The sequence below is a fragment of the Candidatus Thiodiazotropha sp. AKAK2 genome (assembly GCF_058244685.1).
Window position 1 is genome coordinate 1 of the sequence record NZ_JBSYOP010000008.1, and the last position, 57,671, is coordinate 57,671.

General features: G+C 54.5%; 53 protein-coding genes and 4 tRNA genes (1 of these 57 running past the window's edge). 34 read left to right on the forward strand and 23 right to left on the reverse strand.

Going from position 1 to position 57,671, the window contains the following annotated elements; translation table 11 throughout:
- The 4 genes from AC4IE8_RS02140 to AC4IE8_RS02155 all read right to left on the reverse strand — a co-directional run.
- A partial coding sequence (locus AC4IE8_RS02140) for a GTP-binding protein (RefSeq protein WP_490790263.1) occupies positions 1–128 on the reverse strand: 128 nt, incomplete at its 3' end.
- 66 nt (positions 129–194) lie between these two features.
- Positions 195–270: transfer RNA gene (locus tag AC4IE8_RS02145), tRNA-Thr, on the reverse strand.
- A gap of 118 nt (positions 271–388) precedes the next feature.
- Positions 389–462 (reverse strand) — tRNA-Gly (locus AC4IE8_RS02150).
- Positions 463–617: 155 nt separating this feature from the next.
- Positions 618–702, reverse strand: a tRNA-Tyr gene (locus tag AC4IE8_RS02155).
- A 333-nt stretch (positions 703–1,035) separates the two neighbouring features.
- Here AC4IE8_RS02155 and AC4IE8_RS02160 point away from each other — a divergent pair.
- The 10 genes from AC4IE8_RS02160 (at position 1,036) to AC4IE8_RS02205 (ending at position 10,626) form a co-directional block, all read left to right on the forward strand.
- Positions 1,036–2,757 (forward strand): tetratricopeptide repeat protein, encoded by a 1,722-nt coding sequence (locus AC4IE8_RS02160; RefSeq protein WP_490790202.1) that lies wholly within the window; start codon positions 1,036–1,038, stop codon positions 2,755–2,757.
- A gap of 22 nt (positions 2,758–2,779) precedes the next feature.
- Positions 2,780–3,652 (forward strand): 4-(cytidine 5'-diphospho)-2-C-methyl-D-erythritol kinase, encoded by an 873-nt coding sequence (ispE, locus tag AC4IE8_RS02165; protein WP_490790203.1) that lies wholly within the window; start codon positions 2,780–2,782, stop codon positions 3,650–3,652.
- Between the two features lies 1 nt (position 3,653).
- Positions 3,654–3,728, forward strand: a tRNA-Gln gene (locus AC4IE8_RS02170).
- A gap of 54 nt (positions 3,729–3,782) precedes the next feature.
- Positions 3,783–4,721: a ribose-phosphate diphosphokinase gene (locus AC4IE8_RS02175; protein ID WP_490790264.1), complete on the forward strand. Its 939-nt coding sequence runs from the start codon at positions 3,783–3,785 to the stop codon at positions 4,719–4,721.
- Positions 4,722–4,982: 261 nt separating this feature from the next.
- Complete coding sequence (locus AC4IE8_RS02180; RefSeq protein WP_068989736.1) at positions 4,983–5,615, forward strand: 50S ribosomal protein L25/general stress protein Ctc; 633 nt, start codon at positions 4,983–4,985, stop codon at positions 5,613–5,615.
- Between the two features lie 59 nt (positions 5,616–5,674).
- A complete protein-coding gene (gene pth, locus AC4IE8_RS02185; RefSeq protein ID WP_490790204.1) occupies positions 5,675–6,259 on the forward strand; it encodes an aminoacyl-tRNA hydrolase in 585 nt (194 codons plus the stop codon).
- A 245-nt stretch (positions 6,260–6,504) separates the two neighbouring features.
- Complete coding sequence (locus tag AC4IE8_RS02190; protein WP_068989733.1) at positions 6,505–7,251, forward strand: outer membrane lipoprotein-sorting protein; 747 nt, start codon at positions 6,505–6,507, stop codon at positions 7,249–7,251.
- Between the two features lie 49 nt (positions 7,252–7,300).
- Entirely contained in the window at positions 7,301–8,545 is a 1,245-nt protein-coding gene (locus AC4IE8_RS02195; protein ID WP_490790205.1) for an ABC transporter permease, read from the forward strand.
- A complete protein-coding gene (locus tag AC4IE8_RS02200) occupies positions 8,538–9,782 on the forward strand; it encodes an ABC transporter permease (protein ID WP_490790206.1) in 1,245 nt (414 codons plus the stop codon). Before AC4IE8_RS02195 ends, AC4IE8_RS02200 begins: the two co-directional genes overlap by 8 nt.
- 7 nt (positions 9,783–9,789) lie before the next feature.
- Positions 9,790–10,626, forward strand: coding sequence for an ABC transporter ATP-binding protein (locus tag AC4IE8_RS02205; RefSeq protein WP_490790207.1), 837 nt, complete (start codon positions 9,790–9,792; stop codon positions 10,624–10,626).
- 205 nt (positions 10,627–10,831) lie between these two features.
- On the opposite strand, the gene AC4IE8_RS02210 is transcribed toward AC4IE8_RS02205, so the two are convergent.
- The 3 genes from AC4IE8_RS02210 to AC4IE8_RS02220 form a co-directional block, all read right to left on the reverse strand.
- A complete protein-coding gene (locus AC4IE8_RS02210; protein WP_490790208.1) occupies positions 10,832–13,594 on the reverse strand; it encodes an efflux RND transporter permease subunit in 2,763 nt (920 codons plus the stop codon).
- A gap of 88 nt (positions 13,595–13,682) precedes the next feature.
- Positions 13,683–15,899: a DUF1302 domain-containing protein gene (locus AC4IE8_RS02215; RefSeq protein WP_068989721.1), complete on the reverse strand. Its 2,217-nt coding sequence runs from the start codon at positions 15,897–15,899 to the stop codon at positions 13,683–13,685.
- 139 nt (positions 15,900–16,038) lie between these two features.
- Positions 16,039–17,016, reverse strand: coding sequence for an outer membrane lipoprotein-sorting protein (locus AC4IE8_RS02220; protein ID WP_068989720.1), 978 nt, complete (start codon positions 17,014–17,016; stop codon positions 16,039–16,041).
- Positions 17,017–17,498: 482 nt separating this feature from the next.
- On the opposite strand from AC4IE8_RS02220, the gene hemA reads away from it, so the two are divergent.
- From hemA to AC4IE8_RS02255, 7 genes are all read left to right on the forward strand, one after another.
- Positions 17,499–18,767 (forward strand): glutamyl-tRNA reductase, encoded by a 1,269-nt coding sequence (hemA, locus tag AC4IE8_RS02225; protein WP_068989717.1) that lies wholly within the window; start codon positions 17,499–17,501, stop codon positions 18,765–18,767.
- A complete protein-coding gene (gene prfA / locus AC4IE8_RS02230) occupies positions 18,764–19,843 on the forward strand; it encodes a peptide chain release factor 1 (protein WP_490790209.1) in 1,080 nt (359 codons plus the stop codon). The genes hemA and prfA overlap by 4 nt, the downstream gene beginning before the upstream one ends.
- Complete coding sequence (prmC, locus tag AC4IE8_RS02235; protein ID WP_490790210.1) at positions 19,812–20,711, forward strand: peptide chain release factor N(5)-glutamine methyltransferase; 900 nt, start codon at positions 19,812–19,814, stop codon at positions 20,709–20,711. Before prfA ends, prmC begins: the two co-directional genes overlap by 32 nt.
- A 121-nt stretch (positions 20,712–20,832) precedes the next feature.
- Complete coding sequence (locus AC4IE8_RS02240) at positions 20,833–21,243, forward strand: hypothetical protein (protein WP_490790211.1); 411 nt, start codon at positions 20,833–20,835, stop codon at positions 21,241–21,243.
- Between the two features lie 52 nt (positions 21,244–21,295).
- On the forward strand, positions 21,296–22,042 hold the full coding sequence (locus tag AC4IE8_RS02245) for a HesA/MoeB/ThiF family protein (protein WP_490790212.1): 747 nt from the start codon (positions 21,296–21,298) through the stop codon (positions 22,040–22,042).
- Positions 22,043–22,057: 15 nt separating this feature from the next.
- Positions 22,058–22,666: a rhombosortase gene (gene rrtA, locus AC4IE8_RS02250; RefSeq protein ID WP_490790213.1), complete on the forward strand. Its 609-nt coding sequence runs from the start codon at positions 22,058–22,060 to the stop codon at positions 22,664–22,666.
- Positions 22,659–23,048, forward strand: a complete 390-nt coding sequence (locus tag AC4IE8_RS02255) for a glutamyl-tRNA amidotransferase (RefSeq protein WP_490790214.1) — start codon at positions 22,659–22,661, stop codon at positions 23,046–23,048. The genes rrtA and AC4IE8_RS02255 overlap by 8 nt, the downstream gene beginning before the upstream one ends.
- A 25-nt stretch (positions 23,049–23,073) precedes the next feature.
- Here the strand turns inward: AC4IE8_RS02255 and AC4IE8_RS02260 are convergent, their stop codons facing one another.
- On the reverse strand, positions 23,074–23,670 hold the full coding sequence (locus AC4IE8_RS02260) for a CAP domain-containing protein (RefSeq protein ID WP_068989693.1): 597 nt from the start codon (positions 23,668–23,670) through the stop codon (positions 23,074–23,076).
- Between the two features lie 284 nt (positions 23,671–23,954).
- Here AC4IE8_RS02260 and AC4IE8_RS02265 point away from each other — a divergent pair, with 284 nt between their 5' ends.
- On the forward strand, positions 23,955–24,809 hold the full coding sequence (locus tag AC4IE8_RS02265) for a hypothetical protein (protein WP_490790215.1): 855 nt from the start codon (positions 23,955–23,957) through the stop codon (positions 24,807–24,809).
- A 103-nt stretch (positions 24,810–24,912) separates the two neighbouring features.
- On the opposite strand, the gene AC4IE8_RS02270 is transcribed toward AC4IE8_RS02265, so the two are convergent.
- The 4 genes from AC4IE8_RS02270 to gatC all read right to left on the reverse strand — a co-directional run bounded on the left by AC4IE8_RS02270 (position 24,913) and on the right by gatC (position 30,718).
- Positions 24,913–27,126 (reverse strand): reprolysin-like metallopeptidase, encoded by a 2,214-nt coding sequence (locus AC4IE8_RS02270; RefSeq protein ID WP_490790216.1) that lies wholly within the window; start codon positions 27,124–27,126, stop codon positions 24,913–24,915.
- 291 nt (positions 27,127–27,417) lie between these two features.
- Positions 27,418–28,851, reverse strand: a complete 1,434-nt coding sequence (gene gatB / locus AC4IE8_RS02275; RefSeq protein ID WP_490790217.1) for an Asp-tRNA(Asn)/Glu-tRNA(Gln) amidotransferase subunit GatB — start codon at positions 28,849–28,851, stop codon at positions 27,418–27,420.
- A 71-nt stretch (positions 28,852–28,922) separates the two neighbouring features.
- A complete protein-coding gene (gene gatA, locus AC4IE8_RS02280) occupies positions 28,923–30,377 on the reverse strand; it encodes an Asp-tRNA(Asn)/Glu-tRNA(Gln) amidotransferase subunit GatA (protein ID WP_068989679.1) in 1,455 nt (484 codons plus the stop codon).
- Positions 30,378–30,430: 53 nt separating this feature from the next.
- The gene (gatC, locus tag AC4IE8_RS02285; RefSeq protein WP_068989674.1) at positions 30,431–30,718 is read right to left on the reverse strand and encodes an Asp-tRNA(Asn)/Glu-tRNA(Gln) amidotransferase subunit GatC; all 288 of its coding nucleotides are present in this window, start codon (positions 30,716–30,718) and stop codon (positions 30,431–30,433) included.
- Positions 30,719–31,105: 387 nt separating this feature from the next.
- Between gatC and AC4IE8_RS02290 the strand changes: the two genes are divergently transcribed.
- The 14 genes from AC4IE8_RS02290 to AC4IE8_RS02355 all read left to right on the forward strand — a co-directional run bounded on the left by AC4IE8_RS02290 (position 31,106) and on the right by AC4IE8_RS02355 (position 45,135).
- Positions 31,106–31,927, forward strand: coding sequence for a DUF6502 family protein (locus AC4IE8_RS02290; protein WP_068989673.1), 822 nt, complete (start codon positions 31,106–31,108; stop codon positions 31,925–31,927).
- A complete protein-coding gene (locus AC4IE8_RS02295) occupies positions 31,920–33,299 on the forward strand; it encodes a DUF5666 domain-containing protein (protein WP_490790218.1) in 1,380 nt (459 codons plus the stop codon). Before AC4IE8_RS02290 ends, AC4IE8_RS02295 begins: the two co-directional genes overlap by 8 nt.
- A 272-nt stretch (positions 33,300–33,571) precedes the next feature.
- A complete protein-coding gene (locus tag AC4IE8_RS02300; protein WP_083218177.1) occupies positions 33,572–34,621 on the forward strand; it encodes a rod shape-determining protein in 1,050 nt (349 codons plus the stop codon).
- Positions 34,622–34,709: 88 nt separating this feature from the next.
- Entirely contained in the window at positions 34,710–35,603 is an 894-nt protein-coding gene (gene mreC / locus AC4IE8_RS02305) for a rod shape-determining protein MreC (protein WP_490790265.1), read from the forward strand.
- Positions 35,600–36,088, forward strand: a complete 489-nt coding sequence (gene mreD, locus AC4IE8_RS02310; RefSeq protein ID WP_068989665.1) for a rod shape-determining protein MreD — start codon at positions 35,600–35,602, stop codon at positions 36,086–36,088. The genes mreC and mreD overlap by 4 nt, the downstream gene beginning before the upstream one ends.
- Positions 36,089–36,106: 18 nt before the next feature.
- Positions 36,107–37,951: a penicillin-binding protein 2 gene (gene mrdA, locus AC4IE8_RS02315; RefSeq protein ID WP_068989663.1), complete on the forward strand. Its 1,845-nt coding sequence runs from the start codon at positions 36,107–36,109 to the stop codon at positions 37,949–37,951.
- A 296-nt stretch (positions 37,952–38,247) separates the two neighbouring features.
- On the forward strand, positions 38,248–39,291 hold the full coding sequence (rodA, locus tag AC4IE8_RS02320) for a rod shape-determining protein RodA (protein WP_083226065.1): 1,044 nt from the start codon (positions 38,248–38,250) through the stop codon (positions 39,289–39,291).
- 5 nt (positions 39,292–39,296) lie between these two features.
- A complete protein-coding gene (gene mltB / locus AC4IE8_RS02325; RefSeq protein WP_490790219.1) occupies positions 39,297–40,292 on the forward strand; it encodes a lytic murein transglycosylase B in 996 nt (331 codons plus the stop codon).
- A 6-nt stretch (positions 40,293–40,298) separates the two neighbouring features.
- Positions 40,299–41,150, forward strand: coding sequence for a septal ring lytic transglycosylase RlpA family protein (locus AC4IE8_RS02330; RefSeq protein ID WP_068989657.1), 852 nt, complete (start codon positions 40,299–40,301; stop codon positions 41,148–41,150).
- Between the two features lie 158 nt (positions 41,151–41,308).
- Positions 41,309–42,457, forward strand: a complete 1,149-nt coding sequence (locus AC4IE8_RS02335) for a D-alanyl-D-alanine carboxypeptidase family protein (RefSeq protein ID WP_068989654.1) — start codon at positions 41,309–41,311, stop codon at positions 42,455–42,457.
- Positions 42,458–42,461: 4 nt separating this feature from the next.
- Positions 42,462–42,728 carry an HP0495 family protein gene (locus AC4IE8_RS02340; protein ID WP_490790220.1) on the forward strand — a complete coding sequence of 89 codons (267 nt, stop codon included), beginning with the start codon at positions 42,462–42,464 and terminating at the stop codon, positions 42,726–42,728.
- 3 nt (positions 42,729–42,731) lie between these two features.
- Entirely contained in the window at positions 42,732–43,385 is a 654-nt protein-coding gene (gene lipB / locus AC4IE8_RS02345; RefSeq protein WP_068989652.1) for a lipoyl(octanoyl) transferase LipB, read from the forward strand.
- On the forward strand, positions 43,378–44,364 hold the full coding sequence (gene lipA, locus AC4IE8_RS02350; RefSeq protein WP_490790221.1) for a lipoyl synthase: 987 nt from the start codon (positions 43,378–43,380) through the stop codon (positions 44,362–44,364). The genes lipB and lipA overlap by 8 nt, the downstream gene beginning before the upstream one ends.
- A 15-nt stretch (positions 44,365–44,379) precedes the next feature.
- Positions 44,380–45,135, forward strand: coding sequence for a YdcF family protein (locus AC4IE8_RS02355; protein WP_490790222.1), 756 nt, complete (start codon positions 44,380–44,382; stop codon positions 45,133–45,135).
- Positions 45,136–45,153: 18 nt separating this feature from the next.
- On the opposite strand, the gene AC4IE8_RS02360 is transcribed toward AC4IE8_RS02355, so the two are convergent.
- From AC4IE8_RS02360 to AC4IE8_RS02410, 11 genes are all read right to left on the reverse strand, one after another.
- Positions 45,154–46,176, reverse strand: a complete 1,023-nt coding sequence (locus AC4IE8_RS02360; RefSeq protein ID WP_068991599.1) for a M14 family metallopeptidase — start codon at positions 46,174–46,176, stop codon at positions 45,154–45,156.
- A gap of 23 nt (positions 46,177–46,199) precedes the next feature.
- Positions 46,200–47,618, reverse strand: a complete 1,419-nt coding sequence (locus AC4IE8_RS02365) for a glutamate-cysteine ligase family protein (protein ID WP_490790223.1) — start codon at positions 47,616–47,618, stop codon at positions 46,200–46,202.
- 17 nt (positions 47,619–47,635) lie between these two features.
- Positions 47,636–48,310, reverse strand: a complete 675-nt coding sequence (gene murU / locus AC4IE8_RS02370) for an N-acetylmuramate alpha-1-phosphate uridylyltransferase MurU (protein ID WP_490790224.1) — start codon at positions 48,308–48,310, stop codon at positions 47,636–47,638.
- A gap of 316 nt (positions 48,311–48,626) precedes the next feature.
- Complete coding sequence (gene rho, locus AC4IE8_RS02375) at positions 48,627–49,883, reverse strand: transcription termination factor Rho (RefSeq protein ID WP_068989635.1); 1,257 nt, start codon at positions 49,881–49,883, stop codon at positions 48,627–48,629.
- Between the two features lie 183 nt (positions 49,884–50,066).
- A complete protein-coding gene (gene trxA / locus AC4IE8_RS02380; protein WP_068989632.1) occupies positions 50,067–50,393 on the reverse strand; it encodes a thioredoxin TrxA in 327 nt (108 codons plus the stop codon).
- A 210-nt stretch (positions 50,394–50,603) separates the two neighbouring features.
- Positions 50,604–50,939: an STAS domain-containing protein gene (locus AC4IE8_RS02385; RefSeq protein WP_068989626.1), complete on the reverse strand. Its 336-nt coding sequence runs from the start codon at positions 50,937–50,939 to the stop codon at positions 50,604–50,606.
- Positions 50,929–51,408, reverse strand: coding sequence for an outer membrane lipid asymmetry maintenance protein MlaD (mlaD, locus tag AC4IE8_RS02390; protein WP_490790225.1), 480 nt, complete (start codon positions 51,406–51,408; stop codon positions 50,929–50,931). Before mlaD ends, AC4IE8_RS02385 begins: the two co-directional genes overlap by 11 nt.
- Positions 51,409–51,410: 2 nt before the next feature.
- Entirely contained in the window at positions 51,411–52,193 is a 783-nt protein-coding gene (mlaE, locus tag AC4IE8_RS02395; RefSeq protein WP_490790266.1) for a lipid asymmetry maintenance ABC transporter permease subunit MlaE, read from the reverse strand.
- On the reverse strand, positions 52,190–53,044 hold the full coding sequence (locus AC4IE8_RS02400) for an ABC transporter ATP-binding protein (RefSeq protein WP_490790267.1): 855 nt from the start codon (positions 53,042–53,044) through the stop codon (positions 52,190–52,192). The genes mlaE and AC4IE8_RS02400 overlap by 4 nt, the downstream gene beginning before the upstream one ends.
- A 165-nt stretch (positions 53,045–53,209) precedes the next feature.
- On the reverse strand, positions 53,210–55,039 hold the full coding sequence (locus AC4IE8_RS02405; RefSeq protein WP_490790226.1) for an Ig-like domain-containing protein: 1,830 nt from the start codon (positions 55,037–55,039) through the stop codon (positions 53,210–53,212).
- Between the two features lie 316 nt (positions 55,040–55,355).
- Positions 55,356–55,664, reverse strand: a complete 309-nt coding sequence (locus AC4IE8_RS02410; protein WP_068989615.1) for a (2Fe-2S) ferredoxin domain-containing protein — start codon at positions 55,662–55,664, stop codon at positions 55,356–55,358.
- A 203-nt stretch (positions 55,665–55,867) separates the two neighbouring features.
- Between AC4IE8_RS02410 and AC4IE8_RS02415 the strand changes: the two genes are divergently transcribed.
- The gene (locus AC4IE8_RS02415; protein ID WP_490790227.1) at positions 55,868–57,070 is read left to right on the forward strand and encodes a (Fe-S)-binding protein; all 1,203 of its coding nucleotides are present in this window, start codon (positions 55,868–55,870) and stop codon (positions 57,068–57,070) included.
- 153 nt (positions 57,071–57,223) lie between these two features.
- Positions 57,224–57,671, forward strand: partial view of a 2-polyprenyl-3-methyl-6-methoxy-1,4-benzoquinone monooxygenase gene (coq7, locus tag AC4IE8_RS02420; RefSeq protein WP_068989609.1) — the 5' portion only. 197 nt of this gene lie beyond the right edge of the window; the window shows 448 of its 645 coding nt (coding positions 1–448); it begins with the start codon at positions 57,224–57,226; its stop codon lies beyond the right edge, outside the window.

Genomic DNA, 57,671 nt, shown 5'->3' on the forward strand with positions numbered 1-57,671 from the left:
TCGCCACCGTACTTGGACGCCTGGACTGTTGTGATGGCCGCCGTCAGCGTGGTCTTGCCGTGGTCTACGTGACCAATCGTGCCCACATTGACATGCGGCTTTGTGCGTTCGAATTTTTCCTTGGACATGAGTGTTCTCCAGGTTCTCTATTGTATAAAGACAAATTCGCGCGCTTCCGCACGCCTTTCAATTATTGGAGCCCAGAAGCAGATTTGAACTGCCGACCTCACCCTTACCAAGGGTGTGCTCTACCAACTGAGCTATCTGGGCAAAAACTCTTTAACTGTCAGTCCCTTCCACCAATGGCCAGACTTCCAGCACACACAAACGACGACACTGCCTTACAGTACCGTCGCTCAACGCCAATCTTGAAATTGGCCTATTATATTGGAGCGGGTGATGGGAATCGAACCCACGTATTCAGCTTGGAAGGCTGAAGTTCTACCATTGAACTACACCCGCGTAGCCAAGCAACGCGTCGCTCACCAACAACCACGACCAATTTCCATCTTGGTGGAGAGGGTGGGTAGGATCTCTACCAACCTAAAACCTCCGGGCCAATGCGTCCCCCGCATTGTTTCCTAAGCCGCTCTACAGCGCCTCTTCTCATCAACATCTGGTGGAGGGGGGAGGATTCGAACCTCCGAAGGCTGAGCCGTCAGATTTACAGTCTGATCCCTTTGGCCACTCGGGAACCCCTCCTAACGAGAGCCGGGCATTCTGACGCCAAGCCTTGCCAAAGTCAACTAACATTTCAAAGATTTTTTTGTCTACTGAGAATACCAGTACTGAATTCAGGCTTACCACTGATGTTAATTGGATTGGTGTTAGTGTAGTGTCTCTTTCGGAGCCGTCTAAAATGCGGCTCGACTGGGCAATCGGAGAGCTGGCAATGGCATGGATCGTGATCCCCCTTTTGGCAGAATTTCCAGCCATTCCACTACAATAATAAAGTTAATATCTAAGATCCTGGGACAGAATCTGAAACAGCAAAATCGACCAAACCAAGGTACGACTAATTACACAGCAAACCGAATGAATAAAACCGCTACCCTTATTAGCCTGCTTCTCTTATCAGCCTGCGGCAGCAACCCAACACTCAAATCGCCTGAGCCGACCAGCCTGGACGGTAACGAACCAGTACCTGCTCAGAGCGGAAAAACGGCAGACGAACTCAGCACAGACCTGGTCTACCACACGCTTGCCAGTGAAATAGCCGCTCAACGTGGCGAACAATCGATGGCGTTCGACCACGCCTTGCAGGTTGCCCGGGAGTCGCGGGATCCCCTTTCAGCGGAACGGGCCACAAGTCTGGCACTGCAAGCCAATCAACCGGAAAATGCCTTGACAGCCGCCCGTCTCTGGATCGATGTCGACCCACAGGAGCTGAAGGCCTATCAAATCGCCGCCATAATCAACATCAGGGCAAACCAGCTGGATGAGGCGATCTCACATCTACAGCAGGTTATCAAGATAGCAAACCGCAATGGTCAATCCGGCTATGTACAGGCTGCCGCGATCGCTGAGAAATCGGGTTCCCCGGAGAAAGCACTGGCGTTGATGCAGCAGCTGGTACCTGAGGATACGGATTCCTCCTCGGCACTTTATGCCCTCGCCCTGGTTGCCAACCGGGCATCTCAACGCGCACTGGCCCTGGAATACACCGATCGATCCCTGAGTCTGGAGCCCAGCTCCACCCAGAGCCTGGTATTGAGAGCCCATACTCTGATTGCCATGAAAAAGGAGAAACAGGGTGTTGAATTTCTCCAGCAGTCGGTCGAGAAATATCCGAGTGACATCAAACTCAGACACGCCTACGCCAGAATTCTGCTCGAGATAAACCAGGTCGAAGCCTCCCTGCAGCAGTTTCTTGAACTCAATCAACAAGCCCCGGACAACACCGATTTCAGCTTCTCTCTGGGTATGATCTACATGCAACTTGATCAGTACGACAAGGCACAGCAGTATCTGTCAATCCTGACCAAGAGCCGGGCAAAAAGAAATGAAGCCAACTTCTATCTCGGGGCGATCGCTGAAGAGCAGGAAGCCTACGAACAGGCGTTGGACCGCTACAGCCGGGTGGAGGGAAAACACCTGGCCGACGCACAGGTGCGGATAGCCAAGATCCTCTCCGATCAAGGCAACCTGAAACAGGCCAGAGAGACCCTGCAGCGCCTGAGAGTGAATCAATCTCGCAATCAGCTGAAATTCTACATGATCGAAGCCGAACTGCTGCGTGAAGCCAGAGAGTACGCCACCGCCCATGAGGTCTACAGCAAGGCGCTCGAGCGGTTCAGCGACAACATCGACCTGCTCTATGCCAGGGGCCTCAATGCCGCAGACCTGAAACGGGTCGATCTGCTTGAACAGGACCTGGGTAAGATACTCGAGACCCACCCACAACATGCCGATGCACTGAACGCCCTCGGCTACACCCTGGCTGATCAGACTGACCGCCTGCAGGAGGCCAGGGAATACATTGCGCAGGCATTGGCTCTGAAGCCGGAAAGCCCGGCGGTACTCGACAGCATGGGTTGGGTTGAGTATCGCCTGGGTAATCTGCCGGCCGCTCTGGAGCACCTGGAGAAAGCCGCAGAGATCAGCAACGACGCTGAGATTGCTTCCCACCTGGGCGAAGTACTGTGGGTGATGGGAGAGCAGGAACGGGCCCTCGAAATCTGGAAGGCCGCTCTGGAGAGGGAACCCGACAACCGCTTCATCCGGCCTGCCATGTTGCGTTTGGGTGCTGAAAACTAGTCGTCAACCTAAGTTGTAAGCTGTGACCAGATCCCTTCAATCACCCTTGGAGATCCTCAGCTGTCCGGCACCGGCAAAGCTGAATCTGATGCTGCGCATTGTCGGCAGACGCGAGGATGGCTACCACGATCTGCAAACCGTATTTCAGTTCATCGACCGACAGGATCGGCTCGATTTCAAGTATCGCCAAGATGGCCAAATCGTCATCACCAATCCGCTACCCGAGGTTCCTGAGCAACAAAATCTCTGTTTTCGCGCGGCAAAGATGCTGCAACAGATCACGGGGACGGATTCAGGCGTGGAGCTGACCCTGCACAAAATCCTGCCGATGGGGGGCGGGCTCGGGGGAGGCAGCTCCGATGCCGCCACAACTCTGGTAGCCCTCAACCACTTGTGGGGGCTTGGTCTTGGCCAGGATCAGCTGATGCAGCTCGGCGGAACCCTGGGCGCCGATGTGCCGATCTTCATCCATGGCCAGGCAGCTTGGGCGGAAGGTGTGGGGGATAAAATGACTGACATTGAACTCCCGGAACCCTGGTTTTTGGTACTCAATCCAGCCTGCCACGTATCGACCGCCGAAATATTCGGACAACCTGATTTGACACGCAACTCCCCCAGGATCAAAATACGCGCCTTTCTAGAGGGTAACAGCCAAAATGACTGCCTAGCCGTGGTCAGAAGGCGCCACCCGGAAGTGGCGCAGGCGATGGATTGGCTTGGTCAGTATGCCGTTGCGCGACTGACCGGAACAGGGGCCTGCCTGTTCGCAGAATTCGCCGAACGGCGAGCGGCGAACGAGGTACTTGATCGGCTACCAAGCGATCTTACAGGGTTTGTTGCCCGGGGGCTTAACCGCTCCCCGCTACTGGATCAGTTCCAGCTGGAAAAGAGTTAATTGGGGCGTCGCCAAGCGGTAAGGCACTGGGTTTTGATCCCAGCATTCGTAGGTTCGAATCCTGCCGCCCCAGCCATTTCTCTGCAAACTATTTTCTCGACTGAGGATTAGCACCGTGCCATCCACTGCCATGACGGTCTTTTCGGGTAACGCCAACCCCTCTCTCACCGCCGGAATCGTGAGTCATCTCAACCTCCCCCTGGGTAAAATGCAGGTTGGCCGTTTCAGTGACGGGGAAGTGATGGCCGAGATACATGAGAATGTCCGCGGTCGGGATGTTTTCATTGTGCAATCCACCTCAGCACCGACCAATGAAAACCTGATGGAGCTGCTGGTGATGATCGATGCCATGCGCTGGTCTTCAGCCAATCGCATCACCGCCGTCATCCCCTATTTCGGTTACGCCCGTCAGGACCGCCGCCCCCGCTCCGCCAGAGTACCGATTACCGCCAGACTGGCGGCAAAGATGATTGCCACCGCCGGTGCCGACCGGGTACTGACGGTCGATCTCCATGCGGATCAGATTCAGGGCTTTTTCGACATCCCGGTGGACAATGTCTACGCCTCGCCGATCCTGCTCGGTGACGTCTGGCGCCAGAAGCACCCGGATATCGTGGTAGTCTCTCCCGATGTGGGGGGTGTGGTCAGAGCCCGGGCACTGGCAAAGCGTCTGGATGATGCCGAACTCGCCATCATCGACAAGCGTCGCCCGCAACCCAATGAGGCCAAGGTGATGAACATCATCGGCCACGTTGAGGGTCGCAGCTGCGTTCTCATCGATGATCTGGTGGATACCGCGGGCACTCTCTGCCAGGCAGCCAATGCACTGAAGGATCATGGTGCCGCCAAAGTGGTCGCCTACTGTACCCATCCGGTGCTTTCCGGCCCAGCGGTCACCAACCTCAGCAACTCCAAGCTTGATGAGCTGGTGGTCACCGATACAATCCCCCTGTCGGAAGACGCCAAACAGTGCGACGTGATCCGTCAGGTTTCAATCGCCGAACTGCTTGCCGAAACCGTGCGCCGGATCTCCAACGAGGAATCGGTAAGTTCCCTGTTTATCGACTAGCTCCGGCCATCTCACAATCCTGCCGCAAATGGACGCAAATCGCTGCTAAATTTCGCAAGTAGAGCCTGTAACTAGATCGGGTTTTGCGTTTTTGGGCAGTGAATTGCGCCCTTTGCGGCTCGAATGGCTGAGCAAACACCCCCAAAAGGCTGGAAATTCTGGCCAATCCTGATAGAATCGCGCGTCCGCTTGAATTCAGCGGTGGTGTCGCTTGGTCGCAAAGCGACATCCCTTTTGACCTAAACAGATACGGAGATAACCATGTCTGCAAATTTTGAAGTTAACGCCGAAGCACGGAGCGATACAGGGAAAGGTGCGAGCCGCCGCCTGCGTCGCGCCGGTCTGGTTCCGGGCATCGTCTATGGCGCGCACCAGGATCCAACCCCGATCACCGTTCTGCACAACGAGATCGCCCACTCACTGGAGAATGAAGGTTTCTACTCCAATCTGCTTGAGCTGAAACTGGGTGGCAAAAATCAGACCGTGGTGCTGAAGGATCTGCAGCGCCATCCGGCCAAACCATTCATCCTGCATGTGGACTTTCAGCGCGTACAGGCTGATGAGAAGATCAGACTGCACGTTCCGCTGCACTTCATCAACGAAGAAACCTGCCCGGGCATCAAGTCCGGCGGACAGGCCAGCCACGTAATGACCGATATGGAGATCAGCTGTCTGCCTAAAGACCTGCCAGAGTTCATCGAGATCGATCTGGGCAACCTTGAACTGGGTACCGTTCTGCATGCCTCAGAGATAACCCTGCCAGAGGGTGTAGACCTGATCACCCACGAGGGTAATGAAGATCCGATCGTAGTGACCATTCACGCCACCCACAAGGGTGAAGAGGATGAGCCTACTGAATCTTCTGATGAAGATGGTGAAGAGAGCGCTGAATAAAACCGCTCCCGAGGGAGGTGTAAGCCTCCCTCTTCACAACCACCCCACCCCCCCTATCCATGGCATCCCAACCCATCCGTCTTATTGCAGGTCTTGGAAACCCAGGCCCCGATTACGAACAAACCCGTCACAATGCCGGCTTCTGGCTGTTGGATAAGCTCGCCGAGCAACACCATCTCAGTTTTCGCACAGAGTCCAAACACCACGGCCAGGTCTGCAAACTGAATCTGCAGGGTGAAGAGGTGCGGCTGCTGAAACCAACCACCTATATGAACCGAAGCGGACAGGCGGTCGCCAGTCTGGCCAACTATTTTCGCATTGAACCCCAGGAGATCCTGGTGGTGCATGACGAACTGGATCTGGAGCCGGGACAGGCACGCCTGAAGACCGGTGGAGGTCATGCGGGACACAATGGCCTGAGGGACATCATGAGTGTTCTCGGCAAACGTGAGTTTCATCGCCTGCGTATCGGTATCGATCACCCGAATGACCGGGCTGCGGTGGTCAACTATGTGCTTGGCCGCCCTTCCAAAGAGCACAGAACATCCATCGATCAGGCGATCGACAAGGCGATCGACAGCCTGCCGATGATCGTCAAAGGTGATCTGCAGCTGGCCATGAACAGGCTGCACAGCAGCAGATAACCCCTAATCAAACCACCAGCCAGGCTTGAGCTAACAGAACACAACCCGCCTTACCCTTACCTGCCAGTTCATGCAACACTTCTTTACCTCTCGAATCACCTGAAATAATCCATATAAATTCAGTTAGTTATACCTATAAATACGACATTGACGAAAAGCCATCGGTCAGCCCTGCACTGGCTATATATTATGAAATGCTTATAATGAACTGAATCATTTCCTACTTTCAGAGTATGTTTTTCCCCATGGCACGACTGAGCAAGACAATTTGGCTGCTGATATTCATCGCCACAGGAAGCCTGGCAGATGACTCCTCAAAGCAGGCGCTTGAGCTGTTACAAAGATCAGAACTACTGATGCGTTCCAGCGGCACTCAGGCAGAGTACCGCATTGATATCGTGCGACCGGAGTGGCAGCGTACAATGACCTTTCGCAGCCACGACGACCGGGATAACAAGCGCTTCCGTATGGAGATTCTTTCCCCCAGAAAGACCAAGGGAACGGTATTTCTCAAGATCGACAACATCCTCTCCATGTATCTGCCAAAACTGCGCCGTCAGATCAATATCTCACCGGCCATGATGCAGGATCCATGGATGGGCTCGGACTTCAACAACCAGGATCTGCTCGACACCGATGCCATGATCGATGGCCATACCCATCAGATCATCGATCGCCAGGGTGAGGGAGAGATGGCAATCTACACCATACAATCGATCCCCGAGCCGGAAGCCACCGTGACCTGGAAAAAGCTGGTTCGGAAGATTCGCGGCGACGGTGTCCCTCTCGAAATGGCCTACCATTGCCGGAAACAGGTAAAACGCCTGATGGTATTCGACCAGATCGCAGAAATGGGTGGGCGTGTCATACCCACACGCTGGACCATGCAGCCCGATGACGGGGAGGGCAAGCGTACAGTCATCACCCTGGAGTCGATCCAATTCGACCTGGCCCTGGATTCCCAGCTCTTCACGCCGATGCAGGCAAAGTAGAATCCGGTTGAGCGGCTGTGGCCGACAATTAACCAAGATCAGGTTTTGGATGACCGACGCAAAATCACAGCTCACTGCCCACCTTGCCAGGGTTGCAATACGCAATCTGCTCGGCCATCCGAGACGCACCCTGCTGACCTCCGGCGCCATTGCCCTGGGACTCGCTTCATTGATTTTCCTATGGGGTTTCAATGAGGGGCTGCATCGCAACATGCTGGGTAACTTCCAGAATGCCATCATCGGTACCCTGCAGATACACCGGCAGGGATTTTTTCAGCAACCGGATCTCGCCCTGGCAATCGACAACCCGCAACAGATCAGTGAAGCCCTGGAACGGCAGGGTATTACAAGATACAGCCAACGCCTGGATACCTTTGGCCTGGCCGCATCGGACCATACCACCCAGGGGGTGATGCTGATCGGTATGGATCCGCTGAATGAACCCAAGGTCACCGAACTGGAGAGCAGAATCGGCATTGGACGCTTTCTCCAACCGGAGGAGAGCTACGCGCTGATTCTGGGCGCCACCACGGCAAACAACCTGCAGGTCCGGCTGGGTGATGAAGTGATCATGATCGGTTATGACCGCTACGGTGCCATGATTGCCGAATCCTTCACCCTGGTCGGTATCATCACCAGTGGTGAAATGGGTCTCGACAGCGGCATGGCGATCACCAGTCTGGCCACCCTGCAGGAGATGGTCGACCTGCATGGACAGGTCACCACCTTCGTCATCAAGGTGGATGAACAGGGGCTGCCTGATCTGGTGACCAGTCTGAAGGATGAACTGGCAGGCCAGCAGTTGGAGATCATGCCCTGGTACAGCATGTTTCCGGTGATGAAAGAGTGGGTAACCCTGCATAACGGCTTTCTCTATCTGTTTCTCGGCATCGTACTGTTCATCGTATTGGCGGGAGAGCTGAATACTCTGCTGCTCTCCATGCTGGACCGTACCCGGGAGTTCGGCATTCTGATGGCGATCGGCACAAGCCGTCGCCAGATCGCCTTTCTGATCGTGGTGGAAGCAGTGACGATCGGCATCATCGGTATCCTGCTCGGCACCCTGCTCGGCTCCCTGATCATTCTGCTGACCGGCACGATCGGTATCGACCTCTCCACACTGCTGGGGTCGACCTCCAGATTCTATGTCGACCCGCTGATCTACCCCCAATTGAAACTGGACCATCTGGGTATTACCGCCAGTGCCATTTTGCTGGCTTCGATCCTCTCCGGAATCTATCCGGCCTGGCGGGCCAGTCTGCTGCAGCCGGTGGAGGCGATCCGCAATGGTTAGCCGACTTGGCATTCTGACCTATGTAGCGCTGGCGGTACGCAATCTGATTCGTAACCGCCGGCGTACCATCATCACCCTGCTGACCATGATGTTCGGCATCGCCACCCTGACCCTGCTGAGTGCCCTCAACGATGGCTGGTTGAGTCAGATGAAAACCAATTTTATCCTCAGCTTCACCGGACACCTGCAGATCCATGCCAAGGGATTCGAGTCTTCTCAGAACCTGCGTAACAACATCGCCGATCCTGAGGCCATATCCCGCTTCATGGACACCTATCCGGAGATCATCGGCTGGACTCAGCGCATCCGCACCTCGGGCCTGGCCTCGGTCAGCGGCAGCAGCAGCGGGGTGCAGATTATGGCCACCGACCCGGAACAGGAGACCTGGGTAACCTCCATGGATCAGAGCGTCACATCCGGCGTGTGGCTGCGTCCGGGTATGAACAAGGATCTTCTGCTGGGCAAGACGGTGGCACAGAATCTCGGCGCCGGATTGTCAGACCGGGTAATCCTGATGACCCAGCGCCCCAGCGGCGAGATGGTCTCAGAGGTCTTCTATCTGCGGGGCATCATCGAGACCGGCGCGCCACAGATCGATCGCACCCTGGCGCTGATCTCACTGGATGCCGCCCAACAGTGGCTACAGATGGAGCAGGCGGTAACCGATATTGTGATCCGCGCCGATCATCACGATCAGACCGATACCCTCTATCGGCTGTTTGTCCAGCAGCTCTCCGAACAGGTCTACGAGATCATGCCCTGGCAGGAGCTCGATCCGATGGTCAGACAGTGGCTGGAGTTCAGTGATGCCTATGGTTTGATCATTCTGTTTGTGGTGATCCTGCTGGTACTCACGGAGATACTCAATACCATGCTGATCTCTCTGCACGAACGGCAGAAGGAGCTGGGTGTGATGATCGCCATCGGCACCCAACCCCATCGCATCTTTTTGATGCTGCTGTTTGAAGCGGTACTGCTGATATTTGTCGGTGCCGTACTGGGCTATCTCAGTGCATCACTGATTGTCATGCTACTCGCTGAGGGCGGCATCGATCTGACCGGTTATGCCAATGCCTTTGAATTTTTCTATATGGACCCGGTGATCCACCCCCAGCTGACCCGGGACTCAGCAATCAAAATTCTGCTGGCCACCCTGGTGGCGGCCTTGCTCTCAGGACTCTACCCGGCATGGAAAGCCACCCGCCTCTCTGTCAGTCAGGCACTACGAATCCAATAGGTGGCCCATGCCGGAAGCGAACCAATCAACCATCATCCAAACCCGGGACCTGCATAAATGCTATTGGGTCGGCACCATGCCCTACCCGGCGCTGCATGGTATCGATCTGCAGATTCGTAGCGGTGAATTTGCCGTGCTCGCCGGACGCTCAGGCTCGGGCAAGAGCACATTGCTGAATATCATTGGCGGCCTGGAGTCGGCCGACCGGGGCCAGGCTGAGGTCCTGGGCGAGGATATCCTCAAGATGGGGAACAGCCAACGCAGCAAGTTTCGACTGACAAATATCGGTTTTATCTTTCAGGCCTATAATCTAATTCGCGTGCTGAGCGCCCGGGAAAACGTAGCCTATGTATGCCAGCTGCAAGGCAAGAGCAAACAACAGAGTCTGGAGATCGCCAACCACTGGCTGCATGAAGTTGAGATTGGCCATCTGGGTTATCGTCGTCCCGACCAGCTATCTGGTGGCCAGCAACAGCGGGTTGCGGTGGCCAGGGCATTGGCAACTGAGCCGAAAATCATTCTGGCGGATGAGCCAACCGCCAACCTCGACAGCACCACCGGCAGACATCTGATTGAACTGATGCAGCGATTGAATCAAACTCTTGAGACCACATTTCTGATCTCCTCCCACGATCCGGACGTCAAGCAAGCCGCCAGTCGACTGATCAAATTGAGCGACGGTCAGATCGTCGACAGCTGGGATGAAATACCACAGCCGCCACGCTCACTCGAGGCAACCTGCCCACTTCGCAACCGCCCCTTTACCGAGCGTCTTCGCCACCTCTTCACGCCACGACGTAAAGCCAGGCAACAGAACAGGCAGCGGACCTCGAGACACAGCTAAACAGCACTGTCGACCCACAACCCGGCTACGCGTCATCAGGATAGACCCACTCACTATCCCGATCTGTCCATCAGGGTTCACTCAAACAGACTTGCACAAAGTCTAATCCAGCAGCACATTTTACGTTTTCTGTGGATAAAAAAAGCCGGCATAAATGCCGGCTCGAGGTCGTACTGAGCCGAAGCTCAGTTAACTTTTTTAGTTTTTATTGATATTCACCAAAAACAAATTTCGGCTTCAACCAGGCCACCAGCATCGGCAGAATGGTCAAGGCGGTCACCACATCGATCAGCAGAGCCTGACTGATGTAGATACCCAATCCCCAGGTGTTGGCCAGATCGGTGTTCAGCAGTGGGATGAAGCAGCCCAGTAGAACCACAACCGAAATGATCACCGCTGAGCCGGTGGTGTTGAGGGTATTGACCAACGCCTCCTGCCAGTTGCCGGCCGTCGCCTGCATCTCCTCCTTGAGCCTCGACATCATGTAGATGCCGTAGTCGATGCCCAATCCCATGGCGATACTCAGGGCCACTTGCAGATGAAAGGCCAGATTGCCCGACCAGTTCTGGATGCTGGTCATGTATCCACCCAGGCCATACTGGGCAAACAGGGTGATGAACAACAGCACCATCAGGATCACCGAAACGACCAGCGAACGGAAGATCAACGCCGCAATAACGAACACCGCTGCAGCTGTGAGCAGAGGCCCCGAGAGCCAGTTGTCCACGGCAACCTCCCGGGTTGCCTCCGTGGCGCCGAGGAAACCACCCAGCCCAGGTCTGACATAACCGGGACCGTCCACTGAGAGTTCGTTACTGTCGCCGGAAAGGTCGTCCACCGGACCGGAACGCAATCCGAAGTTGACCTTGCTGAAACCGGGGTCGTTCTTATGGTCTTCAATATACGCCTGGATATCCATGGTGACCTCGTGGGTCTCCACCGGATCCATGGTATTGATGAAGCCCATCACCACCCCTTCGTTCCAGTTCTTCATGACGAAGGAGTCCATATCCCCCTCTTCGGTCATGGTCTCCAAAAGACCATTGTAGAGCTGTACGATATCGTCACCGCCACGATCATCATCCGGATCGATCTCCTGCAGCTTCTTCGAGGTTGGAATATAGAGATCCTTGATGTCAGGCTGCTCTCCCGGCTCGGCGGTCAGCAACATATTCACCAGGCGGATATATTGGGCGTAGGAACCGGTGAAACCGATATGTTCATGGGAACGCATCCACTCCTCAAGGGCTTCAATGTCAGCCAACACATCGGCTTCGTTGAAGATTCCCTGGGCACCGCAGGGATCAGGATCCCAGCAGCCTAGCTCCTGTTTGGCCTTTTCACACTGGACGACCTTCTCCTGGGGATCCTCTATGTCATAGATCTCTTCCGGAAAATAGGTCTCCACACAGAGCTCGGACGTCGGCTCCTTACCGCGTATGGGTATGGATACCGAGATAACCCCCGGCATGATCTCATTCAGCCGTTCGATGTGCTGAATAGTGATCGATTTCTCTTTGAAGGCGGCGCGTGAATAGTTGATACCCTTCTCCACACCAGGCATCAGATCCTCACTGGTGCCATTCAGGATATCGGTCTCATAGACAGACCAGGCCATGATCGCCATCACGATACCGATCGGGATCAGCTTCCCGGGACCGGTCAACAGACCCGTAATAAAGCCACCAACCTTGGTCTCCCACTCATGCTCATGCCCCTCTTTCGTCTCACTGTGGCTGCAGGGAAAAGTCATCATCAACAGCGGGATCAGGGTGGTGGTGGTAAACAGCAGGGTCAACATGCCGAACATGCCGAAATAGGCGTAGGCCTTGTAGAACGAGATATCCACGGTTGCCAGGGTGGCGAAGCCGACCATGTCGGTGACAATCGACAGGGTTGCCGGAACGATGGTATGGGAGATGGCAGAGTGGGCGGCCGACTCACAATCCCCCGATGCCGCCTGCTCCTGCATGAAGCGCCGGGTTACCTGCACCGAGTGCCCGATACCGATGGCCAACAACAGCATCGGGGTCAATACCATCATGGTGGTCAGTTTGAAGGCTGAAAAGCCCATCAGTCCCAGGGTCAGGATGATGGTTGCACTGACACCGATAATCGGAAACAGGGAGCCTCGCCAATTGCGGAACTCAAACCAGAGCGCGGCAATGACGATGGCGAATGAGATAACGAACAGCCACCACTTATTGACCAGATCGGCCAGCATCCAGGCCAGAAAATAGGGCTCACCGGCCACCAGCACCTCGAATCGGTCATCCTCACTGTACTCATCCATCATGGCGCGAATGTCACGCACCCAGGGCAGATAGATCTCTTTTACCTCATCGGTATAGTCGCCGATGATGTAGAGGGATTTCGCCGTACAGTTCTTCTCATCCTTTTGCGAAAACTCACACTTGTTGCCTTCCGCATCCTCAAAACCGATCAGCATCGGACCGATCACCGGATTGTTTTCAATGCCCTCTTTCAAAAAGGCCAGTTGCTGTGCCGCCTTTTCCGGATCACTGCTGATGCCTTCGGTGGGGATCAGCCTTTTAAAGACCAGACCGTTCTCATCCGCCCCCATGTACTTGATCTTCTTCGCCGCAATATCGATGAAATTCGATTCACGGGCCGTAGGCAGGTTGACCAGTCGATCGTGGATCTCCTGCACCTTGTTGACGAACCAGTTCTTGTAGACATCCCCTTCATTGATTCGCAGGGTGAAGACCATCAGGTTACCCATGCCGAAATTGTGTTCCGCATAGAGATTGGTCGCGACATAGCGGTTGCTCGGCGGTAACAGGGTATCCGGATCGTTGCGCATATCCAGATTCTTGATCTGCAGGGCGGCAAGGATTGTCACCACCAGCAGGATCATCATCAATGGCCAGCGAAACTTGATGACAAAATCCGCATAGCCTTCTGCCCAGGCGTTATTGGTTTGTTGTTTTGCTGTAGAGCCGCTCATGGCTCACTACTCCTAGAATTCGCTGTGAGTCGGCCGCCGCCTGGAATAATCCAGGTGACGGCCGTAGGGTTTTACTGCCAGTCAGGGATCACTCAATGATCCATTTCAGACCCACCTGGAAGTTTGATGAGTCTCTGAACTGACCGAAGGTCGTATTCTCTTCACCCCAGTAGTTGTTCCACTCCACGGAAGCCAACAGGGTATCGGTGAAGGTGTACTCGACATCGAAGCGATTCCATTTGCCGCCACCCTCTTCGTAGATGAAGATGTTGTTCCAGCGATGCTCCTGAGACTCGCCGAAGGGCTTGGAAAGAAAGATCGAGTAGAACTCCTTATCCTCATACCCCTTGTTGAGGCCATTGGTCAGACTCATGGTAGCGAAATCCGCCGTGTAGCGACTGCAATCCATGGTCACGCCGGTCTGGGTGCGACAGGTATCCGACTCCTCGACAAAATCCAGATTGCGGAACTGAATGAACTGGCCGCTGATCAACAGGTTGGTTGCCACGGTGATATCGGCACCCAGCACATACTTGAAGTAGTCCGCATCTTCCATCTTGAGCGCATTGGTCAGATCACCGATGCTCAACAGGAATTTATCGATAACCGGTTGTTTCTCACCTTCGTCATAGAGAAACTCACCTCTGAGTACCAGCGGTATATCTCCGGCTTCGAGGGCGTAGTCAAACGAGGTACCGAGACTATTGACCCGATGCAACTGCTCTGTGAAGCGCAGGGTCGGAGCACCGGTACCCATCGCAATCGCATCGTTGAACGGATTGCCGTCAGCCAGTGCCGGCAGCACACCACTTGGATCGAGGGCACCAGAGTAGTTACCCGCCGCATCGTGTACCAAGATGGTAGTGGCGTTACCCATATCCCAGTTTGCCCTGGCTTCATCCCGGCTCAGGCTGGTGGCCACATCCGGTACGAAGGTGTCATCCTGTTGTGGACCAGCGGTACCATTGGTATCGAAGAACAGAGTCGGTGCACGCTGCACAATCAACTCATCACCATTGGCATCACGCCAACTCAGATCGATATTCGGGTTACCGCTGTAGTGGTAGAAGTAGTTGACGGACCAGTTCAAACCACCATCGGTTGAGTTCCTAAAGCGAAAACCGCCATTCACATCACTGTCATCCGGGTAGTCTTTGACCCACTCGGATTCGAATCCAGTCAGACCGCCACCGGCGGTAAAACTGGTAAAGGTGTTGAAGGTGGCAAAGGTTGCATTTGCCATATATTCGAAGGCTGAAGAGGCCTCATCCGGTTGCCAGGTCACCTCCGTCGGTGAGAGCGGCGTCAAACCGGTGATCGGCATCAGGTTGGTCTCACCAAAGTTACCATTGGGATCGCTAACACCGGGAGGAAATCCGGGCTGACCGGTAAATCCGAACTGAGTGAAGGCATTAAGCAACAGCCAACCGGGCGCGGCAGCCGGATCGGTCGGTACGGTGGGATTGAGTAGGCCAGGTGTGGTCGAAGCATCCCAGAAGTTGCCGGCGAAACCATCCACAGTCAGACCTGCAAACAGATTCAGACCCAGGGGCAGCGCCATGCCACCGGTGAAGCCACCCCCCATCGCCGCACCGTTGAAGGTGGCCGCCACATTACTCAATGCCGGGGCGATGTTATAGAAACCGTTTACCTGGCCACTGATCGTCTCCACCCCTTTCATGAGGAAGGGATGCCCGGCGTCACCATCGCCGTTGAGGCCCGGGATCTTGTTCTCTTCAACCTGAGAGACAATCAACTGAATGTTGCTGTTGTCGCCGATGTTACGTTCCGCATTGATCATCCAGATCGGAATACGGGAATCCTCCATGGCATTCTGATTGAGCTCGCGAAAATCGGTGGGATTGATGATATCCAACAGCTTGATGCCGTCAGCGGTTCCCCACACCACCTGCTGCTTACCAACACGCAGATCCCAGTCGAACACGGTGGTATCGAAATAGAGCTCGCGAAGGTAGTCGTGCTGGGTATAGAGCCGGTGACCCTTATAGTCGTCGTTCACGCCCTCGGAATCGTAGATCAGGTTCAAGTCGGCGTGCCAGGTAATGTTATCGCCGACATAACCGTTCAAGAACAGACGCGCTGAGTTTTCGAACTTCAGCAGGTCCCCTTTGTCATGGCCCTCCATATCCAGCATGCTGTCTGCTTTGCCGGTGACCTGACCGTCTCTGGTGAAGACTGATGTCTCATTTTTCAAGTATCCGCTGTACTCTATTTCAGCAACGGCCGCACCGGGCACGAGCATGGCGAGTAGAATCGACTGATACAACTTACTGCGATTGAACATGAAAGAATCCTCCCGAATTCACTACAGCAAAGCCCCAGGGTAAGAGCATCGCGCAATGATGGTATTTGCCGACTGCTTGCGAGTCAGTACGATTAAAGTGGAAACACCCGGACGATGCCGGGTGTTTCAATTTTTGTTGTTAGCGTTTTATTTTTCTCAGGGTCTTCTCTGACCAGTAATCCGATTTCCAATCTTGGTTGTATTGAACGATCTCCTTTGGAATCACCGCCCAGGTCTCATGACCTGACTCAAGGGTCTTTCCATACCAATATCCCCAATATTGGGCGCGTGGATCATCCTGCCCCAGAGTGCGCCAATCCCGATCGATCACTTTGACCTGCTTGTCCCCTTTAAAATACTCCGTACGGTAGTCAGCGAAGGTCTTGCTATCCACATAACTGATGCGATAGTCATACCACCAGTTTTCCCGTTTGGTGGAACTTTTCAGCTTATAGACCTCTTTGCCTTTGTGATCACAAGCGGCATCCGGTGGGTTGGGCAGATATTTATTTTTCGATTCGGCCTTGGCGATTGCCCCGAGGCAATCGTTGAAGGTATCAGTACCTAACAGCTCATGGGTCTCATCCTTGGGTTTTCTCAGGGTTACGTCACCAAAGGTGAAGTCGGTACCACCCCAGGCATCATCATGGGCAGGCTGGGCAAAACGTCTGATTTTCCTGAGCGCCGGTAACCAGATGGAATAGGATTGACTCTTGTTGTCATCGACATAATCGGTAATCAGCATACCGGTGCCTTTCAGCTTGCCGGAACGGAAGATCGCGATGTCCTGAGCATTGGTGGCACTTTCACCATAATCATTGTTGAGATAACGCTCAACCGTGATGGTAGTGGGTTTGCTACCGGCTGATTTATTGACAATCACTGTGATCTTGCCCGGGATTGCCCGATTACTCTTCTTCGGATCTTTGTTGTTATTGGTGATACCGAAATTCTTCAATGCATAGAAGTGGTTGACGAAGTAGACCTGGTCGGCAAGCTCATCAGCACTTGGTGTACCGGAGGGTAGCGGTAGATCCTTGGCTACCCCGGCAAAAATGGAACTGGAAAACAACAAACCGGCAGTGGCCATTGCGTAGACTTGGGTACGCATCTGCATACTGAATCCTCCTGGTGTTGAGCGGTATTTGTTGAGCTCAACCGCCCTATTATTAAAATTTTAAGTATTTCTTATGAGCGACAGTTAATGTAACTTCTCTATTAATAACAGAGTTACCGGCTGTTTAGCAATCCGGGTTATCCACAACACCGGCAGCAGATAGCACCTGTATCGCAAAATTGCGTTCCAGCCAAGCCATAGCAGGAATCGCATTTAAACAGTCCATGACAGCATGGACCCTGATTCTTAAGGTTTGCTTACGCTTATCAGGGTAATCAATAACCCCGATTTAAGGCAGGTATTTGAGAGTAATTATCGATCATTTAGCGATAAAAAATGATTTTTTCCGGAAACACCGCTTATCACCGCCTCAATCCGAGACGAAATAAACGACCGTTTCACAGCGAACACGCGATTTAAGCTTGAATTTAACCCCTTGATATAACAAAATTTCCAATCCTGTTGGCTGCGTACCCGCTCAGATGTCGATACTTGCACTCGGACTCAATCACAAAACCGCCCCGGTAGAAATCCGGGAAAAGGTCACCTTTGGTCCCGATATCATTGCTGGCGCCCTGCGCAGTCTGCAAGAAAATCCGGCAGTCAAAGAGACCGTGATTCTCTCCACCTGTAACCGCACAGAGGTCTATTGCATCCTCAATGAAGAGGACCACGAACCCCTGGCTGACTGGATCAGCCGTTTTCACGGCCTGCCCAGCGACCGGGTGATGCCCTATCTGTACAGCCATTTCGGACTGGATGCCGTAAAACACCTGCTGCGCGTCTCCTGCGGTCTGGATTCCCTGGTACTCGGGGAGCCACAGATTCTGGGGCAGGTTAAGGCGGCCTACCAGACGGCAACCGACACCGGCACCACCGGCAAACTGCTCTATAAACTCTTTCAACACGCCTTCTCAGCGGCAAAACAGATCCGCACCGACACCAACATCGGTAACAGTCCGGTCTCGGTGGCCTTTGCCGCCGTCAGCCTGGCAAAACAGATCTTCAGTGACCTTTCGGAACAGACCGCACTGCTGATCGGCGCCGGTGAAACCGTGGAGCTGGCGGCCCGGCATCTGAGCCAGAACGGTATCGGACGCATCATCGTGGCAAACCGAACGGTGGAAAGGGCACATCAACTGGCGGCGCAATTTGAGGGCTATGCCATCGCCCTGACGGAAATCAGCAACCATCTGGCTGAGGCGGACATCGTCATCTCCTCCACCGCCAGCCCGCTTCCGGTGCTCGGCAAAGGAACGGTGGAGAGCGCTTTGAAAGAGCGCAAACACAGACCCATCTTCATGGTGGATATCGCCGTTCCCCGGGACATCGAGCCCGAAGTGGCTGATCTCAGCGATATTTATCTCTATACCGTGGACGATATGGATGAGGTCATCCAGGAGAACATGCGCTCACGGGAAGAGGCGGCCGAACAGGCAGAAGAGATCATCGAACACTATGTGGACGACTACATGGGCTGGCTGCGCTCGCTGGATGCGGTGGAGCTGATCCAGGACTATCGCGGCTGTGCAGAACAGTTGCGTGACGAAGTGATGCAGAAGGCACTGCAGCAACTTGCAAAGGGCAAATCCCCGGAAGAGGCGATCCGCTTCATTGCCCACACCCTGACCAACAAACTTTTACATACTCCCAGCACTCAGATGCGCCAGGCCGGATTCAATGGCCAGATTGAGTTGCTGGAAGCCGCCAACACCCTTTTCCAAATCAAAAAAACAGACAATAAAACATGAAGCCCTCACTGCGCGGCAAGCTGGATCAGATCGCCGAACGCTTCGAAGAGATCACCGCATTAATGGCGGATCCGGATATCCAAAGTGACCAGAACCAGTTCCGCGACCTGGGACGGGAGTATGCCCAGCTGGAACCCGTGGTCCTGGCATTCAGGGAATACTCCGCCGCTGAAGATGATATCGAGGCGGCAAAAGAGATGATCTCAGATCCGGAAATGGCCGAGCTTGCCAAAGAGGAGCTGAGTCATGCAGAAGAGGCCAGGGAGCGCCTGGAGCCTGAGCTGCAATTGCTACTGATTCCGGCCGATCCGAATGATCAGCGCAATGTCTTTCTCGAGATCAGGGCAGGCACCGGTGGCGCCGAAGCCGCCCTGTTCGCCAGTGACCTCCATCGGATGTACCTTCGCTATGCGGAGTCACAGAAGTGGCAGACCGAAACCATCAGCGAAAGCCTGGGTGAGCATGGGGGCTACAAAGAGGTGGTCTGTCGGATCAGTGGTAATGCGGTCTACTCCCGACTGAAATTCGAATCGGGCACCCATCGGGTACAGCGCATACCCGAAACCGAGTCCCAGGGACGCATTCACACCTCAGCCTGCACCGTGGCGATACTGCCGGAAGTTGAGGAGGTGGATGATGTGGAGATCAACAATAACGACCTGCGTATCGACACCTATCGTGCCTCAGGGGCCGGCGGACAGCATGTCAACAAGACCGATTCTGCGGTCCGCATCACCCACCTGCCCAGCGGTATCGTGGTTGAGTGTCAGGACGAACGCTCGCAGCATAAAAACAAGGCACGGGCGATGTCCCTGCTACAGGCCAAGCTGCTCTCCCAGGCGCAACAGAAGATCGCCACAGAGCAGGCCAGCGCCCGTAAACTGCAGGTCGGCAGTGGCGATCGATCGGAACGCATCCGCACCTACAATTTTCCACAAAACCGCCTGACTGACCACCGCATCAATCTAACCCTCTATAAACTCGATGAGGTGATGACCGGCACGCTGGATCAAGTGGTGGAACCTCTGCTGCGGGAGCATCAGCTTGAAGAGTTGGCCGCTATGGGCGAAGCCTGAAGTTAGCGGGCATCCCATGCCGACCCTCAAACAGGCCCTGCTGGCAGCACAACAATCCCTCAATGGCATCGCTGACAATCCCGACCTGGAAGCGGCCATGCTGCTGTGTCACCTGCTGGATAAGCCGAAGAGCCATCTCTACGCCTGGCCCGAGGCGATGTTGAGTGAATCCCAACAACAGCGCTATCAACAGCTGATCGAGCAGAGGCAGCAGGGTACGCCCATTGCCTATATCCTGCAGCAACGGGAGTTCTGGTCTCTGTCACTACGGGTGACACCGGACACCCTGATTCCAAGGGCCGAGAGCGAACTGCTGGTTGAACGGGCACTCCACCATCTGCAGAGTTGCCATAACCCGATTGCAGCCGATCTGGGCACCGGTAGTGGCGCCATTGCCCTGGCACTGGCCAGCGAACGCCCGGACGCCAGAGTGGCCGCCACCGATCTGCACCAGGCCGCGCTCAGCATCGCCAAGGAAAACGCCCAACGACTGGGTTTACAAAATCTGGCTTTCCATGCCGGTGACTGGTGCGATGCACTACCCGAGGATGAACGCTTTGATGTGATCCTCAGCAATCCGCCCTATATAGAATCGGCCGACCCCCATCTCACACAGGGGGATCTGCCCTATGAACCCCATAGTGCCCTGGTCTCTGGAGAGGATGGATTGGATGATATCCGAACCATCATCAAACAGGCCCCAACCAGGCTGAAACGGAATGGCTGGCTGATACTCGAACATGGATACAATCAGGCAGATGCTGTACGCCGGCTGATGCAGTCTGCCGGAATGAACGGGATATCGAGTCATACAGATCTTGCCGGACAACCCAGAGTGACCGAAGGCTACTGCTCATGTATCTTTTAAAATCTGCGGTTTGAGTAACTGTTTTCAATGCTGACCCGATCCTACGACCGGCCGACTCGGGGCACTTCAGAGAATTCTAAATTGCTTGATTATTTTATCGCTTTCGCTAGGATTGGAGGCTATGGGTGATCCCCCACACGACTTGGTGAAACACCGGGACATTCACTTTGTCGATCTCCACCCGGACCCTAATCAGGCCGGTACAGCGTCAAGCTTACTGGCGGATGTGTCAGGTATTATTAAAACAAATCCTGTCTCCCCCACCCTGTTGCAGATTCAATATGAACTGATGGAGGTCTCATTGGAGCAGATCGAGACTGGCCTGACGGCAATGGGACTGCACATCGACAACCGTCTGCTCTATCGCCTCAAAAGAGCCCTCTACTACTATACGGAAGATACCGAGCGCGCCAACCTGGGATGCAACCGAAGCGACTCGAAATGCACCCGTACGATCTTTGCAGACCGCTATCAACGGATGAATCATCAACTCCGGGATCAACGCCCGGAACATTGGCGAAAGTATCTCTGAAACCACACAATGACCGGTTACCGGTCGATCCACTTGTTCAGGCCCTGACTCTATGAATGACGATCAACTGCTGCGCTACAGTCGACAGATAATGTTGCCCTCCATCGAAATTGAGGGGCAGCAACGGCTGCTTGATTCGCGGGCTCTGATCATCGGTCTGGGCGGTCTGGGCTCACCCGCTGCGATGTATCTTGCCGCGGCCGGGGTGGGCACTCTCCATCTGCTCGATTTCGACCGGGTGGACCTGACCAATCTGCAACGCCAGATCATCCATACTACGGATCGCATCGATCAGCTTAAGGTTGAATCGGCCAGACAGACACTGCAAGCGATCAATCCCGAAATCCGGGTAGAGACCACAGCAGAAAAGCTGGATCAGGATCAGCTCAACGAACTGGTGAAGCAGGCAGATGTGGTGCTCGACGGCACGGATAACTTTGCCACCCGTTTTGCCATTAACAAAGCCTGTCATCTGCATCAGACCCCGCTGGTATCAGCCGCAGCGATTCGCATGGAGGGACAGGTGAGTGTTTTCAGCGGCAAACCCGACACTCCCTGTTACCACTGCCTCTATCCGGATGAGGGCGGGATGGATGAGAGCTGCTCCGCGAACGGGGTTCTGGCGCCATTGGTTGGAATCATCGGCAGCATCCAGGCGACTGAAGCGATCAAGGTACTGACCGGTGCGGGTAACGCACTTGAAGGCAGGCTACTGTTACTCGATGCGCTGCAGATGGAGTGGCGCAGCTTGAAACTGAAACAGGATCCGGGCTGCCCGGTCTGCAGTAAACAGGGCTGACCTCCGGATCGACCATTGGATAGATCAGCCAGCTTCAAATTCCCCCTGACACACACCATCTGTCCGCTCGCAGTCACCCTGGTCTGCCTGCTGCTCTCCCTTGCCACAGAGAGCGTATCGGGATGGCTTGAATACCATCGCACCCAACTCGTGAACGGGGAGATATGGCGGCTGATCACGGCACATTTGGTCCATCTTGGTTGGGGCCATCTGACCATGAACCTGCTCGGTTTATGGATGATATGGGCACTGCTGATGAACAATCTTCCCTGGCAACGCTGCGGCCTGATACTGTTGCTCATCACCCTCATCACCTCAGCGGCACTTTGGTTTTTCAGTCCGCAACTGGTTTGGTACCGAGGCCTCTCCGGAGTCCTCCACGGACTATTGATCTGGGGCCTGCTTGAGCGACTGAAACAGGAGCCTCTACTCTCTGTGAGTCTGCTGCTCGCGGTGATTGGGAAAATTGCCTGGGAGCAGTGGCAGGGGCCTTTACCAGGCAGTGAATCGATGGCGGATGGGCCGGTTGTTGTCGCATCCCATCTCTACGGCGCTTTGAGTGGTATGCTTGTCTGGCTGATCGGCAGCATACGCTTCGCAACTAATAGGAAAACCAGTGATTAGGCGAGCCATTTTTATAACCCTGCTGCTTACCCTTGCAGCCTGCCAGAACACTCAGGATATTGATTTGAACCAGCTCGATCCGGTGGAGAGAAAAAGTGTCGAGTCGTTAGTCTGGCTCAACGACGCCAATGTGGAGCGGGATGTTCAGACAGCCTTGGATAAACGGGACAAGCGACTGCTTGGCATGATGGGGCGGGGCACCGACCTGCCGGGTGTACCGGCGGAATTGACCAGTAGGGCCAAAACAGTCTGTGGCATCCGTTATGTGGAGGGGTCCACAGATGTGGTGCGGGGCGAGGTTCATCTGCAGTTGTTACAGCGGGCCTATGATTATGCAGCGGCGTACAATCAGGCGATGCTAAAACATTGTATCGAAAAGTAGATTGCAAGCCGTCGCGTACAGCTGATCAGCGAGTTCCAAATACCTGGGTCCAGTAATTGTAGTAATGGGCCTGATCCGTATCGATCACCGCTGCTCCGAACTCACGAAATTTCGGATCCATGATATTGCTGCAATGGGTAGGGCTCGATAACAGATTCGCCATCACCGCTTCATTGTCCGGATAGCCTGCAGCAATGTTCTCTCCAACAGCCCGCCACTCATAACCGGAGCGGCTAACCCGCATGCCAACCGTAGATCCATCAGAACCCTGGTGGTCAAAAAAATCATAATCGATCATATCCTGAGAATGAACCACTGCGGCAGCATGTAACCGGCAATTCCATCGCAACGGTGGAGCGGTCTGGTGGAGTTCACCACCACAATTGCGCTGTCTGGCTCTGGCCCGATTAACCAGTTGCAACATCTCCTGTTGATAAGGAGGGGCTTCACAGGGCTCTGCGGCCTGTACAAGATCTTCGGTTAACCGATCGGCTTCATTTTCCGGCCCCAACACTTCTCTCGTTTCATAGGACCTGGCAACCCTGCCGGTAAGCAGTAACTCAGCCCGCACCGGGATCGAATCCTGTGGGGAGTAAACAGCAAACCTTGTTTGATGATTCATGTCGCCATTACCAGTGTATAGCAACTGATAGGATACGTCTGAAATACCGATCAAAACGGCCGGTAATAGTAGATAATTTCCAGGGTGTTTCATGACGATCCTATATTCAACGATAAGGAGTATTGCACTCCGAACCAATCAATCGAAAAAGAGAGTATACCGATCAATCAACCCAAGTCTGCAAATAAACCGCACTCATTTAAGCTAGGGGAATCCCTAGTTACATGAAGTGATTGAATCAACTAAATTGAACAATATTAAGCGTTAACCAATCGACAGTTTTAATGTCCATGTTGTTACATCCAATCAGACATCTCCACCACCATCCGCAGCAACGCTGGCTCGTCTGTCGACCACAGAGCGCATTGCGTAGTGATAAAAACATGCAGCGAATCAGTAATCGACTGCAAAGCATTACGGATGATTATGGCGCTGAAGAACTGGCAGCAGGGTTCATCAATAGTTTCACTGATCACGCCTATGAGAGTCTGAATCAACAACTTTGCGACGCCTCCCTGCCCGGTTTCATACAGGATCAGTTGCGTGACACGATAAAAGACAACTGTGTAATATCGGACATCCCGACATCGCTGGCTTGTCGCAGCAAGACGGACACCCTCTGCAAGGAGTTTCTGCCACTGCAAAACCGGCCAACCACCACAAGTCTCAAGGCACCTGCAGTGGTTGAATACCAACAACAACCCAGTGCGGTTAACATCAATCCTCTACAGAACAGCTGGTCGTGGCAACACATACTCAGATTCATCTACGAAAAGATGGTGTTCAGATTGATCAGCAGTGGCAGCCCACAGGAAGCCAACGAAAAAACCATCAGTTGGCTGGTGGCACTCGCAGGTTCGTTTGCCGCCATACAGATTCAATTTCTGCAGGCCGCCATGGATAACCTAAACACCATGCAGGAGAATGTCAGTTTCTCCTGTAAGAGCCAGCAGGCGCTGGATGCCATGACCTGTGATGAAAGGGATTGCTATATCAACTTGCGGGATGACCACCGTAAAAAATTCATTACCGCGCAAACACACTACCGCGCCAATCTGCAGCTGTTCCGGCAAGCTACGCAGATGTTGAATACGCTGTTCAGTCTGTTCAGCAAGCCCTGTCGATATCGTGCATGCTGATCCAGCAGTCAACCCAAAAGGCTACCTGGTTATTGTCCAGTCCCAGCACAAGCTGTGGCTATTAACCCAACAACCAAGTCTGCCATGTTGATAATAAACAACCTCATGCCTGATGAATTCGCTGACGAATGGCGGCCAGGCTGAACAGCCCAAGCATCAGGTTAAGCAGCCACAACGAACCACCTCCCCCGGGACTGTCGAATTTTGTCGCCCCACCCGCATCGGTAAACAGTGTGCCGTGCTGCCGCGTTGTCCCATCCAAGGGTTTGCAGTCACTGGCAACCTCCTGTGAGCCACCTTGAATCGAAAAGTTCTGCGCGGACAGATTGAAGAACAGACCATCGGCACAGGCCAGCATCAGCCGCCCATGTTGTAAGCTAACATCGGGCAACTCGACCAATGCGGCACCACTATTGGGATAGCGTCCCAGGTTGAGAATCGTCAGACCAGGATCATGGTGATCACAATAGTTTGTCGGTAGATCGTTCTCATCCAGACTCATCAGCGTGATCACTACTTCGGTACAGCTCTGCTCGGTGCCGCCGGTCGACCATCGAATCGACTGACTGGAACCACTGTTGAATCGACCGCCGCCGTTGAGGGATCCACCGGTGACCTGGAAGCTGCCGGAACTGTCATCCACTTCGATAACCAGATCGTCGCTGGCCACCCCGGATTCACCATCCCGCACGGTGAGTCTGAAGTTGAGCTGACGGCTGCTGGTCGGCAATGTTTCACCGATATCCTCACTGCCGGCCAACAGGGTGCTGAGTCTCGGCAGGTAGCGAACCGGGGAGGTGGTCGGCAAAAAGGAGCGAAACAAGGGGTTATCCTGCTGATCGATATCGGTACCTATGGTATCCGCATCCGTAGCGCCACCCTCACCTCCGGCATCCATCTCATCCCACTGATAAGAGATGCTGTCTTCATCCGGATCCTCGGCTTGTGCAGTGAGTCGAAACGGGGTTCCGGCAGGAATAGTATGGATCCCATCCTCGCCAACGTCTCCCGCATCGACCATCGGCGCCTGGTTACCGGTGGAAACCAGCGTACCGCAGAGTCTACCGCTGCCCTGATTGATGTAGCTTCCCATCTCTTCGATGCTGAGAGCATGAAATGTGGCATCCGAGTTGGATTGTAGGTTCTCCTCCCCACAAATCCCGGCATAACTCATGATGGTCGACCCGCTGCCCGGCTCAACCGCCGCAAAGCCAACTCGATTGACACCACCACAATTGGCGGTTGTACCGTTGAATGTGTGGTTGGCATTCAATTGATGGCCCAGCTCATGGGCAACGAAATCGATGTAGAAAACATCGTTGTCAGGCTCAGAAGTACCGGTATAGGCCTGGGCTTTGAAGCTTTCACAGACCGAACCCACACTGGCCAGACCACCACCGAGAATACCGAACAGATGACCGATATCGTAATTGTCGTCACCCAGAGTAAAATCGAGGTTCTGCTGATTCTCAGTCAGCATGGTGGGGATCCCGCTGGGTGTATGGGTATAGGGATCCGAACTTGCATCGGTGTAGATGATCCGATCATTGTTACCCACCAGCTGAAACTGGATCGCCAGATCACGACCATAGATCTGGTTAACCCGGTTGATCGCCGTCACAATCTGGGCGAGGGTTTCAGTAACACTGCCGCCGAAGTAGGCGGAGTACTCCCCGGTTGCCGCCACGGCAAGCCGATAGATACGCCGCTGGTCACTGCTGTGGGTCTGCCGGCCGGCCCTGACAATCAGCGGATCCAATGGCTCACCGCTGATATGATGATCGAGCTGACAGATAGGCGGAGACTCAGTCAACTCGACAGATTTCGCGTAATCCGCTTTATAGAAGCTTCGATAGTTACCGCCCCGATCCGGATCGATATAGATGGTTCCGGATGGGGTGGTGAGCATGGCGTGAAAGCCTCTGGGGGTCAGATCAAGCCGCCCGGTCAGCTCCGGATTGCCCACTCCCCTGACACGATAGGTAGCGATCTCCGGATAGCGCTCCGCCAGGCTTGGGGCCATCACCGGCGATTGCTCTATCCAGCAGCGCACCATCTCGCCACCGGGCAGGGGGAGAGTGATTTGATGGCTGTTGCGGATCGTCAGCCCGGACTCGGCCGGTGCCTGAGAGAGTTGTGCTCGAAGGGCCGCTAGATCCGCCTCAAGGGCACGGTAGTAGCGCGGGGTTTCAACGACAGATCTGGCGGCATAGTCAGGTGGTGACAGATCCCGCCAGATAGCGGCCTCGGCAACCAGCGGCAAGAGAACAACAGGCCACAACCATCCACTGCTCTTAATGCTATGCCAAATCCGCATCGAACCTCCTTGAGTTAGGGACAGGGCCTGTTAACACCAATCGAATATGCCCTGCTGGGACTGTATTTGTGTCCAGCAAGGCAGAATGAGCGTGGTGTAGCTCGGCTACATGAGCAAATGATAACGCCGCTGAGTGCAAAAACAGACCCAGCCATTCGGGTTGCGCCTGAAAAAGCGCCACTCGGCGTTGCTCGTCACTCATTTGAAACCACCAAACTACACTCCTCGCGCCTTGATTGACGCTTTCTCAGGCGCAACAGGGCATTTTGGATTGGTGTTAACAGGCCCTAGTTAACCTTTCAGTTTTTTCAGCAGGATCTGGTTTACCTGACCTGGATTGGCTTTTCCCTGGGTCTGCTTCATTACCTGACCAACAAAAAATCCCAGCAACTTCTCCTTGCCTGCCTGAAACTGCGCCACCTGCTTAGGATTGGCGACGATAATCTCATCGATGATCGACTCGATCTGACCACTGTCGGTAATCTGCTTGAGCCCCTTGGCCTCGATCACCGTATCCGCATCCCCCTCACCCTGCCAGATGGCTTCAAACACCTGCTTTGCCAGCTTGCCTGAAATGGTGTTATCGGCGATACGCTTCAGCAAGCCACCCAGATGCTCCGCACTGACCGGTGAATCGGTCAACTCCAATCCGGCTTTGTTGAGTGCGCCGGCCAGCTCCACCGTGACCCAGTTGGCGGCGATCTTGGGATCGGCGCCGGTGGCGACAACCTGCTCGTAGTAGTCGGCCTGCTGACGACTCTGGGTAAGCAGCGTCGCATCGGTGTCAGAAAGCTGATAGTCGGTTACGAAGCGGGCTTTTTTCTGATCCGGCAGTTCCGGCATCCGTTCCCCTGCCTGTGCCAGTCGCTGCTCGGTGATCTCTACCGGCAACAGATCCGGATCGGGGAAATAGCGGTAGTCGTTGGCCTCCTCCTTGCTGCGCATGGAGCGGGTTTCATCCCGATCCGCATCATACAGGCGGGTCTCCTGGACAACCGTTTTACCGCTCTCAAGCAGATCGATCTGGCGCTCCCGCTCGAAATTCATCGCCCGCTCCAGAAAGCGGAAGGAGTTGATGTTCTTCAACTCGGTTCTGGTGCCGAGCTCCTGCAGACCTTTCGGTCGCATGGAGAGGTTGGCATCGACCCGGAAAGAGCCCTCCTGCATGTTGCCGTCACAGATCCCAAGATAGACCACCAGCTGATGAATCTTGCGGGCATAGGCGACCGCTTCCTTAATTGAACGCATATCCGGCTCGGAGACGATCTCCAGCAGCGGTGTACCGGCCCGGTTCAGATCGATCCCGCTCATACCGTGAAAGTCCTCATGCAGGGATTTGCCCGCATCCTCTTCCAGGTGAGCCCGGGTGATGCCGATCACTTTCTGTTGACCATCCTCCAGATCGATGGTCAGAGATCCCCGGCCAACGATCGGCAGTTCGAACTGACTGATCTGGTAGCCTTTCGGCAGATCGGGGTAGAAATAGTTTTTCCTGGCGAAGACAGAGCGTGAACCGATCTCCGCATCCACCGCCAGGCCGAACATCAGCGCCATGTCCACAGCCGCCTCGTTGAGTACCGGCAGCACACCGGGGAAACCCAGATCCACAATACAGGCCTGGCTATTCGGTTCTGCACCATAGGCGATGGAGGCGCCGGAGAAAATCTTCGATTTCGAAGCGAGTTGGGTATGTATTTCCAGGCCGATAACGGTTTCCCACTGCATATCTATAACTCTGTGTTGCGCTGATCTGTTTACTGTTGTTGATCGAATCTGCCGCCAGGCCGCCCGATCCTCTAATCCAATCCCTCGGGAATGAGCCGGTGCCAGCCAGTCTCCTGCTGAAACTTATGCGCCACATTCAGCAGCTTGGCCTCGGCAAAATAGTTTCCTATGAGCTGCAATCCCACCGGCAGTCCGTTCACTGGCTGAACCGGCATCGAAAGCCCAGGCAGACCAGCCAGATTGGCCGCGATGGTGTAGATATCATTCAGGTACATGGTCACCGGATCATCGGTCTTCTCACCCAGTTTGAAGGCGGGCGCCGGGGTGGCTGGCCCCATGATCACATCGACCTGTTCAAATGCCTGTTTGAAATCGTCCGAAATCAGATGACGGGTCTTCTGCGCTTTCAGATAGTAGGCGTCATAGTAGCCTGCAGAGAGTGCGTAGGTGCCGATCATGATGCGCCGCTTCACCTCAGCGCCGAAAGCTTCACCCCGTGAGCGCTTATAGAGATCCTCAAGATCCTTCGGATTGTCGCACCGGTAGCCGAACCGGGCGCCATCGAAACGGGACAGATTGGATGAACACTCGGCCGGAGCGACCACATAGTAGGTCGGTACCGCCATGGCACTGTTGGGCAGGCTGATCTCAACCACCTCGGCCCCCAGTCCCTTGTAGACTGCCAATGCCGCTTCAATGGAAGTCCTGACATCCCCATCCAGCCCCTCTCCGAAATACTCCTTCGGCAGGCCGATTTTCAACCCGGCCAGGGAGTCGTTCAGACTGGCCGAATAGTCGGGTACCGGATGATCCGCACTGGTCGAGTCGCGAGGATCGAATCCGGCCATCGCCTGCAGCATCAGGGCGGCATCCTCAGCAGTGGCGGTCATTGGACCGGCCTGATCGAGACTCGATGCAAAAGCGATCATGCCAAATCGGGAGATACGGCCGTAGGTCGGCTTCAAACCGGTGATACCGCAGAGTGCGGCTGGCTGTCGTATCGAACCACCGGTATCGGTACCGGTAGCCGCCGCTGCCATGCGTGCCGCAACGGCGGCAGCCGAACCACCGGAAGAGCCGCCTGGCACCCGCTCGTTATCCCAGGGGTTGTGCACATTCCCGTAGAAACTGGTCTCGTTGGAGGAGCCCATGGCGAACTCATCCATATTCGCCTTACCCAGTGAGACAACACCGGCCTGTTTCAGTTTTGTCACCACGGTAGCATCGTAGGGCGAGATAAAGTTGTCCAACATCCTTGAACCACAGCTGGTCTTCACACCCTGGGTACAGAAGATATCCTTTTGCACGATGGGAATACCGGTCAATGGACCCGCATCACCGGCTTTCAACTTCTCATCAGCCACGGCCGCTTCAGCCAGAGCCTGTTCTGCCGTGGTGGTAATGAAGGCATTGATGTTCCCATCCAGACGCTCGATCCGTTCGAGAAAATGGCCTGTCAACTCAACACTGGAGAACTCACCGGCTTTCAATCCGGCAGCCAGCTCAACAATCGTTTTTTTATGCATGGTTAGACTTCATTGACTGTGAATAGCGCTAAGAACTCGAGGGTCAGTTAACACTACTCGATTACCTTGGGTACCAGATACAGCCCGTTTTCAACCAGCGGGGCAACAGCCTGATTCTGATTACGACGATCCGGCTCGGTAACCTGATCCTCACGCAGCCGCTGGGCCATATGCAGCGGGTGAGCCATCGGCTCGATATTATCGGTATCCGCCGCCTCAAGCTGTTCGACCAGAGCAAGAATATTGCTCAATTCGGCCGCGTAGCCTTCCACCTGGTTTTCATCCAGCGCCAAACGCGCCAGATGAGCAATCTTTTCAACATCGGAACGATCTAATGACATCCAGCTGATTCCTGGTTAGAAAAACTGGGGAATCTACCATACTCTGGACGGCGGTTACATGGCGAACCAGCTAGCATCATTCCTAAATTGCCCGGAAAACGGGATTTGAGTCATCCGGCTCACCCTGGCCGAGTCAGAATATTGTCAATTTTGTGATTGTAATTCCGTTTTACCTCTTTGAAATACCATCTATAATTCACTAATAGGTCTAGTTGGGATAATATTCCCAACCAGGGGATGAAAGACCAAATCAATAATCCTGGCCTGTCATCGGATGATGTTTGGGGAAAATTGACCAGAATCGATAAATATCAAAGACTTTTCGAGCTATTTGGGATTAGAGTGAAGCCTGATATAGATCGTAAATCGGGTTAGTGAGACGTCAAAATGGATGAAAACCGTAAAATACTTACCGCCTCTATCCTGAAATTGCTGCGGCCGCTCGTCAGGCTGATGTTGCGCAATGGTTTCACCTATGGTGACTTTGCCGACCTAAGTAAATGGACGTTTATGGATGTCGCCTCGAAAGAGTTTGGCATTCCCGGCCGCAAACAGACCGTATCCCGTGTCTCCGTGATCACCGGCCTGACCCGCAAAGAGGTCAGCCGATTGCAGAAGATCGATACCCCGGACGACAGCGCCATCGCCCATCAGTACAACCGGGCGGCCAGAGTCATCTCAGGCTGGCTCAGAGACAAGCGCTTCACCAACAAGAAAGGGGAACCTGCAGCACTGGAATTCGACAAGGGCAAAAACAGCTTCAGTGACCTGGTGCGTGAACACAGTGGTGATGTGCCACCCCGGGCAATCTATGACGAACTGCTGAGGGTGGGCACCATTGCGAAGAATGAGTCCGGCAGGATCACCTTGCTCAGTGACGGTTATATTCCACGCACCGGCGAGACCGGCAAACTGCATATACTGGGTACCGACGTGGAGTTGCTGATTGACACGATTGATCACAATCTACAGACTGGCGCCCAGTCACCTCTTTTCCAACGTAAAGTTTCCTATGACAATCTACCGGCGGAGGCCATTCCGGAGTTTCGCAATTTGAGCGCTGAAAAGTCACAGGCGCTACTGCTGGAGTGCGATAAATACCTCTCGCAACACGATCGGGACGTCACTTCCGAGAGCGAGGGAACCGGGCGAAAACAGGCTGGCATAGGCATCTACTATTTCGAAAAGGATGTACAGCGAAATGACTAGCTTGAACAGGTTAATCTCCCCACTTGTCTGTGCGGTTTGTATTACCGCACTCTACAGCTGTGGCGGCGGTGGTGGCGGCTCCCAGGTTGCTGATGGCGGCATCGGCGGCACCGGTGTATCCCAAGGTAGGGTAACTGGGTTTGGGTCGATCTTCGTCAACGGCATCGAATATGAGACGGACAATGCCAGCTTCACGGTAAACAACAGTGATGGCAACCAGGATGACCTGGCCATCGGCATGGTGGTAGTCATCAATGGCAGCAGCGACCAGACCAGCGCCACCGGTGAAGCAGAGAGCGTTGAGTATGACAGCCTGATCGAAGGCGTTGTCGACAGTAACGACGTCGCTACCAACAATACACTCACCATCATGAACCAGACCATCATAGTCGACGCCGAGACGGTTTATGAAAACCCCTTCGATGCCACCACATTGGCCGATCTTCCTGTAAACAGCGTCGTCGAGGTGAGCGGTTTCACCGATGGCAACGGGGATATACTGGCAACCCGCATCGAAGTGGAGTCCCTGGGTTGGTCAGGTGATAGCCTGGAGGTGTCCGGAGTGGTGATGAACATCTCCGGCAGTCAGTTCCAGATCGGCAATCTGACCATTGAGGCGGGTTCACTTACCATCCCGGATGAAGGCACCTTTGTCGAAGTTGAAGGTGATAGCTTTATTGGTGGCGTGTTCGAAGCTGATTCCATAGAAATCGAAGGGGATGGCACCAATCAGGTTGCCGACGACGGGGACGAAGTCGAAATCGAAGGGCGCATTACCACCGCCCTCGACAACCAGGACCAATTTGCCTTGAACGGCCAGATCGTGGATGCCTCGAATACCCCATTCAGCGGCCAGACCAGCCAGCTGACGGTTGGTCGTATTGCCGAGGTTGACGGCGTCATGGAGGGCACAATCCTGATAGCCGAAAAGATCGAGCTCAAGGCAGAACAGTCGGAGAAGGGCGAAATCGCCGGAATCCTCGGTGTTGACAATGTGGATAGTTCTGCCGGAACCATCACCCTGCTGGGACAGACGATTCAGGTCACCAGCTCCACCATCATGGAGAGCGACCTGGAGGATGAAGACAGTTTCACCCTGGCGCAGCTCGTATCCACCGACTACCTGGAAGCCAAGGTATTCAGTGACAACGGACAGCTGATCGCCACCAAGTTGAAAAGGGAACGGGCACCGGAAAACCACAACGCGGAAGTTGAAGGCATGCCCGAGTTCATCGATGAGACCACCATCCGGGTGTTCGGGGTATTGGTCGACACATCAAACCTGGAGTATGAGTTCTCGGAGCAGAGGATCGAGGTCGAGGGGGACTTCGCCAACAGTGTACTGACCGCCAGCAAGATCGAAGAGGATTGATTCCAGCGCATTCCTGCCTGGGAGAGGAACTCCCCTCCTGGGCAGGCAGTATCCAGACTGGAACTCCGGAATACTCCGTTTATGACTTAAAAAAGGTGAATTCTGCCGGATTCACCATCCCCATTCTTGCTCATCTCCTGTACCATTGATAGATTAGCCGTCTTTTGGTTTAACCAGGTTCATCGAGTCGGGCGCACTACCTATCATGTTGCCTTCTCGAGCCCAGGATAAACTCCCCTATCAACCACTGACACGAGAAGACAAAGAGATCCATGCTGTTCAGACGCATCCGTGGCATATTTTCCAATGACCTTTCCATCGACCTGGGTACAGCCAACACCTTAATCTATGCCCGGGGCCAGGGCATTGTGCTCAACGAACCCTCCGTTGTTGCGATTCGCCAAGACAGAGGACCGGGCGGTGCGAAGTCGGTGGTGGCGGTCGGTGAAGACGCCAAGAAGATGCTTGGCAGAACCCCGGCGAATATTACTGCCATCCGACCGATGAAGGAGGGCGTGATTGCCGATTTCACGGTTACCGAGAAGATGCTTCAGTACTTCATCCACAAGGTACATGAATCCCGCATCATCCGCCCCAGCCCTCGGGTCCTGGTTTGTGTTCCCTGCGGCTCCACCCAGGTTGAAAGGCGCGCCATCAAAGAGTCAGCCGCAGGTGCAGGCGCCCGTGAAGTCTATCTGATCGAAGAACCCATGTCGGCGGCAATCGGTGCAGGTTTACCGGTCGATGAGGCGCGCGGATCGATGGTTCTGGACATCGGCGGCGGCACTTCCGAAGTGGCGATCATCTCATTGAACGGTATCGTTTACGCCAACTCCGTCAGAGTCGGCGGTGATCGCTTCGATGATGCGATCGTCAACTACGTTCGGCGCAACTATGGCACCCTGATTGGTGAAGCCACCGCTGAGCGGGTGAAACATGAAATCGGTTCCGCCTACCCCGGCAATGAAGTGAAAGAGATCGATGTCAAAGGACGCAATCTTGCAGAAGGCATTCCGCGCAGTTTCACCCTCAACAGCAATGAAATTCTCGAGGCTCTGCAGGAGCCCCTGTCCGGTATTGTCGGGGCAGTGAAGACCGCGCTGGAGCAGACACCGCCCGAACTCGGCGCCGACGTTGCCGAACGTGGCATCGTACTGACCGGTGGCGGCGCCCTGCTCAAGGATATCGACCGCCTGCTGCAGGAGGAGACTGGCCTGCCGGTGATTGTGGCGGAAGATCCACTGACCTGTGTCGCCCGCGGTGGCGGCCGGGCATTAGAGCTGATCGATGAACGGGGTGGTGAGTTTTTCATGGTTGACTAATGTCACCTCAGCTGCCCTGACGTGCCGTGAACTGTACGTCTGAGCGATTGCAGTAGACACATTACGGAGTCATTCAGCCATTAAACTGATCTTCACACAGGGTGCTTCGATTACCACAAGGCTGGTGGTGGCCGCCCTCATGTCTGTCTCATTGATGGTGCTGGACCATCGCTATAACCATCTGGAATCCCTAAGATCCGCACTCTCCGTGCTGCTCTACCCTGTCCAGTACCTGGCCAGCCTGCCGCTGCTACTGAGCGAATCCGCCAGTGACGCCATCATCAGCCGCAGCGAGCTGGAAGATCAGCGGGAAAGATTGCACCAGGAGAACCTGCAGTTACGTGCCAGGCTCCAGAAATTTGAGGCCCTGGAAGCGGAAAACATGCGCCTGAGAGGGCTGCTCGACTCCTCATTCAAAGTGGGGGATCGGGTTTTGATCGCTGAAATCATTGCGGTTGAGCAGGATCCATTCCGCCAGCAGGTCTTGATCAACAAAGGTAAAAACTCCGGTCTTTTCGAAGGCCAGCCTGTACTCGATGCCCATGCGGTGGTCGGCCAGGTCACCCACATCACACCATTCAATGCCAGCGTATTACTCATCACGGATGCCGCCCATGCGCTCCCCATCCAGGTCAATCGTAACGGTCTGCGTACCATTGCGCTGGGCACCGGCCTGATCAACCGGCTGGAGCTGCCTCACCTGCCGAACAACGCGGATATCCAGGTGGGCGATCTGTTGATCACCTCCGGGCTCGGCGGCGGCTTTCCACCGGGTTACCCGGTGGCGGAGGTCATCGAAGTGAGGCGCGAACCCGGTCAGCCATTCGCCTCGGTTATCGCCCAGACCACCGCACACCTGGACCGAATCCGGGAAGTTCTGCTGGTCTGGACCCTCGATCCTGACAGCACCATCGAATCACAACAACAGCGTGCATCCGCTGACGATCAGGAAGAGACTGCAGCGTCTCAGGAGGAACCATGATCAGTCAGCCTCAGAACCGTAGCTCAGTGATCTATCTCAGCCTGCTTGTCGGGTTTATTCTGACCATCATGCCGCTGCCCGAGTGGGCCAATACCTTTCGTCCCCAGTGGGTGGCGCTGATTCTGATCTACTGGTGCATGACCATGCCGGAGCGCATCGGGGTCGGGATGGGCTGGAGCACCGGATTCCTGCTCGATGTCCTGACCGGCACCCTGCTCGGCCAGCACGCCCTCGGCTTTTCCGTGGTTGCCTACCTGATGCTGAGGCTGCATCTGCGGGTTCGGGTGATACCTTTGCGGCAACAGGTATTCACCATTTTCATCCTGTTGCTGGTTGAACGGCTGCTTGCACTCTGGTCCACCGGTGCCGCCAACTACCCGACCCCATCCCTCTGGTACTGGGTAACCCCTGTGGTCAGCACCCTGCTGTGGCCCTGGATCTATATTATATTGCGGGACATCAGTCACCGCTTTCACGTCAGCTGATCCTGGAGAACGCCACCGGTGCCTCAATCCTCACTCAAGGACTATCTGCACGAGAGCCAGCTTTTCCTGGGAAGAGCAATCGTCTCCGGCACCCTGGTGATCCTGGCCCTGGTGGCGCTGGTCGGACGACTGTTTTTTCTGCAGGTGGAGAATCATGAACACTTCACTACCCTCTCCCAGGACAACCGGGTCAAGCTCGAACCGCTACCACCCACGCGGGGGCTGATCTTCGATCGCAACGGCGCCATACTGGCGCAGAACCTGCCGGCATACAGTCTGGAGATCATTCCGGAGAAGACCAGGAACTTAACAGAGACCATCGAGCAAATCGGCGAGATCATCTCCATTACCGAAGATGACATCCAACGCTTTCACCGTTTACGCAAACAGCGCCGACGTTTCGACAGCATCCCGATCCGAGTCCGCCTGCAGGAGGACGAAGTCGCGCGCATCGCGGTACACCGCCACCGATTTCCCGGTGTGGATGTCAAAGCGACCCTGCTCAGAGACTATCCCCAAGGCTTGCAGACCGCCCATCTGCTCGGTTACGTGGGGCGGATCAATGAGAAAGAGCTGCAGCTCATCGATACCTCCAACTACAGTGGCACCGATTTTATCGGTAAGAATGGCGTGGAGAAGAGCTACGAAAGTCTGCTGCACGGGGCTGTGGGTCTGCAGCAAGTTGAGGTGAATGCCAAAGGCCGGGTGCTGAGGGTATTGGAAAACCAACCACCACAACCGGGTAACGACCTGCAGCTTTTTCTCGACATGAGACTGCAATCCACCGCCCTGGAGGCGCTGGGTGAATACAATGGCGCGGTTGTGGCGATCGATATTGAGACCGGTGGTGTTCTGACCATGGTAAGCAAGCCGGGTTACAATCCCAATCTGTTTGTCGAAGGGATCAGCAGCAGAGACTACCGGGCGCTGGAGGAATCCCCTGACAACCCACTCTTCAACCGGGCCATCCGCGGTCAATATCCACCGGGATCGACAGTAAAGCCCTTCATCGGCCTTGCCGGCCTGGAATACGATGTGGTGGGGTTTTATCAGGAGACATACTGCCCCGGCTACTATCAACTACCCGGCAAGGACCATAAATACCGGGACTGGAAAAAGTGGGGACACGGCAAGGTCGATATGGCGAAAGGTATTATCGAGTCCTGCGATGTCTACTACTACGAACTGGCCAGAACACTGGGCATAGACCGTCTCTACGAGTTTCTTACCGGTTTCGGTTTCGGCATACCCTCCAGGGTCGACCTGGATGGGGAGCTGTCCGGCCTGATGCCGAGCCGGGAGTGGAAACAGAGTAAGCGGCGGGAACCCTGGTACCCGGGTGAGACCCTGATTGTCGGCATTGGCCAGGGCTATTTCCTGGCAACTCCACTACAGCTGGCCTCAGCAACCGCCACCCTGGCCAATCGGGGTCACCGGATTCGTCCCCGGGTGGTGGCCACCATCGAAGGTCCGGATGGGGAGAAAAGAGACAGCCCGCTGATCGAGGATGTACTCCATCAGCTCGACCCGGAACACTGGAATCAAGTGATCGACGCCATGACCCAGGTGGTCGAGGGGCAACGGGGAACAGCCAGATCGATCTATACCAGCAACTACCGGATTGCCGGCAAAACCGGAACCGCCCAGGTATTTAGTATCAAACAGGATGAGGAGTATGATGAAGAGACTGTGGCCAAGCGAAAGCGCGACCATGCGCTGTTTGTCGCCTTCGCCCCGGTGGAGAATCCGCAAATCGCCATTGCGGTGGTGGTTGAAAACGGCGGGCACGGTGGCTCGGTAGCCGCCCCGATCGCTCGTAAGGTCATGGATCGTTATCTGGTCGACACACCTCAGGCTAACTAGTGTCGTGTCCTATACAAATCATACATTTAGACGAGGCATACCATAAGTTGGTGTTTAAATCCCTTACCTCGCCCTGCGGGAAGCCACACAAGCCACAATTGCGACGTTGCACCCCTTGGAAAGGGAACAGCCATTCCCTGCGGGCTGCGTCTTGCACTCGCGGCTTGAGTGGCTTTCTAATTGCACGATTTATATAGGACACGACACTCGTGGCAAAACCCCATATCACATTTCACGAGTCACAGCCGGCCAAGGCCCAGGGCCTGCTTGCCTGGCTGCATATCGATCTGCCGCTGATGATCGCACTGCTGTTACTGGTCGGTATCGGTCTGGCGATCCTTTTCAGTGCCGGCGACAAGGAGATGGTGCTGCTGCATAAACAGTTGATCCGACTCGGTTTCGGTTTTGCAGTGATGGTGGTATTGGCACAGATCCACCCAGATAATTTTCGCCGCTGGTCTCCCTGGCTGTATGGCTTGGGAATCCTCTTTCTGGTACTGGTGATTCTGTTCGGCGAACTGGGCAAAGGGGCCCAACGGTGGCTCGATTTGGGGTTCGTTCGCTTCCAGCCATCAGAGATGTTCAAGTTGACCCTGCCGATGCTGATCGCCTGGTATCTGGCGGAACAGCGACTCCCCCCCTCCCCTTCAAGGTTGATCGCTGCTGCCCTGTTCACCGTGCTGCCGGTGATATTGATCGCCAAGCAACCTGACCTGGGCACCGCACTGCTGGTCGGCTCAGGCGGTGCTTTTGCCCTCTTTCTTGCCGGTATAAGCTGGCGCCTGATTGCTGTCGGCGGGATCCTGATGGCTGCCATGGGGCCGGTGACCTGGTATCTGATGCACGACTACCAGCGCCAACGGGTACTGACCTTTCTCAATCCCGAGAGTGATCCGTTAGGCACCGGTTACCACATCATACAGTCGAAAATCGCCATCGGATCCGGAGGCATCAGCGGCAAAGGCTGGCTCAACGGCACCCAGTCACACCTCGAATTTCTCCCGGAACGACATACCGATTTCATCTTCGCCGTGATCTCGGAAGAGTTCGGCTTGGTGGGTGTGGTTGCACTGTTGATGCTCTACCTGTTCATCATTCTGCGCGGTCTCTATATCGCATCCCAAGCCCAGGATACCTTTGGCCGTATCCTGGCCGGTGCACTCTCCCTGATTTTTTTCGTCTACCTTTTTGTGAATGCGGGCATGGTTACCGGTTTACTGCCCGTTGTCGGTGTACCCTTACCCTTGATCAGCTACGGCGGAACTTCCCTGGTGACCATTCTGGCGAGCTTCGGTATCCTGATGTCCATACAGACCCATAAAAAACTGCTACCCACTTAAAGAATATGAAGCGAATAACGACACAAATCACGCTCTTTCTGCTCATCAGCCTGTCAAATCTGGCCTGCGCCCACACACCTCAGATGAAGGCGGAGTTCAGAGCCTTCGCCGATGAGATGGCAAACAAGCACGGTTTCCAGGCAGCCGAGGTTGATCAACTGCTGCTGAAGACCCGCTTCAGGGACGATATCATCGCCGCCATCACTCGACCGGCAGAGTCAAAAGCCTGGTATCAGTACCGCCCGATCTTTCTCAAGCCCGACCGGGTTGCCGGCGGCATCGACTTCTGGCATGAAAACGCCGCGCTGCTGGAGCAGGCCTATCAGACCTACGGTGTCCCCCCTGAGATCATTGTCGCGATCATCGGGGTGGAGACCCGGTATGGCCGGCATACCGGCAAATATAAGGTAGTCGACTCACTCACCACGCTGGCGTTCGGCTATCCGAAACGGGCCAAGTTCTTCCGCAAGGAGCTGGAACAGTTCTTACTGTTGAGCCGGGAAGAACGGGTCGACCCCTACACAGCCCTGGGCTCCTATGCTGGCGCCATGGGCAAACCCCAATTCATCTCCAGCAGCTACCGCCGCTACGCCGTGGATGGCAATGCGGACAACAAACGGGACCTGTGGAACAGTAACGCCGACATCATTGCCAGTGTGGCCAACTACTTCAAGGTTCACGGCTGGCAGAAGGATCAGCCGATCACCAGACAGGTGCAGGGCAGTGGAGATCTGCAGAAGTTTGTGGAGGCCGGCATGAAACCGAGCATCAAGGTGTCAGAGCTGATTGCTGCCGGGGTGAAACCCCTGGATCAGCTGCCGCTCGATGCTGAGGCTCAGACCAGCCTGATCAAGCTGGAGGCGGGAAACCATCAGCAGTATTGGCTGGGGCTGGATAACTTCTATGTCATCACCCGTTACAACCACAGCAATCTCTACGCCATGGCCGTCTATCAATTGAGCCAGGAGATTCTCGCGGCGAAACAGGCCAGCCGCCGGTAATCGACGATGATCAGCCCGAGTCAGCCGGTTCTCACACTCTACCGTATATTGCTTTGTCTCGGCTTGGTGATCCTGGCCGGCTGCAGCAGCTCACCAGGCAGCCGCACCAGCCAATCCGATGGGGTGAGCCCTTACCATCCGCCACCAGCCGACATAGCGGCAATTCCCGACGCCACCCCCAGAGATGAACCAAAGAGCAAGTACGGTAACCCAAACAGCTACGTGGTATTCGGTAAACGCTACTACACGCTGTCAAACAGCCAGGACTACAACGCCCGCGGGATAGCCTCCTGGTATGGCAGCAAGTTTCACGGCCAGCGCACCAGCAGTGGTGAGCCCTACGACATGTACGCCATGACGGCAGCCCACAAGAGCCTGCCTCTGCCGAGCTATGTGCGGGTCACCAACCTGAGGAACAACCGCAGCGTGGTGGTCAAAGTCAACGATCGGGGTCCGTTCCATGACAATCGGCTGATCGATCTCTCCTACACCGCCGCCTGGAAACTGGGCATCATCGGTGAAGGGACCGGGTTGGTGGAGGTCACCGCACTGCAAGCGGATTCCACCGAACCGGCGCCAACCAGCGTCGTGGTCACGCCAGCTCGTCTGAAGACACAGAGACTGCCCGAGCTTTTTCTTCAGGTCGGGGCCTTCGGTGATTCACAAAATGCACAGCGATTGAAACAACGGCTGGAGGAACAATTGAAGACCAGTGTACTCATACAGGGAGACAACGCCGTTGCGAAACGGGTCTACCGGGTCCAGGTAGGGCCGATCGCAAGTGTCGAGCTGGCGGATCACCTTAGCCAGAGGCTCAGTCAGCTGGGTATCGAAAATCCCCATGTTGTGATTCGTTAATCGCTTGCTCTAACAAATCCTAAAAAAGCCGGAAAACTCTCCTGTGTGGCACCTGCCGAGATCTGATCTCAGCTGACATCTGAACAGATCCAACAATAGGCAACTCAATCCAAGTTCAATACAATAGACTGTAATTATCGACAGAATTATCCATACCCATGTATCAACCCAAACGAATCTACAATCTCATTGCAAGCGGCCTGTTGGCGCTCTTCACCCTATCCGTAAATGCCGCTGTACCCTTACCGGCACCTCCGGAGGTCTCAGCCACCGGCTATCTGCTGGTCGATTTCCACAGTGGCAAGGTACTCGCTGAACGGGATGCGGACAAACGCCTGGAACCCGCCAGTCTGACAAAAATCATGACGGCCTACACCGTGTTTCGTGAGCTGCAGCAGGGCAACATCACCCTGGAAGACCAGGTGCTGGTCAGTGAGAAGGCCTGGCGGACTCCCGGCTCCCGGATGTTTATCGAGGTCGGCAAGAAGGTCAAACTGCTTGATCTGATCAAAGGCATGATCATCCAGTCGGGTAACGACGCCTGTGTCGCCCTGGCCGAGCACATTGCCGGCAGTGAAGGGACCTTCGCCGAATTGATGAACACCCATGCGACTCGTCTCGGCATGACCCACACCAACTTCGTCAACTCCACCGGCCTGCCCCATGAAAACCACTACACGACCCCGGCGGATATCGCCAAAGTGGCGATTGCGACGATTGGCGAGTTCCCGGAATACTATCCCTGGTACAAAGAGAAATCCTTTCTTTTTAACGATATAGAACAACACAATCGTAACAAACTGCTGTGGCGCGACAACAGTGTGGACGGTATGAAAACCGGCCACACCGAAGGTGCCGGTTACTGTCTGGTGGCCTCCGCCCTGAAGGAGAACATGCGTCTGGTTTCTGTGGTGATGGGCACCAAAGGCGAAGAGGCCAGAGCCCAGGCGAGCCAGAGCCTGTTGAACTACGGTTTCCGTTTCTTTGAAACCCATCAGCTGTATGCCGCGGGTGAAACCCTCAATCGGGTTAGAATCTGGAAAGGAGAGCGAGAGAAGCTCCCGCTGGGACTGAGTGAAGACCTGAGTGTGACCATACCCCGCCACCAATACAAAAACCTTGATGCCAGCCTGGAGATCGATCCAAAAATCATGGCCCCGGTTGCCGAAGGCCAACCCCTCGGCAAGGTGAGCGTGACGCTGAATGGTGAACCGGTCAGCTCTGCCACACTGGTCTCTTTGAAGGGTATCGCTGAAGGCAATCTATGGCAGCAGATCAAAGACAGCGCCCTACTTTGGCTGGAGTGAGACTGTGGAAGAAGAAGAGACACTGCTTAAGTTTCCCTGTGACTTCCCGATCAAGGTAATGGGAAAGGCGGAGCCAGGATTCGAGGCGATGGTGGTTGAACTGATCAGTCGGCATGCACCGGGCATCACCGAAACCGCCGTCAACAGCCGTAGCAGCAAAGGCGGTAAGTGGATCTCGGTTACCGTGACTCTGCGTGCCGAGAGCAAGGCGCAGCTGGATGCCATCTATCTCGACCTCAGTGCCCATAAAAAAGTGGTCATGGCGCTCTGAACCGTGCCCGTACTGGAGGTAAAAGAGCTGGGCCTGCAGCCCTATGGCGACAGCTGGCGCGCCATGCAGGCGTTCACCGACAAGCGCACCCCCAACACAGCTGACCAGCTTTGGCTGCTACAGCATCCAGCGGTCTTCACCCTGGGGCAGGCGGGGAAACCGGAACACATCCTGAATCCAGGCGACATCCCGATCGTCAACAGCGACCGGGGCGGCCAGGTCACCTACCATGGCCCGGGACAGCTGATTGCCTACACAATGATCGACCTGCGCAGAGCCCGCTTGGGCGTCAGAGGCCTGGTAACCCACCTGGAGTCCGCTGTGATCGGGCTGCTGGCAAAATATGCGATCCAAGCCAACGCCAGCAAGGATGCCCCTGGGGTCTATATCGACGGCGCCAAGGTCGCCTCCCTCGGTCTTCGGGTTCGTAAGGGCTGCAGCTATCACGGCCTCAGTCTGAATATCGACATGGATCTGGAGCCATTCACCCGGATCAACCCTTGTGGCTATCCCGGATTGGCGGTCACACAACTCACTGAGCTCGGGGTAAAATCCGATTTACCCAGTCTGGGCCGGGAATTGGCCCAACAATTGGCTGAAGGTTTAGGCTACACTCTCAGCTTCACAGATCCGCAAGCAGACAAACCAGATGAGTAGCAACAAAGACCTCCTGCCACCTTCACGAACCAGACCTGAGAGCCATCAGCGGGGCAAGTCCAAACTTTCCCGCATCCCGGTGAAGGTGGAATCGGACCAGACCCCCTTGAGAAAACCCAAATGGATCCGTGCCAAGGCCCCATTGGGCAAAGAGGTCAGTCGTATCCGGCGCATCTTGCGCGACAAGGGTTTGAGCTCGGTGTGTGAAGAGGCCGCCTGCCCGAATCTCGGCGAGTGTTTTCAACACGGCACGGCCACTTTCATGATCATGGGAGATATCTGCACCCGGCGCTGCCCCTTCTGCGATGTTGCCCACGGCAAACCTCAGCCTCTGGATCCCCAGGAGCCGAAACATCTGGCTGATGCGATCGCCTCGATGGCACTAAAATATGTGGTGATCACCTCAGTGGATCGTGACGACCTGCGGGATGGTGGCGGCAACCACTTTGCCCAATGCGTAGCCGCGATCCGACAGAAGATGCCAAAAACCAGCGTCGAGCTGCTGGTTCCCGATTTCCGTGGTCGAGTTGAGCAGGCGCTGAAGCCCCTCATGGATTTCCCGCCGGATGTCTTCAACCACAATCTTGAAACTGTCCCAAGACTCTATCGCCAGGCACGACCAGGTGCCGACTATCAGGGTTCGCTGGAGTTGCTCAAAAGATTCAAACAGCAGCAACCCGGAGTGCCGACCAAATCAGGCCTGATGCTGGGACTGGGTGAACGCAAGGAGGAGATTCTGGCCGTCATGCAGGACCTGCGTGATCACCATTGCGAAATGTTGACCCTTGGGCAGTACCTGCAGCCCAGCCATGACCATCTGCCAGTGGACCGATTCGTCACCCCTGAAGAGTTCGACGATCTGGCCAAACAGGCTGAGAAGATGGGATTTACCAGTGTTGCCAGCGGGCCGATGGTAAGATCCTCATACCATGCCGACCTACAGGCCAATCCATTACTGGAATCCGAACTCCGCAACTGACCCGGTAGATCGCAAATGGATGGCATTGATACACAACTGATTGGAAATCTGATTCTCCCCCCTTCCGGCACCCTGCTGCTGGGACTACTCGGGCTGCTCCTGTGGTGGTCGGCCTTTGGCAGGAAACTGGTTGTTTTTGCACTACTATTGCAGCTTCTGTTGAGTCTGCCGATTACCGCTGAACTGCTGTTCAGCCATCTGCAGCAATACCCTCACCTGAACAGGCAGCAACTCTCTGAAAGCCAGGCTTCGGCGATCGTGGTTCTGGGTGCCGGACGCTATCGGGAGGCTCCGGAATACGCCTCGGACAGTGCCAGCATGCGCCACTTGAGCCGACTGCGATATGCCGCCAGAATCGCACGCCAAACCGGCTTGCCGGTGATACCCAGTGGCGGTAAACCGGATGGAACTGGGATTGCGGAAGCGGTGATTGCCGAACAGGTGTTAAACCGGGATTTCGGCATCTCTGTCCAGCACCTGGACAAACGCAGTAAAAACACCTGGGAGAATGCCCGCTATGTGGCCAGACTGCTCGACGGGCTGGAGATAGAGAGCGTGATCCTGGTCACCGATGCAGCCCACATGGCCAGAGCAACTTACGCCTTTCAGCGTCACGGGGTCGATGCCATCGCGGCCCCGACCAATTTTGAATACCATGAGAGTGCCAAGCGACCACTGCACCAACGGCTCATCCCCAGCGCCGCTGCGGCGATGAACATCTCCTATGGGCTGCATGAGTTACTTGGCCGTTTTTGGTACTCCCTGAAATAGTCCCAGGGAATTCTGCGATCACTGATCATCCAGGTGGGCAGTATAGCGCTCCATCAGATAACAGAGGCAATCCTGCTCGATCACCTCCAGATTTTTGGTCAGCATCGAAGGCATAACCGATCGATTGAGACAGAGCTGTCCATCATCGATCTGAAAATAGTCCCTGGCCACTTCTGCCCCCTGCTCATCCCTGACATCCAGTGCTTCAATACCCCGACCATTGACCCAACCGAACAGGGTCCCGGCGGGCAGCTCGCGAAAGTTCATATGATCCAGATCGGGATCAAACACCAGTTCACTCTCACCCGGGGCGAATCCGAATCGGGTATTGCCGGCCACCTTGACCTGCGCCACGGTATGGAACAGATCGATATCCTGATGGGCTACCGGGTGCTGAGGATGGTCTGCCAGATGCAGGCAGGCTTCGAGATACTCCAGGGCATGCTCCACCCCATGGGCACTGCCCACCTTACCGCACTCCAGCGTCACCGACGGGCAGAGTTCAGCAAACGCCATCGACTGCACCCCCTTGGGCCTGAGGAAATAGACCACGGTACGGGAGAACAGCAGCGCCAGATGGAGAAACGCACTGTCCAGTTTGTTGACGCAGGCGTAGTGCGGGTTCAGACCGGTATTGTTATGCACATCGACGCTGGCAAACGGCTTTCGCTCGCGCATCAACTCGACCACCTGGGCCATCATCCGTCCCTCTGCGGATTCCGCAGCCTGGCAACCTGGCCAGACCCGGTTGTAGTCGAGCTGTCCGGGTAACAGCCGCTTATGTTCTGCCGCTGCAGCGACGTTACCGATAAACAGACTCAAGGAACGGGGCAGCTCCTTACCCCCCTGATAACGCTTCAGAAGCAGGCGAATCGCCTCCCATCCCACATGCTCATTACCATGCATCAACACAGAAACGAACAGCGGCTGAGGTTTACGACCCGGAAGGTGTATCAAGCTGGGCCCTGGCAATTGACCGATCAGCTGATCGGCTTCCCGCGTGAGCAGTCTGTCAGGAATATGATCGTATTGGGTTAACATGATTTCCACAGCACCGATAACATTTAAACACTCCACTCATGAACCGGTTTACCACTCTCCTGCCGTTCCAGGTAAGCCAGGGTCAAACCCTGCATATCCAAACCATAGTTGGCTACCCACTGCTTTTGCCAGCCAGCCCCGTTGATCCCCCGCCTAACCCGCGCCTCGACGATACCCAGCCAGTGCTCCACCGACATCGGATCGATATTCAGTGATCGCAATCCTGTTTCGGCGACCGGCAACAACTGCTGCGTAATCAACTGATCAGCCGGAATACTCTGCCATCCAAACCAATAGAGCTGCGACTGCAAACCGAACCTCGCTGCTTGATAGAAGTTACTTCGCGCTCTGATAAATCCCATCTCCCGCTCGGGCTGCTGATACTGCTCTGCCAGACCGGTAACCAGACCGAAATAGAAAGCCGCATTGGCAATCATGTCGGGTAGACTTGGACCCGCCGGTACGACCCGGTGTTCAATGCGCAGATGGGGTTGCTGCTGTTCGTTGAAGCCGATCAGAGGGCGGTTCCAGCGCCAGATGGTGCCATTGTGCAGGCGCAGATGGGCCAACCGCTCCACCGGTTCGTCCATCAGTCTGGGCAGTAATACCGGGTAGCGCTGTAGATTGGCGCTGAAATTCTCCATCATCGATTGATAGAGATAGCGAATGCCGAAGCTGACTCGTTTGGTCAAATCAGAAGCGCCCACCGAAATGGATTGCTCGAACAGTGGAATCCTGGTCTCGTCCCATAGGCTTTTGCCAAACAGATAGGGTGAGTTTGCGCTCAAGGCAACCATCGGCGCCGATACGATTTTTGACAGATTGTAGAGTTTTGCCGCCTGGTTCGCCGCCACCTGCAGATGGATCTGAAAAGAGGTTGCGGCTGATTCCAGCATCACATCATCATGGCAGAGATCAAGCGTCTCCCGCCCATCGATATGCAACTCCACCGGCTGTCCCCGGCGTAACTTGAAAACCTGATCGTTGAGCGCCCGATAGCGGTTCAGCGGGGACATATTTTCAAGACTGAGGTCCGCTTGTCGCAGACTGGGCAGAATACCCACCATACCCATTCTTGCCGAGAGAGTTTCGGCCTGTCCGTTGCATTCACGCCAAATACTCTGCAACTCCCCAAACATCCGGTCGAGTGCATCGGCCTGCAGCTGACGAGGGGTGGTATTGATCTCTACATTGAAGGTTGCCAGTTCGGGCACGACGAACTGATCATCCAGACCGGCCAGCAATTGTTGATTAAGCGGCGCAGGCTCACCGGCCTGATTGAGGATGCAGGCCTCCAACTCCAATCCACCCAGATCTCCGTGACTGTCGAAAACCCCCTCTTTGAACCAGCTTTCCAGCAGCCTGGTTTCCACAACCAACCGTCGCTGAAATTCAGCAATATCCGCTTCAGTAAAATTACTTGAGGTAATCTCCTGGCCCATGCCGTGCCTATTTCAAATTAGATACTGTTACTGAATGAGTTGAGTTTCTGTTCAAGCTTTTCAAGTCGTTGCGGGGTTCCCACATCGGTCCACTCCCCCACATGGCGTTCGCCGGATACTTTACCCAAGCTAATCGCCTGGCGAATCAGTGGTGCCAATGGAAACGACCCGGCGCGACAACTACTAAACAGTTGAGGATCATAAATACCAATCCCACTGAACGTTAATTTCTCTCCAGAGCGGTCGGAAAGACGTTCACCCTGCAGATAAAAATCACCTTGCGGGTGATGCGCTGGATTGGGCACCAACACCAAATGGGCCAGATCCTCTGGAGACAGATTGAGTTCCGCAAGATCCACATCACACCAGATATCCCCATTGATCACCAGGAATGGCGCATCCCCCAACAGGGGTAAAGCATTAAAGATACCACCACCCGTCTCAAGTGCCTGACCTTCAGCCGAATAGTTGATAGCAACCCCCCATTGATCCCCCCGGCCCAACCGCTGTTCTAACATCTCTCCCAGATGGGCATGATTGATGACAATTTCCCGATAGCCGGCTTTCGCCAGCCTTTCGATATGGTGAACGATGAGTGGCTTGCCTGCGACAGGAAGCAATGGTTTCGGAATAGCGTCGGTAAGCGGCCGCATCCGCTCTCCACGCCCTGCGGCCAGAATCATGGCTTTCATTGTTTGGTTGAATCAGTGTGGAAAGTTCAACTGTAACCGACTGCCCGCAGCTTAGCCACACCCTCTATGAAGTATAGTCGAGCCAATACGCTGACAGATGATCGAAGAGAAAAGGACGACCGCAAATAAACGCTAACAAAGCAAATACCGTTTTCCGGGCAATCTACAAACACGAAGCATCGTGTCCAGCCAAACCCTAGGGAAAATTTATTGCACTGGTATCGTGCTTCATTCAGAAGTCAGGCTTCAGCATCAAGTCCGCAACAATCATTTGCGGACTTTTCTAATCTTAAAAAGCGGTCTGTTCAGGTCGATATCAACCCTTCATGGCATCGAAGAACTCATCATTGGTCTTACTGACCTTGAGTTTGTCGAACAGAAACTCCATGGCTGCCAGCTCATCCATGGGGTGGAGGATTTTACGCAGGATCCACATCTTCTGCAGCTCATCCGGTTTCATCAGCAGCTCTTCACGACGGGTGCCTGAGCGGTTGATATTGATGGCCGGGAAGATACGTTTCTCGGCAATCCGACGGTCCAGGTGTACTTCCATGTTACCGGTACCTTTGAACTCCTCGTAGATCACATCGTCCATACGGGAGCCGGTATCCACCAGTGCGGTGGCCAGGATGGTCAGTGAACCGCCCTCCTCGACGTTTCGTGCCGCACCGAAAAAGCGCTTTGGCCGATGCAGGGCATTGGCATCCACACCACCGGTCAACACCTTACCCGAAGAGGGTACAACCGTGTTGTAGGCGCGGGCCAGTCGGGTGATGGAGTCGAGCAGAATCACCACATCACGTTTGTGTTCGACCAAACGCTTGGCCTTTTCGATTACCATCTCGGCAACCTGTACGTGACGGGTGGCCGGTTCATCGAAAGTACTCGATATCACCTCTCCACGTACCGAACGGGCCATCTCCGTGACCTCCTCAGGTCGCTCATCGATCAGCAGTACCATCACATAGCACTCAGGATGGTTGTTGGTGATCGATTGGGCAATGTTCTGCAGCATCATCGTTTTACCCGCTTTCGGCGGAGACACGATCAAACCACGCTGGCCTTTCCCAATTGGTGCACAGAGGTCAATGGTACGGGCGGTGATATCCTCGGTACTGCCGTTACCGATCTCCAGATGAAAACGTTGATTGGCAAACAGTGGCGTGAAGTTCTCAAACAGGATTTTGCTTTTGGCATTCTCCGGTTTGTCATAGTTGATCTTGTCCACCTTAAGCAAGGCAAAATAGCGTTCGCCATCCTTGGGAGGCCTGATTTTACCGGAGATGGTGTCGCCGGTACGTAGACTGAAACGACGAATTTGGCTCGGAGAGACATAGATATCATCCGGTCCGGCCAGGTAGGAACTGTCAGCCGAGCGGAGAAAACCGAAACCATCCTGCAGAATCTCCAACACGCCATCACCGAAAATACTTTCACCTTTTTTCGCATGCGCTTTGAGAATGGCAAAGATCAGATCCTGTTTTCTTGTCCTCGCCATACCTTCAATTTTCATGGTGGTGGCAAGTTCAGCCAGTTCCGGCACAGGCATTTTCTTTAATTCGGTAAGGTTCATAGTGATTCAGAAGTGTGTTGGTTGATGAGAAATTGGTTTGGAAGGAAATCGGCCCGTAATGGGTTGGTTGATCTCTAGCTTTTGATTTCGTTTTCGGTTATCGGATCAGGCCTGAACGGAGCGAGGAGTCTACGAGGTCGGATGTTGGCAGACAGTGGTGAAACGTCCTGCACCTGATTACTGTTATAGATTACTATCGATAAATGCCACAAGTTGCGATTTTGAGACGGCGCCAACCTTGGTTGCCTCGACTTCACCGTTCTTGAACAACATCAGGGTCGGTATGCCGCGAATGCCGTATTTCGGTGGTGTATTTGGATTTTCGTCAATATTCAATTTTGCCACTTTCAACTTATCGCCATACTCTTTGGCAATTTCGTCCAGTACAGGCGCAATCATTTTACAGGGCCCACACCATTCGGCCCAGTAATCAATCAGCACCGGCTGACTTGATTGAAGTACGTCAGATTCAAAAGAATCATCTGTTATATGAACAATCTGCTCACTCATCGATTGAGGATCTCCAATTGAATGATTGGGGATGTGTTGAGCGGAGTCGGTCCGCTACTATTCTTCATGCCAAGCATCCAGTAATACACCGCGTGACAAGTAACAGTATCGAGGGGGAATGACTGGATAGGATTGAATATTGAATCTTAAAACAGAGATTATTTCAAGGCCTATTCTAATCCAATCCACCAAAAATTGTCATAAATCAAATTATAGGGTACTCGATTCCGCAATATGTCCTGCCAGCAGTGACTCAATCTGGCAGAGTCGAGCTACTGAGTGGATTGTCTCAGGCACCTGTGTGAAGACAACCCTGGCATCCCGTTCTGCAGCCCTGGCCAGCCACTCAAGCATCAGTGCGAGCCCGGCACTGTCGGCCTTCTCCACCCGCATTAGATCGATCTCCACATCGGGCAAGTTGGCAAACTGGGATTCTGACTGCAAGAGCAGCGACCTGGCATGACTGAAGGTCATCTCACCATGCAGCTGGAAATGGAAGGCCCCCACACGCTCCAGTTTTGCTTCGCTCACGCTATCAGGGCTCATCAGACATGGCGTTCTCTTCAGCTTTACTGAACAGAAACTGCCCCACGATCTCTTCCAGCACCAATGCCGACTGAGTCATCATCAATTCACTGTCCTGCTCCAGACTCTCCAGACTGCCCCCTGGATCCAAGCCAACATACTGCTCACCCAGCAGGCCCGAGGTGTAGATCTTGGCGATACTATCATCGGGGATCTGGTTGAATTCAGGATCGATAGCGAGAGTGACCACGGCTTCAAAGCTGCCCTGATCGTAACTGATGCCGACCACACGACCAACTCTCACACCGGCCATGGAGACCGGCGAGCGCACTTTCAGTCCACCAATATTATCGAAGCGGGCGGTTATCGTATAACCCTCATCGGATGAGATACTGGCAAGATTACTGACCTGCATTGCCAGGAAAAAGAGCGCTACAAGGCCCAGTGCCATGAAGAAGCCGACGGTAATCTCCAACTGTCTTGTCTGCATGATTAGCCTCCAAACATTAATGCGGTCAGTACGAAATCAAGCACCAGCACCGCGAGTGCCGAGTGAACCACCGTCTGTGTCGTCGACTGACTGACACCCGCCGATGTGGGGATCGTATCATATCCCTGAAAAAGGGCTATCCAGGCACAGACGAAACCGAACACAAAGCTCTTGATCACACCATTGAGCACATCTTCGCTCCAGTCGATCTTGGCCTGCATCTGACTCCAAAATGCACCATCATCCACCCCAAGTAATCCCACACTGACAAAATAACCACCGATCACACCAATCGCGCTGAACATGGCGGCCAGCAGGGGCATGGAGATGAACCCGGCATAGAATCTGGGGGAGAGAATACGACGAATCGGGTCGACAGCCATCATCTCCAGACCTGAAAGCTGCTCGGTTGCCTTCATCAGGCCGATCTCCGCGGTCAGCGCTGAACCGGCACGCCCGGCAAACAGCAACGCGGTAACCACCGGACCCAATTCGCGTACCAGCGAGGCGGCCACCATCACCCCCAGGCTATCCTCGGCACCAAACTGGGAGAGCACATAGTATCCCTGCAGACCGAGCACCATGCCGACGAACAATCCGGAGACCACAATAATTGTGGTGGTGCGCACACCGATACTATAGATCTGAGCGGCCAGCAGATTCAGCCGAGGCAACAGGCTGGTGAGACCCAACAGAATCTGTAACAGCAACAGGTGGCCTCGGCCCAATCGCTCCAGCGCACTCAAGCCGACTCGACCGAATCTGGCGAACAGATCCAACACTATTTTGCCCCCCGCATACTCAGCAGGTCGTCAGACAAGGCTGGCGCCTGATAGTGGAAGCCTACCGGACCATCGGGCAGCCCCCCCATGAACTGCTTGACCGCCGGCGAATTGGAGCCCATCAAGTCATCCGGTGCACCTGACTCGATCACCTTGCCAGCGGAGATCACGTAGATCAGATCGGAGATACCTGCGGTCTCCTCAACATCATGAGAAACCAGGATACTGGTCAGACCGACTGCATCGTTGAGACGCCTCACCAGTTGCGCCAGCACCCCCATGGAGATTGGATCCTGACCGGTGAACGGCTCATCGTACATCACCATCATGGGATCCAGGGCAATCGCACGGGAGAGCGCGACCCGCCTGGCCATACCACCAGAAAGCTCTGAGGGCATCAGCTCTCTGGCGCCCCGCAGACCAACCGCTTCGAGCTTCATCAATACCAGACGACGGATCATCGACTCCGGCAGATTGGTGTGCTCCCGCAGCGGGTAAGCCACATTGTCATAGACCGAGAGATCGGTCAGTAGGGCGCCGCTCTGAAACAGCATGCCCATCCGCATCCGCAGTTGATAGAGCGCCTTACGGGAGAGCTTATGCACATCCTGACCATCAACCTCGATGCTGCCCCGGGTCGGGCGCAATTGGCCGCCGATCAACTTCAACAAGGTAGTCTTTCCGGTACCACTGGGCCCCATGATGGCCGTCACCCTGCCGCGGGGGATATCGATATTGACACCTTGGAATATCGGGCGATCTCCATGGTAAAAGTGGAGATCTCTGATTTTTACGAGCGGTGGTGAGTTATTCACTGTGTGTGGTTCTAGAGCATCATGCTCGGCAGCAAGAATGGATGAACTGCATTGTGTCTTTGCCGTGGTTAGGCGTCAAGGGATTGATTCAAGATTAGCTCAAGATATCAAAGTAGTATTCGAATCGTTATTAAAACCAAATCCACAAAAAAACCCTGTCTGAACCCAGACAGGGTTTTTACATTGCAGAATAGCAGTCAGCTGTTAATCGTTTACAATCACAAATCCACTGGTCGTGGTGCCACCAGGTGTGGTCACTCTAATTGTCAGGATGCCTGTCTCATCACCTGGGTTTCTATTTACAGTCGGAGTGAGCGCCACCCGATAGTCAACCACACCGGCTTGAGAGGCCAATCGGGCATTCGCATTCGTACTCGGCACAATAAAACTGCCTCCAGTCTCGATGCTACCGTTGGTAGTCGTAAAGTTAACTGTTGTACCAGCCGGCATGACCTGTCCGGTGACTGCACCCCTAACAGTAAAGGTGTATGTTGAAATTCCTGCTGGCAGGTCAATCGCCAGAAAACCGGAAGCCACATCAACATCTGCACCATCCAATAGAATTACAGGAAAGGATTCAGACATCACCAGTACCAGGCTATCCCGAACATTGATGTTCTTCTCGGCACTGCATGAGACGACAGAGACCGGGGTTACGCCGAAACAGACACCAGGATCATCCCCGGAAGCAACTGCGGATTGCGCTTCAGCAACAGCAGCGGCATCACAACAGAGCGCGCCATTGTAGTCAGGATCCACACCAACATCGTCATAGGTATTGTTGTTATTAAAATCCACAAACTCTTCCGCTACGGGATCACGAACACCATCTTCATTGTCATCACGGAATGCCTCAGGAATATCGGCAAAGGGGGTATCACCCGAGTCCAATACACCATTACCATTGGCATCAACAAATGACTCTTCACCCAGCATGGTCGCAAGAATCGTTACCCGTCCCATTCCACCAGGCAGCAGATCTTCCCAGGGCCTGGGATTGGAACTCGTCCAGACCACGCTACAGGAACCATCATCAATCTGGCATTGTGACTGTATCTGGCCACCCTCAGTGGTGAAATAGACAGCCGTACCATCCGGTACAGGGTTGTTGAAATGGTCCGAAGCATGCACTGTGACCTCAACTTCGGTGCCATCGAGATTCAGTCCTTCACAGTTCAGAATTTCTGCGCTCAGCGAGATACTGTTCTGATCTGAAACACCAGTGGATATGACCAGACCGTCAGACTGAGTTGAGATCAATGGATTGGATTCCAACGCGGCTGTCACCCGGACGGTAGTCGGTACTGTGCCCGATTTAACATCCGTTCTGACGATTCCATCGATATCACTGGTCGCTTTGATCGAACCCGCTGGTATTGCAACCCCGCCGATATCCGTATTCAAAGAGAAGTTGACCACCTGCTGGGAAACCGGATTGCCGTTGGTATCCAGCACCTGGAACGAAACCTTGGAGACCTCGGTCAAACCTACGCCGCGGAGACCAATAACAGACGGTTCTGCCGAAACAAATTGCATGGAACCGATCTCTGCCGGTTGAATACTGACTGTTCCTGTTGCGGTAGTTGTATTTCCGTTCACTGTTGTGGTTGCACGAATCGTGTCTGAGCCGGAACAGCCCTGAGCCACATAAGTTGCTGTGACAACACCATCTGCAGTGCTTACGGATGAATCTATAGTAGCCAACCCGGATGCCAGACAGTCGGTAGTGAAGGTAACTGTCGCGCTATCCTGATAAAGATTACCCTCCACATCAGCCAAGGTTGCCCTGACAGAAGTCTGCCCACCGGCAGAGAGAGAGGTAACCGCAATATTCAGCTCACCAATTTCGAAAGAGGATCCTGAACCATTACCAAGAAATATGGCCGCCCCGCTGGTCCCTGCATCATCGATGGTGTCACCGGTCCCGGTTGTACCACCACTGCTATCCCACGGGGTCTCTGCATCACCACCACCACAGGCGACGAGCACTAACATAAGAATAAAAGGGGTAGCTAAACGGGCTAAACCTGACATGGCAAACTCCAAAATCCCATACGAAACAGTCCATTAAGTGAGGAAACTTAGACTAATTTCTTAATAGTATACAATCACTCGGCTAATGCAAGGGATTATAAGCAATGAAATGGCTATTTTTTCGCCCCAATACCGACCCGCGTCACGCTTTAGCATTAGTAGCGGCAAGCCACTCTACACCACTCAATCCTCAACTTCTACTGAGTAGCGGCAGCATCGTTTGCCGCTTTAGGAAAATCTGGTAGGCCAATCCGCAAAACATGACTGAGTTCCTGAAAATGCTGCAAATCCCTCAAAGGAAAGATGGAATTACCGCCTAAACGGTCAGTCGCTCGACGATTTCACCCTCGATCAGGTGTCGCTGCAGGATCTCATCAATATCATCACGGTCCACATAGGTGTACCAGACCGCCTCGGGATAGACCACCAGTACCGGCCCCAGGTCACAGCGGTCAAAACAGCCGGCGGTGGTGACCCTCACCCCCCCAGGACCGGTAAGACCCAGCTCCTTGACCCGGCCTTTCATGTAGTCACGCATGGCCTTGGAGCCATGACTTCCGCAACAGGGGCGCCCATCCTGTCGCTCATTGACACAGAAAAAGAGGTGATGACGGTAGTAGGACATAACGTAGCCTCGACGTGATGGTTAGTCTGCTGCTTGCAGAGCCGAATGGATAAGATCATGCCCAATATTAGAGACTGGATCCACTCTCCTCAACCAGATCAGCCAGCCGAAGGGCTCCGTAATGTGCGAGTTCTTCAAGATCTCTCCAACTAACAGCACGATTCAGGTAAAATGGCCGATCTTTTCCGGAAACGCTGCCCGTTGTGACACCTGAAGACCTGCTTGTTGAAGCAGACCGCTGCGTAAAATGCGGTCTCTGCCTGACTGTATGCCCAACCTATCGACTGCTCGCCAGCGAGGCTGATTCACCTCGTGGCCGGATCAGTCTGATTCAGGCGCTGGCGAAAAACGAGCTCGACATACACTCCCATGCTGAACAGCATCTTGACCGTTGCCTCAATTGCCGGGCCTGTGAATCCGCCTGCCCTTCCGGGGTGAAATATGGCAGTCTGCTGGATGCCAGTCGTTCATCGATGACCTCAGAACATCGAAAAAAGCCGCTGCTGAAACGACTTCTCCATCAATTGAGCCATAGCGGGAGACTCAACTTCTGGATACGCCTGTATCATATAATCCGTCAATCCGGCCTGCTTGCCCTGGCAAGAAAACTGCCTGCGCCCCGTTTCAAGCAGCTACTCGCCATGGCAGATCAACTGCCTCGGACACCTGTGGATCGTGCCGGTTTCTATCCATCAACAAAACCAACAGGAAAAAAAGTACAGCTGTTCACCGGCTGCATTGGCTCGAAGGTCGATGACAACCTGGTTCAGCGCGCCATCCATTTGCTGAGTGGCTTGGGATATGCGGTAGATATCCCGCCCGACACAGGCTGCTGTGGCGCCATGCATCGACATAACGGCTTTTTCAGAGAGGCTGAGCAGCAGTGCGACGCCATCCGCACGCAGACCGCCAAAAGCAGCGCCCAATACTTGATCACCCTGGCCACCGCATGCCACCTGGAACTGGCAGAACAGCAGGTAAGCCGACTGCCACTGGTCTCAATTTCTGATTTTCTGTTGCAGCTGCCCGACAGGGAGATGCCTGAATTGGCTCCCATGCCAATCAGGGCGGCTCTGCACCGCCCCTGCTCTTCACGGGACAGCTCGGATTGGCAGATACTCAACAAGATTCCTCAGCTTGAATTGGTCGAATTGGCTGAGAATGAACTATGCTGTGGCGCAGCAGGAAGTTACCTACTCACCCAACCGGAAATCTCCAATCAGCTAGGTGAGATCAAACTAGCCCACCTCAAAGCCAGCGGTGCGAAAATTCTGATCACTACCAGCACCGGTTGCGCCATGCAGTTTCGCCAGCAGATCAGACAAGCCGGGCTCAGTATTGAAGTACACCATCCGATCGAGTTGATCTACAAACAGTGGCGCAGCGCCGGCATGGGAACCCAATAACCCACCGCCACCGCAGACAGCTCGGTATTCATCAAGATTGACCACAACACCGTTGCCAACCAACAGTCGTTCAGCAGCGAAAGTGAACCAATCAGTCGCTGAGCCAATCAAACAAAGTTGAAGAACCCCCAGGTTTAAGGCTAAGGTTTGCACATGAGTGAACGTGATTACAAAATGGCAGACCATCTGTTGATGGGGCTGGACAGTGCAGTTCGAACCCTGTTCGGCAGACCCCTGGTCACTGAAAGAGCCAATCCTGCAGATGGCATCGATGAGACCGAACTATCGGATCAAGAGCGGGACCTGACCGCACGCCTGATGCGTATCAATCATACCGGTGAGGTATGTGCCCAGGCACTCTACCAGGGCCAGGCATTGACCGCCCGACTGCCGCAAGTCAGAGAGCAGATGGAGAGAGCGGCCCAGGAGGAGAATGACCACCTGGCATGGTGCGAAAAGCGACTGGATGAGCTGGATAATCGTAAAAGTCTGCTCAATCCGTTCTGGTATGCCAGCTCATTCATGCTTGGTGCCGCAGCCGGACTGGCTGGCGATAAATGGAGCCTGGGCTTTGTGGCCGAGACAGAACACCAGGTAGGCG

Excerpts from the sequence above, each read along its gene's own strand:
- AC4IE8_RS02160 (WP_490790202.1), top strand. The coding sequence starts at position 1,036 with ATGAATAAAACCGCTACCCTTATTAGCCTGCTTCTCTTATCAGCCTGC.
- AC4IE8_RS02175 (WP_490790264.1), top strand. The coding sequence starts at position 3,783 with ATGACGGTCTTTTCGGGTAACGCCAACCCCTCTCTCACCGCCGGAATC.
- AC4IE8_RS02180 (WP_068989736.1), top strand. The coding sequence starts at position 4,983 with ATGTCTGCAAATTTTGAAGTTAACGCCGAAGCACGGAGCGATACAGGG.
- pth (WP_490790204.1), top strand. The coding sequence starts at position 5,675 with ATGGCATCCCAACCCATCCGTCTTATTGCAGGTCTTGGAAACCCAGGC.
- AC4IE8_RS02190 (WP_068989733.1), top strand. The coding sequence starts at position 6,505 with ATGGCACGACTGAGCAAGACAATTTGGCTGCTGATATTCATCGCCACA.
- AC4IE8_RS02195 (WP_490790205.1), top strand. The coding sequence starts at position 7,301 with ATGACCGACGCAAAATCACAGCTCACTGCCCACCTTGCCAGGGTTGCA.
- AC4IE8_RS02200 (WP_490790206.1), top strand. The coding sequence starts at position 8,538 with ATGGTTAGCCGACTTGGCATTCTGACCTATGTAGCGCTGGCGGTACGC.
- AC4IE8_RS02205 (WP_490790207.1), top strand. The coding sequence starts at position 9,790 with ATGCCGGAAGCGAACCAATCAACCATCATCCAAACCCGGGACCTGCAT.
- AC4IE8_RS02210 (WP_490790208.1), bottom strand. The coding sequence starts at position 13,594 with ATGAGCGGCTCTACAGCAAAACAACAAACCAATAACGCCTGGGCAGAA.
- AC4IE8_RS02215 (WP_068989721.1), bottom strand. The coding sequence starts at position 15,899 with ATGTTCAATCGCAGTAAGTTGTATCAGTCGATTCTACTCGCCATGCTC.
- AC4IE8_RS02220 (WP_068989720.1), bottom strand. The coding sequence starts at position 17,016 with ATGCAGATGCGTACCCAAGTCTACGCAATGGCCACTGCCGGTTTGTTG.
- hemA (WP_068989717.1), top strand. The coding sequence starts at position 17,499 with ATGTCGATACTTGCACTCGGACTCAATCACAAAACCGCCCCGGTAGAA.
- prfA (WP_490790209.1), top strand. The coding sequence starts at position 18,764 with ATGAAGCCCTCACTGCGCGGCAAGCTGGATCAGATCGCCGAACGCTTC.
- AC4IE8_RS02240 (WP_490790211.1), top strand. The coding sequence starts at position 20,833 with ATGGGTGATCCCCCACACGACTTGGTGAAACACCGGGACATTCACTTT.
- AC4IE8_RS02245 (WP_490790212.1), top strand. The coding sequence starts at position 21,296 with ATGAATGACGATCAACTGCTGCGCTACAGTCGACAGATAATGTTGCCC.
- AC4IE8_RS02260 (WP_068989693.1), bottom strand. The coding sequence starts at position 23,670 with ATGAATCATCAAACAAGGTTTGCTGTTTACTCCCCACAGGATTCGATC.
- AC4IE8_RS02265 (WP_490790215.1), top strand. The coding sequence starts at position 23,955 with ATGTCCATGTTGTTACATCCAATCAGACATCTCCACCACCATCCGCAG.
- AC4IE8_RS02270 (WP_490790216.1), bottom strand. The coding sequence starts at position 27,126 with ATGCGGATTTGGCATAGCATTAAGAGCAGTGGATGGTTGTGGCCTGTT.
- gatB (WP_490790217.1), bottom strand. The coding sequence starts at position 28,851 with ATGCAGTGGGAAACCGTTATCGGCCTGGAAATACATACCCAACTCGCT.
- gatA (WP_068989679.1), bottom strand. The coding sequence starts at position 30,377 with ATGCATAAAAAAACGATTGTTGAGCTGGCTGCCGGATTGAAAGCCGGT.
- gatC (WP_068989674.1), bottom strand. The coding sequence starts at position 30,718 with ATGTCATTAGATCGTTCCGATGTTGAAAAGATTGCTCATCTGGCGCGT.
- AC4IE8_RS02290 (WP_068989673.1), top strand. The coding sequence starts at position 31,106 with ATGGATGAAAACCGTAAAATACTTACCGCCTCTATCCTGAAATTGCTG.
- AC4IE8_RS02295 (WP_490790218.1), top strand. The coding sequence starts at position 31,920 with ATGACTAGCTTGAACAGGTTAATCTCCCCACTTGTCTGTGCGGTTTGT.
- AC4IE8_RS02300 (WP_083218177.1), top strand. The coding sequence starts at position 33,572 with ATGCTGTTCAGACGCATCCGTGGCATATTTTCCAATGACCTTTCCATC.
- mreD (WP_068989665.1), top strand. The coding sequence starts at position 35,600 with ATGATCAGTCAGCCTCAGAACCGTAGCTCAGTGATCTATCTCAGCCTG.
- rodA (WP_083226065.1), top strand. The coding sequence starts at position 38,248 with ATGATCGCACTGCTGTTACTGGTCGGTATCGGTCTGGCGATCCTTTTC.
- mltB (WP_490790219.1), top strand. The coding sequence starts at position 39,297 with ATGAAGCGAATAACGACACAAATCACGCTCTTTCTGCTCATCAGCCTG.
- AC4IE8_RS02330 (WP_068989657.1), top strand. The coding sequence starts at position 40,299 with ATGATCAGCCCGAGTCAGCCGGTTCTCACACTCTACCGTATATTGCTT.
- AC4IE8_RS02335 (WP_068989654.1), top strand. The coding sequence starts at position 41,309 with ATGTATCAACCCAAACGAATCTACAATCTCATTGCAAGCGGCCTGTTG.
- lipA (WP_490790221.1), top strand. The coding sequence starts at position 43,378 with ATGAGTAGCAACAAAGACCTCCTGCCACCTTCACGAACCAGACCTGAG.
- AC4IE8_RS02355 (WP_490790222.1), top strand. The coding sequence starts at position 44,380 with ATGGATGGCATTGATACACAACTGATTGGAAATCTGATTCTCCCCCCT.
- AC4IE8_RS02360 (WP_068991599.1), bottom strand. The coding sequence starts at position 46,176 with ATGTTAACCCAATACGATCATATTCCTGACAGACTGCTCACGCGGGAA.
- AC4IE8_RS02365 (WP_490790223.1), bottom strand. The coding sequence starts at position 47,618 with ATGGGCCAGGAGATTACCTCAAGTAATTTTACTGAAGCGGATATTGCT.
- murU (WP_490790224.1), bottom strand. The coding sequence starts at position 48,310 with ATGAAAGCCATGATTCTGGCCGCAGGGCGTGGAGAGCGGATGCGGCCG.
- rho (WP_068989635.1), bottom strand. The coding sequence starts at position 49,883 with ATGAACCTTACCGAATTAAAGAAAATGCCTGTGCCGGAACTGGCTGAA.
- trxA (WP_068989632.1), bottom strand. The coding sequence starts at position 50,393 with ATGAGTGAGCAGATTGTTCATATAACAGATGATTCTTTTGAATCTGAC.
- AC4IE8_RS02385 (WP_068989626.1), bottom strand. The coding sequence starts at position 50,939 with ATGAGCCCTGATAGCGTGAGCGAAGCAAAACTGGAGCGTGTGGGGGCC.
- mlaD (WP_490790225.1), bottom strand. The coding sequence starts at position 51,408 with ATGCAGACAAGACAGTTGGAGATTACCGTCGGCTTCTTCATGGCACTG.
- AC4IE8_RS02405 (WP_490790226.1), bottom strand. The coding sequence starts at position 55,039 with ATGTCAGGTTTAGCCCGTTTAGCTACCCCTTTTATTCTTATGTTAGTG.
- AC4IE8_RS02410 (WP_068989615.1), bottom strand. The coding sequence starts at position 55,664 with ATGTCCTACTACCGTCATCACCTCTTTTTCTGTGTCAATGAGCGACAG.